Raw genomic sequence first — 56163 nt, 5'->3', positions numbered from 1 at the left:
CCGCGCGACACCGGGGTTGGTGCGGATGGTCGCGACGCAGTTCTTGCCGTTGGAGGCGTTGTAGGTCAGGTAGACCGTGCCCTGCGTGCCGACGGGCGTTGAGTTGACGGTCTTGTAGCTGCTCCCGCAGACCTTCTGCGGGGTGGTGTTCGGGGCTGCGGATGCCGGCCCGGCCAGTGCGGTCGTGGCGCCGACCGCCAGGGCCGCCGCGGCGGCACCGATGAGTACGGAACGCCTGAATCTCATATTTCCCCCTTGAGCGGTTAGCTGTGTTTTGCTCCTGACAGGTCAGACACGTGCCGTCTGTGTGAGGTTGTGACTAAATACCGGCTCGATCAGGCCGAGTTGGTCGAGCGGAGCCGGAGTGCGGCCGGACGGCTGTGACCTCGCTGGCAAGTGGTGCGGAGCAAGTGCCGCGCCCACAGATCTGTGGAGGCGGGGGAGACGCACAGAGGCAAGAACGCCAGGCAGCGGGGCAGACGCGGCCACGTCCCCTCCGAATCCGTACGTTGGCGCATTCTTGGCGCAACCCCCGACGGACCTGGACCTTCGACCTTCGGGTGGCCCCAGTAGAGTCAGGCAGGGCGAGCAAGACAGGCGAGACTGCCGAGGTGACTCGAAGCGGGGACGGTCGGCGCTGCCCTGCCGCCTGACTCTTGACGTCAAAGGTAAGGCTGCTAGCGGCCCAACCATGCCAGGTCATACTCACTAGTCACCCGTCACGGTCCAGGATCCATCCGGGACGTCCGCCGTCCGCGCGGCGCACACCTCTCGACGGTTGTCCGGGCCCTGGGGCAGCCGGGAGACCGGCGGCGACTGCGGGACCTCTGCCCCCGGCTCTCCCCGCAGACCCGGTACCTGCGTTTCCAAGGGGCACTGAACGGCCTCAGCGAACGCCTCCTCGACCATCTTCTCGACGTCGATCATCACCGGCGGGAAGCCCTGAGCGCGTGGGAGAAGGGCGAAATCGTCGGCGTCGCACGTTACGCCGTCACTCCGGACGACGCGCGCGCCGCGGAAGTCGCCGTCGTCGTCGCGGACGCCTGGCAGCACCGGGTATCGCCACACAATTGCTCACCGCACTACGGGACACGGCGACCCGGCATGACTTCGTTCCCCTCAAGGCGTCCGTACTGCCCAGCAACGAACCCGCCCTTGGGCTGATCGCCGCCCTCGCGCCCAATCACCGCATGTTCCGACAGCGATGGTCTGGAATTCCGATGGAACACCGCCGTCCGCCGGCCGGGGCAGGGTTCCCGACCGCATCCGGGAGTGACGGTCGTGTTGTCGCCGGGATTCGCCAGCCGAGTCCGCAAGACGACGCGCGGGCCGTCTCAAGTGGACCGTCTGCACTGGGCCGTCGTCACCCTCGGCCGCGCTGCCTCACATGCGGGATCTCAGCACGTCGCCCTCATAGCCGGGCGCGAACGCGTCGAAGCTGTGCTCGACCAGCCAGCGAACCCCCAGCAGGCTTCGCAACGACCTCCACGCGTGAATCACGTCGAGGTCGATGCCATAACTGGCGACGACGTCGCCGAGGTGCTTCTCGTGTCCGAAGCCTCGCCGCAAACCGAACCTCGCTCCCCTCGGTGACCACACATCCAACGAACGAAGCCACCATCCAGCAGCTGCACCGGAGCATCCCCGATGAACTCGGCGCGCTCGGTGAGCGTGAAGGCGGCAAGAACATCACACAGGACTGGCACGGATCAGCACTTCTGACCTTGGAAAACGTCAAAAATGAGCGCTGAGCAGCCGGTTCTCGATCTTGTTGCACGGGCCGGCTGGCTTTCTGGCTGTCTGTTGGTGCTCGTGACGTGAGGGCGGTACAACCAACCGCGCCCCCGGAGGGTCTTGTCGGGTGCGGTGCATCGGCACCTGCCGTTCACCCGCCAATCGTGAGGGGTTCGCCATGCCTACCCGAAGACGCCACCTGCCCGTCATCGCAGCGATGGCCCTCGCCGCCGTCACGGGGACGGCGAACGCCGCGCCCCATGCCTATGGCACCTCGCCGAAGTCCCTGTCTGCAGCCGACCCCGCGTCCGCCCGTGCCGACTTCGACGGCGACGGGTACTCCGACGTCGCCATCGGCGCCCCGGGAGGCACTATCAACGGCAAGGCGGGCGCCGGGTACATCGCCGTTGACTACGGCATGGCGGAGGGTCCCAACGGCGTCAAGCGTCAGCTGGTCAGCCAGAACCGCTACGGCATTCCGGGCACGGCGGAGACCGGTGACCGCTTCGGCGCCCACCTCACGGCGGCGGACCTCGACTCGGACGGTTTCACCGACCTGGTCGTCTCCTCTCCCGGCGAGGACATCGGCGACGCACAGGACGTCGGCCGGTACACCATCCTGTGGGGCGGTGTCGGCGGGCTGGGCGCCGCCACCGCCACCGTCCAGGGGACGTCACCGACCCGTGCCGGGGACTTCGACGGCGACGGACATCTTGACCTGGTCACCGGTGACCGTGTGCTGTACGGCCCGTTCGACCGCACCAGCGGCCCCGCTCGCACCAATGCCCTCGCGGGCGCGGACGCCCGGCTGTACGCAATGGCGTCCGGCGACCTCGACCGTGACGGCATCACCGACCTGGTCGCCAGCAGCAGTCCTTCCCCCACGGCCGTGCCCCGGCTGCGTCTGTTCCGGGGCACGCACGACGGTCTTGTGCCCGGTGCGGCGATCGCCGCACCGGACACCGCTGCCGTGGACAGCGTCGGCCTCGGCGACATCGACGGCGACGGACGCCAGGACGTTGTCTTCGGGCGCAGCACCTCGGGCCCCGGCGGGCTGGTGGGGGCGGTGCGCGGCACTCCGGACGGCCTCGCGTCCCGGGCCACGCTCCTCAGCCAGGACTCTCTCGATGTGCCGGGTACCGGCGAGAGCGGTGACCGCTTCGGCAGCGACGTGGCGGTCGGCGACATCGACCACGACGGGCACGCCGACATCGTCACGGGCGTGCCCGGCGAGGACGTCGGCACCACCCAGGACGCCGGCATGTTCGTCGTCCTCAAGGGCGGCCCGGCCGGCCTCACCGGCGCGGGGGCGCAGGCCTTCACGCAGAACACCGCCGAGGTGCCGGGAACGGCCGAGGCGGACGACCGCTTCGGTGGCAGCACGGCCGTCCTCGACGGGTACGTGGTGGTCGGCGCGCCCGGGGAAAACACCGGCTCCGGCTCGGTGTGGGTCTTTCCCGGTACGGCGACGGGGATCACCGCCGACGGGTCGGTGAGCTTCGGGCCGGGCACGCTGGCCGCCCCTACGACGGGCGCGCAACTGGGAGCCGCCCTCCATCGCTGACGCCAGCGCTTTCGTGCACCGGGCCCGTGCACATGCGTGGGACGGGTACGGGACCGGTGCGTACCGCGGCCCGCGGAGTGCCTGCTTGTCGACGTGGTCGGGCTGGAGTGGGAACAGGTGCACGCCGAAGCGTGCCGCTGGGAGCATGTGATGAGTGAGGCCGTGGAGCGGCGCGTGCTCAAGCTGCTCAACCACCCCACCGAGTCGCCGTACGGCAACCCGATCCCGGGCTTGGAGGAGCTGGGCGAGAAGAGCGCCGTGGATCCGCTCCCCGACGAAAGCATGGTCCTGCTCAGCGACCTCGATCCCGGGCCGAACGGCGCGAGCGCAGTCGTACGACGTATCAGGGAGCTGATCCAAACCGACCTCCAACGGATGTGCACCCTTGCGCCACGCCGGGGTGCAGATGGGCGCGGTCGTGAGCGTGACGTCCTCGCCCGGCGGCGTGATCGTTGGCAACGGCAAGGAGGCCGCCGAACTTCCCGCACAGACCGCCGCGCACGTCTTCGTGACCAAGTGTTGACCCCAGCCGGGTGCCGGCCCGTTGCCGTGGCCCGTGCAAGCACGAGGATGGTGCGCGTGCGGTTGGCCCGAGGCGATCCGTAGGGGTCAGAAACCTCTGGAGCGTTGGCCGTGAGGCTTCCCGGCGAGGACTCTGCACACTGTCCCAGTACGGCAGGTTGGATGGCGGGCGACTCGCCTTGCCGCCACCAGTCGAAGAACGTGCGGCAGGCGGTGAACGGAACGACCGGCGACTTGACGAACTCCCTTCGGCCATGGGGTTGTTGACGGAGCGCGTGCGGTCGGTGAGTTGGGGCGACATCAAGAGGGCGAAACGAGCGCCGCGAGGCCGGCTTCCCCTTGGGCGGTGATGTTCACGCTGCGTGGGACTTTGTCCCTGGCGATCCAGCCGAGGTCGACGAGCCGATCTGTGATTGCACGATGGCACTGTGCATCCACTGGCCGGCGCTGGCCGCGTGCGCGGCAGTCCTCCATCAAGGACTCATGCAGCGCTTCCGAGTAGGGACCGCGCGTAGTTCCGTCTCCGAGAAGTCTGGGGAACATGCCGGTCACCCTGCACCCCCAGGCCGTTGTCGCGCACCGGGGCCGGAACGCGATGGAGCCGGTGACAACCACTGGTTTCGGGCGCGAAGGTGTTCTCATGGTGCTGCGCTATCGGACCAACGGCCCGGAGTTCGACTTCCCGCCCTTCACCGGTCTGCCGCCGGTCCGTTACGTGCTCGCGTCGACGCCCCGGTGCGGCAGCAACATGCTTGCCCGCGCCCTGTGGCACACCGGGTTGGCCGGCTTCGCCGAGGACTACTTCGCCGACGCCTTCGTGCTGGACTTCTTCGAACGGTGGGGATTCGACTCCGGCGATCCGCAGGAGTTGGCGGCGGGCTATGTGCGGCAGCTGATGACGTGGCGGACCAGCCCCAACGGTGTGTTCGGGCTGCGGATCCACGCGGGGCACCTCGGGAGCCTGGAGGTCGACCCGTACGACATCCTCCAGGTACCCCGGTACATCTGGATCCAGCGTAGGGACAGGGTGCGGCAGGCGGTGTCGTACTCCATGGCCGAGCAGACCGGTGTCTGGATCCTGGACGGGACCTTTCTGCCGGAGGGGAGCACGCGCGCCGCGCCCCGGTACAGCTATGAGGAGATCCGCCGGCATCTGCTGATGCTGGACCGCGATGCGTTGGTCTGGGAGGAGTACTTCGGGCGGCACGGTGTCGTCCCGCATGCTGTCGTCTACGAGGATCTGGTCGCCGACTACGAGGCAGGACTGTTGGGCTGCCTGGACTTCCTCGGCGTCGGGGCTCCCGCGTCGGTGCCGGCGCCGGGGATCAGGCGTCAGGCCGATGAGTTGACGGAACGGTGGGTGGAGAGGTTTTTACGGGATCGTCGTGCTGAGCGGCCAGCGTCGTAGGCGGTACGGCGTCCACCACAAGTAGCGCCCGGCGCGATGGACCAGGTTCTCGCGCAGGTGACGCTCCAGGACTCGTTCCGTCGACGCCGACGCGACCACCGGGACGCCGTCCAGCAGCCCGTGGAACGCCGTGCTCCGGGGGGCGTTGACGACCAGGCGCCGGAAGGAGCCCCAGCGGTGGTCGCGGATCTCCAGGAAACCGGGGCCTCGGCGGTAGCCGCACTTCGCGATGTGGAACGAGTCGCGCCACGCGGTGACCACGTGGTCTTCGTTCTCCTCTTCCGTGGAGCCGCGGAAGACGGCTGCCGGGGGGTGCAGGTGGCTCAGCGCCCGCCACTGGGGCGGGTCGGGCATGCGCAGGGTCCAGTCCACCGCTATGCCGTGGCTGGTGAGTTCCCGGACGAGGAGGAGGACGGCGACCGCGGACGCGCCGTCCGGATCGGTGAGGTCCACGGGCTCGTGCACCTGGACGAACTGGACGCCGTCGGAGGCGAGTTGTGCGACGGCGTCCACCGGGTCGGTCGGCGGTCCGTCGAGGGTGCCGTAGTGGATACCCGGCAGGCGCATGGCCGCCGGATCGCGGTCCTTCCACAGCGTCAGTTCCGGCGTCATCGGGTGTCTCCCGCGGCCGGGGCCGCCAGAGCTGGGACGAGGGACGTGTCGTCCCTGTGCAGTCCGGCGCCGTCGAGCCGCAGGAGGTCCTGGTTGGCCACGGCGGGCGCGAGCTGCACGTACTGGCCGCCCTCGGCGAAGACCAGGCCGAGGGTGCGCCAGTGGGTCAGCAGCCGGGCGAGGCGCTCTTCCGTCACCTCGCCGGCCGATTCCCGCGGGTCCGCGTACCGGGCGGCGGCCTTGCGCAGCAGCGCCGCCGGGCTGTGCGGCGTGTCGAGCAGCCGGAACACCGTCACTTCGAACGGGTCGGTGAGGTCGAGAAGATGCCAGGAGAAGTCCGGTCGGGTGTCGACCAGGACGATGTGTCCGCCGAGGTCGCAGTGGGTCAGGCGGCTGCGCGGGTACGCCCGCGTCCAGTCGGCGACGGCCGTGCGCAGCCGGTCCAGGCATGCGCCGGCGATGCCCTGGTGCGGTGAGTCGAAGATGTACACCAGGTCGGCGAGTTCGTCTTCCGGCAGGTCGTAGATGTGGTGGTAGTGCGAGGCGGGACGCAGGTCGCCGAAGCCCAGTTCCGGCCGGTCGAAGTAGGGGCTGAACCGCTCGACCTTCAGGCGGGTGGAGTTGGCCGGCGGGCCGAGATGGTGGAGCGCGGGCAGTTGGTCGACGATCTCGTCGTAGTCCTGTTCGGTCTCCCCGGGGAAGCCGTAGAGGTAGTTCCAGCTGAGGTTGACGCCGACGGTCTCCGCGTCCCGTAGCAGCCGTACGTTCTGGCAGCCGGTCACCCCCTTGTCCATCAGCTTCAGCACCCGGCTGCTGAGGCTCTCCACGCCGGGCTGCACGTAGCTGACTCCCGCTGCGTACAGCGTCGCCAGCTGTTCGCGCCGCAGGTTCGACTTGATCTCGTAGCACAGCCGCAGGTCGTACCCGCTCTCCTTCAGGAGCGGGGCCATGGAGTTGAGGTAGGTCATGTCGAGGATGTTGTCGGTGACCCACACGTCGAGTACGCGGTGTCGCTCGACCAGGCCGAGGATCTCGTCCACGAACCGCCGCGGGTCCTTGCTGCGGAACTCCATGAACGAGCCGTTGAGGCCGCAGAAGGTGCAGTGGTGCTTCTCGCCCCACCAGCAGCCGCGTGAGGCCTCCACCACCAGCCGCGGTTCCACCCAGCCGCCCGCGGTGGACCGAGCGTGCCGCTCGAAGTAGTCGCCGTAGTCCGGGGTGACCAGTGCTCCCGGAGGCAGCGGGGCGGCGTCCATGGGATGGGCCACGGACCGGCCCTGCTGGTCGCGGCGGCACAGGCCGGGGATGGCGGCCAGGTCGTCGGCGTCGCCGTCGCGGAGTGCGGCGAGCAGCCGCGGGAACGCGAGCTCGCCCTCGCCGCGCACCACGAAGTCGACGTGGGGGAAGTTGCGGTGCAGGGCGGCGCCCTGCGGGCCGTCGCAGTTCGCGCCGCCGAAGACGGTGGTGGTGTCGGGTGCCAGTTCCTTGACCACGCGGGCCGCCGCGAGGGCCGCAGCGTTCTGCGCGAACGTGGTGGTGAAACCGACCACGTCCGGTGCCGTGGCGGCGATCTTGGCGGCAGTCTCCCGGACGAACAGCGGCGCGAGTTCGTGCAGTTCCCGTGCCTTGGCCAGCATGCGCTCCGGCATCTTCCCGCCGAAGTGTTCGGTGAACTCGGCTACCCGCCACAGCGGTTGATCGTTGAGCGCGGCCGAGAAGATCCACTCGCTGTGTCCGGAGAAGTACGAGGTCGAGCAGAAGTCGTACTCCTCGATTCCGTATTCCGTACGCGCGGACACCCAGTCGGCGAAGTCGAGGTTGGCGTGCACCACCTCGACGTCCACGGCGCCGTCGGGGAAGACGTCGAGGATCCGGCGTTTGAGAATGCCGAGGGCGAGGGACGGCGCGTCGAGCGACGACCACGGCATATCCACCAACACGATGTGCAAGGCGGTTCCTCTCCCCGTCACCACAGTCCGCGGCGTGCCAGCGCCCGCCGCGCGGTCTCGCGCCGGTGCGACGGTTCGGCCTCGAAGGCCGCCGCCACCCGCCCGGACACCACGCCGTGAGCCAGCCCGGCGGACGTGGTGAAGTAGGCGTACTGCACTGTTTCCGCGTTCGCGGCGTGCTCAGTTGTCTCGGGGTGCTCCGTTGAGGTGGCTCCCCAGGTGGCTACGGACGCGGCCGCGTACGTACGCAGGGCGGTGTGGCCTCGGTCGGTGGGGACGATTCCCTCCGCCTCGATCACGAACGACAGCGGCTGCTCGCACGTCAGCGCGGTGAACAGGGCGATCATCAGCTCGTGGGTCACGGTGTCGCGCAGCGCCCCTGACCCGGCGTCGTCCAGCAGGTAGGACGCGAACGCCTCCTCCGCCGACAACCCGGGTGCGGTGTACGGGATCAGCCGGAACCGGGCGAAGTGCGGTGAGCCGAGGAAGCCGGTGAGGAGGTCGGACTCCGTGGCGCCGGCGTCCTGGAGGAGCCGCAGGCTGCGCGGGAACGTGGTCGCGAGGCTGCCGCCGCTGCCGGGGCGCCAGACCTGGGAGCGCAACCGGCGTGCGGTGGTGTCCAGTTCGGCAAGGTCGACGGAGGCCAGGCACTCCAGCTCGCCGGGATCCGCCGCCACGGCCTCGGCGCCCTCTTCGGCGAGCCGGGCCCGCAGGTCCGCGTCCAGCAGGAGCCGCATGAGCAGGTCGGTCAGCTGCTCGCCGTCGAGCGACGCGCCCGGTTCCACCGTGGTCATGCCGCCTCCCCGCGCTGCCAGGCGGCGACCAGGTCCCGCAGCCGCGCGTAGTTCCGCCGTGACTTCTCGACCAGCTGTCCGTCCTCGCGGTACATCGGGTCCTCGTAGGACACCCCGAGGAGGTTGGGGCAGCGCGGCAGCAGATGCTCGGTGAGCTCGATCTGTTCGTCCAGCAGGACGCCGTGGTGCAGGTCGCGGAACTTGCCGCCCACGATCTGGCAGCCCGACAGGTGCAGTTCGCGGCAACGGGACAGGGGCAGGGCCTCGATCCCGTCGTACATGCTCTTTCCGGTACGTCCTCTCAGCCACTGGTAGCTGAGCAGATGGCCGACGTCGAGCGTCACCCACACGTCGGCGTGCTGCGCCAGCCGTGCGAAGTACTCGAAGGCGTCCATGTGTCCCAGGACGAACGAGCCGCCCTCCGTGAAGCCGGGGAACTCGACGTGCAGCGGCGGATCGAGCAGCCGGGCCGCCTCCGCCACGTTCCGGGTGGCGATCTCCAGGCCCGGCTCGGTCAGCGGCGGCGGGAGCGGATAGGGCATCGGTATGCCGCGCAGGCTCCAGATGCCCAGGTCCTCGACCACCCACGAGAAGCCGTAGCGGGCGGCCAGTTCGTTGGTGAACTCGGCGGCCGGGCGGCGGTCGTAGCGCTCGGGCGTGCCCATGTTCAGCTCGGTCTGGTGGAAGGCGCGGGCCGACCCGGTGGGCACCGCCTCGAAGAAGCGGTCGTAGGCGCGCTCGTAGTCGGCCGTTTGTACGCGGGCGCGTGAGCGCGGCTGGAACGCGAGGGCCGAGTAGGCGAAGTCGCCGCCGTGGCGGCGCAGGAAGGCGCGGACCCGGTCGGTGACGTCTCCGCCGCCGTCGTCGCTCTCCACGAATCCGATGCCGCGCCTGCCGAGGCGTCCGCCGCCCCACGGCATGTCCATCAGGACCCCCAGGCCCATCCGGCGCGGGGTCTCGGTGACGGTTCGGGCGCCGCGGGGTGCGGTGCGCGGCGGTTGGGTCATGACGAGCTCCTGGCTGAGGGGGCCGGGTCGGTTGAACGTGCCGGGTCGGGGGTGCCCGCCGCCGCGTCGGCCAGGCGGGCCAGCAGTCGGCTGCCACGGTTGGTGCGGGCCCTGAGCAGGCCGTCGGCGCGCTGTTCCACGTCGTCGCGGGGGAGTGCGTAGAACCGCTCCCGGACGAGGTCGGCCAGGGTGACGCGGTCTGCCGTGCGGTCGTCGGCGTACGCGGGCACGGTGCGTACCCACGTGTGCGGGCGCAGGGCCGCGACGGCGGGCGTGCGCTGGCCGTTCGGGGCGGGGTGCGAGGAGGCCGAGTCGTTCGCAACGCCCGGTCTGACGGTGTCGAAGATCCGCACCAGCCGGTCCAGTGCCTCCGTGCGCGTCGGGCCGCCGCGGACCGCCAGCGGGTGACCGACCCGGCCGGACAGGTAGCTCAGCTCGGGGTTGCCCGCGAGGCGGTCCGAGGTGTCGAGGGCGAGCCCGTACTTCTCCGGGCTGCCCACGAGTCTGCTGCCGGGCTCCGCCACCATCAGCTCCAGCGCGTCGATGCCGATCCGCCGCTCGTTGTCGACGAGGAAGCGCAGGGACGCCTCGAACTCGTCCGGCGTCTCGTCCAGGACCTGGCCCATCACGGTGAACCGGACGGCGATGCCCGCCGCGGCGAGGTTGTCGAGGATCCGCTGGTAGTCGGCCGCGCGCACACCCCGCTCCATCCGGTCCAGCAGGCGCTGCGAGGTGCCCTCGTAGCCGACCGAGATCATCGCGCAGCCGACCGCGGCGAGGTCGTGGCACAACCCCGGGTCGGTCAGGGCGGCCTCCAGCCGGCCGCGCACGCCGAACCGGACTCGGATGCCGCGTTCGCGTGCCGCGCGCATTGCCTTCAGGATCAGCCGCAGGTTGGTGTTCTCGTCCGCGACCGACACGTACCGGGTGCCCGTGGCGCGGACCACGGCCTCCACGGCGTCGGCGATCTGGGTGGCGGTGCCCTGCTGGTAACCGCCTTGCGGGAGCGACCGGTTGCCGTACGAGCAGAACGCGCACCGCCCCCAGTAGCAGCCGACGCACGAGACGATCGCGAGCTCCAGAGCGTCGTTGAGATAGGAGCGGAACGGCAGTCCGGTGAAGTCCGGTGGCCCGAGGTCACGGAAGCGCAGGGTCACCGCGGGCCCCGTGCGCGGCCCGGCCTCGGAACGCGGCAGCCAGGTCATGCCGGGCACGGCGGCGAGCGGAACCGTCCCGTCCAACGCGTCCAGCCAGCGTTCCAGCGGCTCTTCCCCGGCGGTCGGGCACAGGGCGTCGATGGTTTCCCGGACTCCGGGCAGCCGGGCGAGGCTGTCGTGACGGAGCATCACCTGCTGACCGCCCAGACAGATTTGGGTGTCCGGTGCCAACTGCCGGATCCAGGCGGCGATCAGCAGCGCGGGCGCGAGCTGGCTGAAGAACGCCACGGAGAGGCCGACCACGCGTGGGCGATGCCGGCCGAGCAGCCCGGTCAGCAGGCGGTGCAGCGCTACGACCGGTACGTCCGACGCGGCGGGCGGCCGGTCCGCGGCCCGGCGTACGGCATCGTCGAGCCGGCCGAGGTCCTCCCAGGTCTGCACCAGGAAGGTGTCGCGGACCAGCAGTTCGAGGGCCAGAGTGGCGAGCCGGACCGCGCGGTCCGGGCCCAGCTCGCCGGCCGGCTCCTTGTGCAGGACGTGGGCACGCAGTTCGCCGATGTGCGCGGCGAATACGTCGGCCATCTCTCGGCGATACCAGTCGCTCACGGCCTTGCCGTCGTCGCCCGTGTCCTGGGCGCGGACCGCGTCGTCCAGCAGTGCGGGACAGCGCAGCAGCTCGTGGAGCACGGCGATGTTCAGGTCGGCCTGGTGCACCCGCCGACCCCGGCGGCGCAGGTGGCCGGTCAGGTAAGGCAGGCTCAGATACGGGAAGAACCTGGCCTCGGTCTGCGGCGGGAAGAGCAGCAGGACGTCGGTGCGGGTACGGTCCGCCGACTGGCTGGACGGCACGACCCACCTCCTCGACCCACCGGTCTCGTCCGTCGGAGAGTTGCCTCGGCTTCCGGACGTCCTAGTCGGGGATGTCCTCCGTGCTCTCCGCCGCGATGTAGGTGTACGTGTGGTAGGCCGCGCCGAGCTTCAGTTCGCTGGAATCGATCACCTGGAGTTCTTCGAGCTCACCGAATTCCTCATCGGCGAGTTTCTCAGGAGACACAGCAGTCATGATTCTCTCCCCTTCGCAGACATGATGGGAATGTGCCGCTTGCCGTGTGCGGCGCCCAGGCTAGGCCAGACAGTGCGTGCGTCAACAGCCCATACGTCGTCGTTTAGTTGGGGCGGCATTCGGCCAGTTCAAGGGCTGATGGAGACTCTGCGGCACCGGTGTCGCGCAGCAGCCGCCACAATGACCATGACTCATAATCGCCCTCGGAACCGGGCGGTTCGGAAAAATAGCGGACAACGCCGTTGTGCTGGAGGGCCGTTTGTACCGCCACGTTGATGCGGCTGTGGTTCGGGCGGCGGTCTGGCGTCCCGACCACCCGGTGGTCTGGCCGGACCTGACCGGCCCGTCCGCGCACAAGGCGGCGTGGCGGGCATGGCTTCAACAGCTGTGGCAGGCAACGGATTTCGCCATCGCGGTCGAGTTCTCCAGCCCGGACCTGGCGAGACGGGTGCATCAGATATGCGTCGGCGGGCCGGTGGCGGAACTCGCGGTGCGGCGCGCGGTCCTGTCGGTGGTGCGCTACCTGCTGCGCGCCCGCTCACGTGCCACTCCGTTCGGCCTGTTCGCCGGTGTCGAGGCCGCCCGCACAGGGGCCGCTCCCGTGCTGCGTATGGGCACCGGGCACCGAGCGGTCACCAGACCGGACGCGGCCTGGACCGCGGCTCTGGTCGACCGGTTGGAGGAACACCGCGAGCTCAGGCCCCAATTGACGCTGCTCGCTTCCAGCCTCGCGTTCGAGCGCGACGGACGCCTGACGATCGAGCACCGATCGAGCAGTGCGATCGACGGCGTGCCCGCGCACGTGGGGATACGCGCGACCGAGGTTGTCCGCATGGCCATGGGCGGCGCGCGGGCGCCGGTCTTGTGGGCAGATCTCGCCGAGACGCTCTCCGCCGGTTTCCCGGCCGCTTCGCCCACCGCGATCGAGAACCTGCTCGCGAACCTCGTACGACAGCGATTCCTGATCACCAGTCTGCGTCCCGCGGTCACGGCATCCGATCCGATCGCCGCCCTGCTCGGACAGGTACAGTGCCTGCCCGCGGCCGAAGCCGCCGAGTTGGGTGAGGTCGCGGCGGGACTGGCACGGCACGACGACGTGACCGCCGCCCCCGCGTCCGTCGCCCCTGCGGGCGCCCGCGCCGAACGCGCATGGGTGATGGCCGCCATGACACGGCTGTGTCCCGCGGCGAAACCCGCGCTTGCCCTCGATCTGCGGCTGGACTGGGACCTGGTGATCCCGGAGGCGGTCGCCAAGGAGGCGGAGAGGGCCGCCGCGGTGCTCACGCGCCTGGCGCCGCGCGCGGCGCTGAGCCTGGGGTGGGTCGCCTGGCACGGCCGCTTCCTCGATCGCTACGGCCCGGGTGCGGTGGTACCCGTCCTGGACGCCATCGATCTCCTCGGCTACCCGTCCGGCTACCTCGGGTCCACAGTTGCGTCGACGGGCCCGACGCTGACCGCCCGCGACAGCAGGCTGCTGGGGCTCGCATACACCGCCGCGACGAGGCGCAGCCACCAGGTCCGACTCGATGACGCCGCGATCGACGAACTGGCTGTGGTGGATCCCGGTGCGCCCGTGCAGCCGAGCACCGAGGTGACCGTTCGGATCCACGCGGCGAGCGTATCCGCCCTGGAACAAGGGGAGTTCACGCTGCATGTCGTCGGTGTGGCCCGTGCGGCCGGAACCGCCACCGGGCGCTTTCTCCACCTGTTCGACGCCGACGACCGACGCCGGATGACCGATGTATACGCCGGGCTGCCCGGCGTACAGCAGGACGCGCTGATCGCGCAGATCAGTACCAGCCCGCTGTACATACGCTCGGCGAACGTCGCGCACACCCCGCAGGTGGGGGAGGTGGTGATCCCCCTGGGCGACTACGACGGCCCGGACAGGGACCAGCTGCCCGTGACGGACCTGGCGGTGACCGCTGACGCCGAGCAGTTGCACCTGGTCTCGGTCTCCCGCCGCCGTCCCGTGCACACGATGCTGCTGAACGCGGTGGATCTGACCCACCACACCCATCCGCTCGCGCGGTTCCTGATCGAGGCACCGGTGGCACTGGGCGTCCCGTGCACCGGGTTCTCGTGGGGAGCCGCCGTTTCCAGCCTGCCGTTCCTCCCCGCACTGCGCTACGGGCGCACCGTACTGTCCCCGGCCCGCTGGACACTCGGCGAAGACGATCTGCCCGGCCCGCGGATGCCGTGGCGGCAGTGGGACCAGGCCCTGGCCGAGTGGCGTCGTGATGTTCTCCTGCCCGAGCACGTCTACCTGGGCGACGGAGACCGGCGCATGAACCTGGACCTGGCGGAGCCCTCGCACCGGGTCCTGCTCCGTACCCACGTGGAGCGCGACGGCAAGGCGCTGCTGCGTGCCGCACCGAAGCCCGGGGACCTGGGCTGGACCGGCGGGCGTGCCCACGAGATCGTCATACCCCTGGCCGCTGTACATCAGCCCCGTGTACCGGTCCGTGGATCGGGCGACGTCGTCACTCGGGAACACGGCCGTCTGCCTGGCTGCGGCAACCTGCTCTCCATCAGCTTGCACGGGCACCGCGACCGCCAGGACCCACTCCTGACCCGGCATCTGCCGTCCTTGCTCGGGGAGTTGGGCGAGCCCAGCTGGTGGTTCGTTCGCCACCGCGATCCCGAGGACCACCTACGTCTCCATCTGACCTGCGCGCCCGGTGCACTCGGCACCGCTGTTGGACAGATCGGCGAGTGGACCCGGCGGCTTCGGCGCGCGGGCCTGATCACCCACGCGAGCCTGGACACCTACTACCCGCAGACCGCGCGCTTCGGAGGCCCTGCGGCGATGGAAGCGGCCGGGGACTATTTCGCCGCCGACGCGGCCGCCGTCCTCGCCCAGCTGACCGCGCAGGCCGGCCGGGGCGCTCCCGACGCTCGTGCGGTGACCGCCGCGAGCATGGTGGACATCGCCGTGGGCCTGCTCGGGGACGACGCGAAGGCGATGCGCTGGCTGGTCGGGCACACCCACACGGACAGGAGCGCCCCACCCCGGGCGGTCTACGACCAGACCATCGCCCTGACGACCGCAGTCCTCGTACCCCAGGCCGTCGGCACCCCGGTGCTGGACACGCGCGTCATCTCGAGCTGGTCCGCACGCCGCGCCGCGCTGGCCGCCTACCGCAGCGCGCTGGAGGGTGCGGGGACGCTGCCCCCTCAGGACCTCCTCCCGGACCTGCTGCATCTCCACCACGTCCGCATGCACGGGCCGGGACTTCCCGAGGAACGTGCACACCTGCACCTGGCCAGAGCCGCCGCACTGAGCTGGACGGCACGAGCGAGGGGAACAACGTGACCACCACCCTCGTCGTCGGCAAATGGGAGAAGGCGATCGACCGGGAACGACTGCGCACGCAACTCGACGCCGGATACCAGTCCGGGTAGCGCAATGGGCGCTGCCTCGGCTCGGCGGCACATGCGAGAGCGCCGGCCACGATGATGAGGTACCCAGCGGATCGGCGAAGCCCTGTCGCTCAGCTTGATCCTCCTGGTGTCGATTGCTGACCGTGCGGCCGTTCATCCGCTCGAGTCGGCGAACCAGTGAGGAATCGCCAGGTCCAGTAAGAACGAACAACCGGCCGACATATTGAGCGTTGAGGCCGTCGCGGTGCCAACCGGCGTGGCCAGGTGCCAACTTACGTGTCCCGGCACACCCGCGATGCCCTGGGCATGGCCTGGTGACAGCTTTCGCGACCAAGTGACAACTATCGCGACCAATCACACAGCCCGCCAATTGATCGCGACCGGATACGCGCCGTAGGGCGTGTTGCGATGTCTGTTGTCAACGCTGGGGCGGCAACGCCAGTCACCGCCAAGACCGCTGAAACAGCCGACATCTCGTGGCTCACCCAAGCACTCGCCCTCGGTAAGACGTGTGACATCGTGCTGTACGCGTGTCGTGCCCCGCTCTCCGTCAGCGGGCGATAGAGAGCGCGAAGGGCGCGAATCCGCTGGAGCGGATCACGTGCGGGACGAACAGGATCGCGGCCTCCGTGGCGCGGGCGGTCTGGATCCCGCCGAGATCGGTGATCCACTCGTTGCGCCAGCCCAGGTCGATGAGCAGTTCGCGGACGGTCTGCTTGGCCTGCGGGTCCTCGCCGGAGAGGAAGGCGCTGGGTGTCTGGGTGAGTGTGGCGGGCGCGGTCATCACCGGGAAGAGCATGGTGTTGAGCGTCTTGACGACGCGCGTTTCGGGGAGTGATTCCTGGAGTTGCTCGGCGAGGCTTGAGCCGGGGTAGAGCAGGTCGGCGGGGAGTCCGTCCGGTCCGTCGACGGCGGCGTTGGAGACGTCGACGAGGATCTTGCCCTGCAGCTCCTCGCGCAGCGCGACAAGCCGCTCCAGGGAGCCCTCACCCGGCGTGGCGTTGACGACGATCTGTGCGGTCCGGACGGCGTCGGCGGCAGAGCCGGGCGAGCGGTCCGCCACGGTCACCTCGTGTCCGGCCTGGGTGAGGGCTGTGGCCAGGCTGCCGCCGACGCGGCCGTTTCCGAGAACTGCAATCGTGGTCAAGATGATCTGGTCCTTCCTGTGCTTGCGGGTTTGGGTCTGCGATCAGCGCGAGAGGGTGGCGACGGCCTCGGTGTGGACGCCGGGTGCGGCGGCCAGGAAGCTCTCGCTCGCTGGCGTCCAGGGGTGACCCTCGGCGTCGGAGATCTGTCCGCCGGCCTCGGCGACGAGCAGCGCTCCGGGAAGCAGGTCCGCGCGTGCTCCGGCGAACTGCCAGAAGGCGTCGATCCGGCCGGCGGCCACGTTCAGCAGGTGCAGGGTGGCGGGCACCGAGGTCCGTACCACCAACGCGTCGAGGAGCATCTCGGTGATCGAGGAGCCGACGCGCCGCACGACCTGCTCCGCCTCGTCGGGCCTGGCCTGGCTGGTGGCCACGATGCTGAGGCCGAGGTCGGCGGTGTCGGAGACGTGCAGGGAACGGTCGTCGAGGTGGGCGCCGGCGCCGGTGAGTGCGGTGTAGGTCTCGCCGGTCAGGGGCAGATGGACCGCGGTGAGCACTGGCTGGTTGTCGCGCACGAGGGTGGCGGTGACGGCCCACTCTGGCAAGGCGTGCAGGTGGTTGACGTTGCCTTCGGCCGGGTCCACGACCCACCATTCGCCCAGTGGAAGGGCCCCGCCCGCGAGCTCGTCCTCCACCCAGCGGGCCTGCGGGCGCAGTTGCGTAAGGCGGGGACGCAGGGCATTGAGGGCTGCGTCGTCGTTGGCGGCGAGCGCGCGCATCAGCTCTTCACGGCTCTGGTAGCGGACCACATCGCCGAAACGCTCTCGCAGCGCCGAACCTGCCGTGCGTACGGCGATCTCGGTTTGCGCCAGCAGATCGGCGTCGGAGGCGGCAACGTCAGTGGTCTGAAGCGTTTCCGGCATGGCGGAACTCCCGTCTGAACAGGGGCGATGAGGTCGGTCGGGCCAAGCTGCGCGTTCCGTCGCGCGCTCTCGTCCCGAAGGTATGCACCCCGGTCGTTAACTTCAACTGCATGTCAGGCATGCCTAGAATTACTCTCATGCAATTGGACTTGAACCTCCTAGCCGCGCTCGACGCGCTGCTGGAAGAGGGCAGCGTCGCCGGGGCAGCCGCGCGCCTGCACGTCACCGCCCCCGCGATGAGCCGGAGCCTGGGCCGGATCAGGCGCACGACCGGGGACCAGATCCTCGTGCGCACAGGACGTACGATGACCCCGACGCCGTACGCGATCGCCGTCCGGGAGCAGGTGCACGATCTGCTCCAGCAGGTCCAGGGCGTGCTGGCACCGAGCCGCGAACTCGACCTCACGACGCTGGAGCGCACCTTCACACTGCGCTGGCATGATTCCCTCGTCGCCCTCAGTGGCCCCGCACTGCTCGCGGCCGTGCGCGGACAGGCGCCCGGCGTGCGACTGCGCTTCATCGCGGAATCGAGCATCGACACTCCCGAGCTGCGGCGCGGCGAAGTCGACCTGGAAGCCAACGCCAACCGACCGACCGCACCGGACATCCGCGCCGAGAACGTGGGCGAGTCCCGCCTCGTCATCGCCGTGAGGCAGGGACACCCCCTCACCCGCGTCAAGGCCGTCACCGCCGAGCGGTACGCCGCGGCCGAGCACATCACCATCTCGCGACGCGGAAACCTCAGCAACGCCCTCGACGACGCCCTCGCGCGACTCGCCCTCACCCGTACCGTGGTGGCGACCGCTCCCACGGAGGCGGCCGCGCTGGAGTTCGCACGACACTCCGATCTCCTGATCACCGCCCCCGAAGCCACCACACGTTCCGCGGTGGCGGACCGCGGCCTGGTTCTGCTCCCCCTGCCGCTCGAACTTCCGGCGGCACCGATGTACCTGTCGTGGCATCAGCGCTACGACACCGACCACGCGCATACCTGGCTGCGCGAGCTCGCGCGAACCGCGCTGACCATCAGCGGAGCGTCGTAGCCGGCGAACGTGGCAGGCCCGGCCCGGCAGCACGAGAGACCCGCGCAGTCGGCCCGGCTGCTCGCGGTGATCCGGTGCCTCCTCGCCAACCGGCGCGCGCACCCGGATGACGACCTGCTCGGTGACCTGATCGCGGTCCGCGAGGGCCAGGAACCAATATCGGGAATCAGGCCGCGACGAGCTCCTGCTCGCGGTCCGGCGTTTTGACCTTGGGCTTCGTGTTCGGCAGCGAGAGCCGGAAGACCTTGTGCCACGCGGAGAACACCTGCTTGGGCAGCGGGCCGGTGACGTACTCCAGCTCGTACTTCTCGAACAGCGCGCGCACCTTCACCGCGACCTCGGCGTACCGGTTGCTCGGCAGGTCCGGGAACAGGTGGTGCTCGATCTGGTGCGACAGGTTGCCGGTCATGAAGTGCATGGCCTTGCTGCCGCTGATGTTCGCCGAGCCCATCATCTGGCGCAGGTACCACTGGCCGCGCGTCTCGCCCTTGATCGACCGGCGCTCGAAGACCTGCACACCCTCGGGGAAGTGCCCGCACATGATCACCGAGTGGGTCCAGATGTTGCGGACCAGGTTCGCGGTGAACGTGGCGCCGAGCGTGGGGAGGAAGGACGGGCCCGACAGCAGTGGGTGGATCACGTAGTCCTTGAGGACCTGCTTGCGGATCTTGCGGCCCACGGCCTTGGCCCGCGCGCGGAACTCCGGGTTGTTGCGGCGGCGCTTGTTCAGGTTCTTGCCGAGCTCCAGGTCGTACGCTGCGATGCCGTACTCGAAGAAGCAGGCGTTGATGAAGTTCCACAGCGGCTGGCCGAGGTGGAACGGGTGCCACTTCTGGTCCTCGTCGACGCGCATGATGCCGTAGCCGAGGTCGTTGTCCTTGCCGATCACGTTGGTGTACGTGTGGTGCAGTTCGTTGTGCGAGTGCTTCCACTGCTCGGACGGCGAGACGTGATCCCACTCCCAGGTGGTGGAGTGGATCTTCGGGTCTCGCATCCAGTCCCACTGGCCGTGCAGGATGTTGTGGCCGATCTCCATGTTGTCCATGATCTTCGCCACGGACAGGCCGGCGGTGCCGATCAGCCACGCGGGCGGGAAGATCGAGAACAGCAGCACGCCCCTGCTGACCAGTTCGAGCTTGCGCTGCGCCGAGATGACCTTGCGGATGTAGGCGGCGTCTTGCTCGCCGCGGTCGGCGATCACCTCGTCGCGGATCGCGTCCAGCTCGCGGCCGAGCTCCTCGATCTGCTCCGCGGTCAGGTGGGCGGTGGGGTCGGTGGCGGTCAAGGTGCTCCTACCGTTCGATGTCGCAGGGGCCCGCCGCGGCGGACACGCAGGTCTGGATGAGGACGCCCGGCTCGGCTTCGGTGATCTCGCCGGTGCGCAGGTCGCGGACGGCGCCCGCCTTGAGCGGCGTGACGCAGCCGAAGCAGATGCCCATGCGGCACCCGGAGGGCATGAGCACGCCGGCCTCCTCGCCGATGTCCAGCAAGGGCGTGGCGCCGTCCGCGTCGACGGTCTTGCCGGTGGCGCTGAACGTGACCTCGCCGCCGTCGCCGGCGACGACGACGCTGGGGCGGAAGCGCTCGGTGTGCAGGCGCTCTTGTACGCCGTGTTCGGTCCAGTGCTTTTCGGCGGCGTCGAGCAGGCCCGCGGGACCGCAGGCCCAGGTCTCGCGCTCGGCCCAGTCGGGCACGAGTTCGTGGAGACGGGCGATGTCGAGCATGCCGTCCGTGTCGGTGTGCACCTCGGTGAGCCGCAGCTTCTTGTCCGCGACCAGGTCGTGCAGTTCGTTGCGGAAGATCACGTCTTGCGGCTGTGGCGCGCAGTGGACCATGACGACGTCGTCGAACTCGGTGTCGCGCAGCATGCCCATCACGGGCGTGATGCCGCTGCCGGCCGTCAGGTAGAGCACCTTGGCGGGCTTGGCCTGCGGCAGCACGAAGTCACCGGTCGGCTGGTCGAGCTGGATCAGCGTGCCCGGTTCCGCCCTGCGGACCAGGTGATTGCTGACCTTGCCGTCCGGGATCGCCTTCACGGTGATCGTGACGCGGCCGTCCTGGCGGTTTGTCGGTGAGGTGATGGAGTAGGCACGCCACAGGCGCACCCCGTCGACGTCGACCCCGATCCGCACGTACTGGCCGGCTGTGTGGCGGCGCCAGCCCCGTCCCGGCCTGATCACGATGGTCGCGGCGTCACCCGTCTCGGGGTGCACGGCCTCGATGCGCCCACGCAGGTCGGCGCCCGCGCGCAGCGGGCTGACCAGGTCGAGGTAGTCCGACGGCAGCAGCGGCGTCGTGACCATCTCCAGCAGTTTCCACGCCCTGCTGCGGAGGGCTGCACTCGTCATGGCTCCAGCTTGCTGCGCCTCAAGGCGTAAAGTCCTGTCCGCAGGACGTGAATCTGGTCGACTGAATTGTTCGCAGGGAACAAAACGTGAGCCATGCAATCCAGAGGGCCAGCGAACTGGCCCTGGATGAGACGACGGTCACCGCACTTCGGGCCGCGCTGAGGACCACCGCCGACGAGGTCGTCGAGGCGATCATCGACGAGGTCCCTTCCTACGCCAACGCCCTTTCGGGCCGCATGGGCGTCACCATCCGCCGAGCCGTCCGCACCGCCCTGGGCAACTACCTGGACCTCGCGAGCGGGAACGCCACGGGCGGTGACGCCGGTGACGCGGCCTACGAGCTGGGCCGCGGCGAGGTGCGTGACGGCCGTTCGATGGACGCCCTGCTCAGCGCCTACCGCGTCGGCGCCCGCGTGGCCTGGCGATGCCTGGCAGCGGGTGCCGTACCCGCAGGTCTGCCCGCCGCCGAGGTCGCCAAGTTCGCCGAGCTGACCTTCGCCTACATCGACGAGCTCTCCGCCGCGAGCGCCGCGGGCCACGCCGACGAACTGGCCGCCCGGGGCAGGGACCACGAACGCCACCTGGAACACCTGGCCCGCGACCTCCTCGCCGGCGCGAGCCCGGACGTACTGCTGGCCTCTGCTCAACGGGCCGGATGGCAGCCTCCGGTTTCGCTGACCGCGGTCCTGCTGCCCGCCGCCCAGACCCGGCCTGCCTACCGCGCGCTCGACCCGAGCACCCTCGTCCTTGACGATCTGCCGGATGCCACCGGTGTGCTGCTCGTCCCCGATGCCGACCGATCACATCTCTTGCGGCAGCTGACCGACCGCACCGCCGTGGTCGGCCCGGCCCGGCCATGGACTCGTGCGTCCGCCTCGTACGCACGAGCCGCACGCGCGCGCTTGCTCTCCTCCGATATCCGCGACACCGAGGACCACCTGCCCGAGCTGGTGCTGAGCGCCGACGCGGACGCGTTCGCAGACCTGCGTGCCCGAGCCCTCGCACCGTTGCGGACCTTGCCTGTCGCGACCGCACGGCGTCTGGAGGAGACGTTGCGGGCGTGGCTGCTGCACCAGGGCAGGCGGGACGAGGTGGCGGCGGCATTGTTCGTCCACCCCCAGACAGTCCGATACCGGATGTCGCAGCTGCGGGAGCTGTTTCCGGATCTCGCATCGCCACACCGGGTCCTTGAACTGACGCTCGCGGTCGGTCTTCGGGCCAGCTGACGCGTACTTCGACCGTCCACGACCGCGTCCGCGAACGGTCCAGGAATCGTGCCTCGTCCTCGGCGCCATCAGCTGGCTCATGCGGCCCGTCGAAGAGCGGCATGAGCCAGCTGAGACCGGGGGTTGACGTGAAGACCAGACAAGGCCTCGGGAATCCCGTCGGGGCGCTGTCTATGAGAAGCGCGGTGACGGATACGGCTCGACTGGATCCGGTGGACGATGCGCACCGGCCCGCTCGTTGACGCGCTCATCGAGCTTCTGGTCCGCGATCTGGGCCTCTACGCCCTGGAAAACAGCTTTCATGTCGTCGTGGAGAGCGCTGTCCTGGCACGAGCTGGCCCACGGGCGCGCGGCGGGCTACAGCTGGGGGACCGGCGGGGCGGCCAGGCCGGGTCACCAGGGGCGGGGGGCCGGGCCGCTCGCGCCGGGGACCACCGTGGTTCTGCGACGGCCCCGTGCCTGCCTTCCGACAGGTCAACCGGACGACCGACCGGGCCGGCCTGCCACACCGCGCGAGGGATGATGGGGATGGAATGACGGAACGCGAGGTCAGGAGCCTCCATGGCGCAGCGGGTTCACCGACCCCGTGAGGACGCGGAGTTCAATTTCATCCTCGGGATGAGCAAAGTTCCAGTCCTCGCATACTTCACCGGGACATGGCCCAAGGCAATCGAGCCCTGCCGGGTGATGGACCTCGTAGTGGGTGGCATCGCCGACGAGTACACGGGCCGCCTGACGGCCGTCCGCACCGACATCACGCGTTGTCCGGCCGCAACCGAGCGATACGGGATCACCGGAGCCCCGTCCTACGTCCTGCTGAAGGAGGGAGAGGCGGTGGCGCACAGCATGGGGCCCATGACCACCGCCGAAGTAGGGAAGTTCCTGGACGGCCACCTCTGAGCGGCCGCTGCGGCACGAGGCAGCGACGCCCGTCACGTCTCGCCTATGGGACCTGCGCCGCCTGAAACACCTTGGGGCTGAGACACCCCCACAGGTCACATAACGCCGTCCAGAATCGCGCCGGGCGGCAGGCGTATGGCCGGCCAGCGCGGGGTCCATCCATTGGGCGGCGACGTTACGGCCGGGGCGTGACTGAAGCCGAACGCCGTCCTCGGTGCGCCACAGCACGGTCCGGTGGCCGTCGACCTTGATCTCGTAGGCCCACGGCCCGGCCGGCAGCACGTCACGGGTCGCGCGAGGACGACGTCCACCGGCCAATCCACACGATCAGCCTGCGGTTCCCGGACGTCGGCTGCCTGCCGGCCGACTCCTGCACGGTCGGCAGGCAGCCCGGGCGGCACGGCCGTTGGGGAACCCAGCGCAAGCCCAACTGCCCAGACGGCCACCCGAGATCAGGGGCTGGCACAGCAGGCGGCCTCACCGACTGCGGGGTCGCGGCAACCAGCTAACCAGCCGCCTAGCCAGCCGCCAGCCTCATCACCTAGGTTTCCCTCTGCCTGAATGGGGGAGGGGGGTTCAGCCGGGGCGCTCGGGGACCGCTCTTGCGGGTCCGGGCCGGTCTGACCCGCGGGTGCCCCGTCTGTAGTGCGTAGGAGACGGAGGATGGCGCGCGCGGTCTCGATGTCACGATGGGTGTCGATCAGCTTGCGTGTCCATGCCGCGGTGCGGCCGTCCGACAACGCCCTGAGCACGCCAGGGATCTCGTCGGGGAAGAGGTTCGCTGTGGTCTTCGGGCTGCTTATGGGACTCGTCTTCAGCCGCACGGCCGTCTCGGAGCGGCTGCAGCAGCGCCGGCTCAAGCGTCTGGGGATGTGGGACGGATCTTGAGGGAACTTGGAGGCTGGAGGAGTCGCTACGGTCGGAAGCCGGGGGCGGGCGCGGCGCACCGACGTCGGGTCGGAGCCCTGCAGTAACTGATCGGGCTTGGAGGCGACTGCCCCAGACCCAGCCAGTTGGGCCGTGGTCACGCGGAGAACCTGGTGCAGTGTTGCCGGAGAGCGGCAGTGTTGCAGAGCAACACCCTGACAATGAGCGGGACTATGGAGCGCTCACCAGCCAGAATGCCCCGCGAACGGGCGCCGGACGGTGCGCGCATCCACGACCGTCTCGTCCGAGGCCGCCGACTGGGCGAGATCGTCCCGCTGTCTACCCTCACCCACGAACTGGACGGCGGCACACGCTGGCCACACGTCGGAGACTGGGAGGCGGTCACCGACGATCTGCTGCAGTCGACTCCGACCCCGGCCCCGACTGCGACGCCCTCAGCCTGGGACTGCCGGCCATCGCCCGCGCCCTGGTGTGCGCCGGCCCGCACAGCGAGGTGCGCGCCGTCGCCCCGGCAACGGGGGAGCAGCGGGCGTATGGACCCGCCGACCGGATCGAGGTCCTCATCGAGGTCGGCAGGCAGCTGGCCCGAGCGGAGGCAGGAATCCCCTTGTGGCCCGGCGACGGCCTGCTTGCCCTGATCAACTCCGCGGATGCTAGCTGATGCTCGTCTGTGAAACCGACGAAATCCGCTCGCAGCTCCGCCGGTTGCCGACCCGGCCCGATACCGGAAGTGCTGTAGCCAGGACCGCTACTGCTGCGGATGGCACAGCCGCCTGACAGGCCCGCGACCAGGCCCCCCTTTCTGATTTGATCAGCGTGGGTTGGAAGTCCTGGGCATTGTCGCCTTGCGCCGCCCCATAGGGGCTTGAGTCGGTGCTGGATCCGGACGGCCGCAGGGGCAGGCCTGCGCGGGGCACGAGTGATTGGATTGCCGGTCGGCTCATCCCGGGCCCGTGGTCTGCGTCCTCTGGGCCCGGGTGCCCCTCAATCCGGTCAAGAAGCTGTGCGAGAACCCACCGCAAAGGGTCCCGGAGGCGGCGTGCTGTCGGCCCTGATCGCTGCTCAGCTCGACGCTGTCCTGGTAGCCGTCTGCATCGTGTGGAACTGACGGAGACGTGGCCGTACCTTCGTGAACGGTATTCGCGAAGGTACCCATGGGTGCATACTCGGGATATGGCTGACACCACCGTCAAGGTCGACTCGAAGACCAGGGACCGGTTCGCTGCGGTCGCCGCAGCCCGCGGGCAGAGCGTGCGCGCCTACCTGGCCGAGCTGGCCATAGAAGAAGAGAACCAGATCAAGCTGAGCAAGGCGACGGCGGTGTTCCGCGAGATCATCGCCCAGCCCGGCCTGGCCGAAGCGTTCGACGAGGCCTTCCCTGACGACACTCCGGCCAGGCAAAACACCGCAGGGCGGGCGGCCTGATCCTTGGACCTGCACATCGACATCCGATGGCTCCTTGACCGACAAGAGGAACTACTCGGCAAGGAACTCGGGGTTCGGGACTACTCGGGCCTGGTCGCCGCCGTCGCTCGACACCGCGTGAACACACCCCAGTTGGAGGCGGGCGAGCCCGACGCCTACTGGCGGGCTGCCGCCCTGCTTGAGCAACTGCTCCTCCTGCGCCCGTTGCCGGCGCGCAACGCGTACTTCGCGTACGGCGTGGCGGTGGCGTACATCCGGGCCTCCGGGAAGGAGATCGACGACTCCTTCGAGCCGTGGCGGGACCTGATCACCGACATCCGCGCGCTGCGACTCACCGTCTACGACATCGCCGACCGTTTGCGTTCCTGGAGCGGCGACGCCTTGCATTAGGCGCTGTTTCTCGGCATGTTCGGAGCCAGATCGTGAGGGCTGCGAGGGTGACGGTGCCGAGGTAGGTGTAGGCCGGCTTCTCGTAGCCGTCGTCGGCGTGGGTGAGCTGGGATGACCTCGCACTCGCGGGCAGAGGGTGAGATCGATCTGTCCACCGTTCCCGCTGTCTGCGAGGCTCTGGAGACGCGTCTCGCCAAGAGGATGACGGACATTGGATCTCGCCGCGGTCGGCTTCTGTGACGCAAGCGGTCTGGATGTCGTCCTCGCCCTCTCCCAGCGCCTGGCTGCCTCGCAGAGGGAGCTGCGGCTGCACCTCCTGCCCCGGTCGTGCGACGGCTCCTGGACCTCACCGGTACGGGATACCTCCTTGCGGAGGGGTACTCGGGCATCGCCAGAGTCAAATTGGCACCTCCCGGCCGTCCAGCGGAGCCGCATGATCAGTGACCGGATGTCAGAGATCCTGCTCCTGCTTCAAACCGAGGAGTGGCCGACCGTGGCGGCGGACACGGCCGATGTGCTCGCCGTGGACGGGATCGCGGTCAGCGCGGGCAACGCACCGGGCGGGACGGAGATCCTGTGGTCCTCCGGCCGCATCTCGCGTGACTTCGAGGATCTTCAGCTCACCCTCGGATACGGCCCGGGGGCGGACTGCCTGGCCGGCGGCACCGCGGTACGCGTGCCCGATCTGGGCCGCGTGCGGGAGGACCGCTGGCCCGCTCTCGTGATCGAGGCGTCGGCCCTGAAGGTGCGGGCGGTGTTCTGCTTCCCCCTGCACATCGGTGCCATCACCCTCGGCGTGCTGACGCTGGTCAGAAGCAGTCCCGGGCATTTGGCCCGGGCGCAGGGCGACGATGTCAACGTCCTGGCCGTCGCGTTGACCAAGTACGTCCTGGGCCTCGGGAGCCCGCTGCTGTCAGCTGCGGAGAACCAGGAGCTGACCGCCCCGGTACTGCACCAGGCGGTCCTCCACCAGGCGACCGGCATGGTCAGCGTCCAGCTGTCCGTACCCCTGGGAGAGGCTCTCCTGCGGTTGCGCGCCCACGCCTACAGCAACAGCCGCACCCTCACCGACACGGCCCGGGACGTCGTGGACCGCCGACTGTGGCTCGAACCCGATCCGCACCCGATGAACCCGACAGATGACGAAGACACCGACGAGGACGAGGACTGATCTCGATGGCAACCCGTGAACAGCAACTCACCGAAGTCTTCGTCGAGGTGGCCGACTCCCTGATAGACGACTTCGACGTCATCGACTTTCTGCAGAAGCTGTCTGTGCGCTGCATGGAACTGCTGGACGTCGCCGCTGTCGGCATCCTGCTCGCGGACCAGAACGACCGGCTGCACCTCCTGGCCGCCTCCGACGAACACACCCGACTGCTGGAACTCTTCGCCCTCCAGCATGACCAGGGTCCCTGCGTCGACTGCTACCGCGATGGTCTGCCACGGATCAACATCAGCCTCACCGACCCCACTGCCGCCACGATGTGGCCGCAGTTCGCCCGTGGCGCCGAGTCCGTCGGGTTCGTCGCCACCAACGCGCTGCCGCTGCGCCTGCGGGGCCGGATCATCGGCGCGCTCAGCCTCTTCCAGAGCGCCTCCGAGCCCCTGCCCGACCAGGACCTCACCCTCGCCCAGGCCCTCGCCGACGTGGCCACCATTGCCATCCTCCAGCAGCGCACGCTCGCCTACAGCGAGGCCGAACGCGACCAGCTCCAGTACGCCCTGAACAGCCGGATCGTCATCGAACAGGTCAAGGGCATCCTCACCGAGCGATGGCAGATGCCCATCGACGAAGCGTTCAGCGTCTTTCGCGCTTACGCCCGCGCCCACAACCGCAAACTCTCCGCCCTCGCCCGCGATATCGCCGAGGGCACACAGGACACCGACACCATCCGTACCTTCGCCGAACAGTCGGCCGCGCGGGACTCCTGACACCCGTCAGTTCGGCAGCGCCGACGAGTCCTGGGGAGTCAGCAGGGAGACGGGCGCTCGACGTCCTCCTATGACGGTCTGCCCTGTTCCGTTCGGGTGTCGGCGGCTGCTGCATTGGAGGCTCTTGACGACGGCTTGGACGCCGAACGTGCCTGCGCGGCGGTGAAGGATCTGTCATTCGCGGTCTAGGACCTCGTAGCACGATCTTGTTGAGGTGCCCTGGTCGCGATTGACCGATGTGGCGATTCGGCCGTTGGGGAGAGTGCGAGTACTGGTCCATGGATGGTGGATGGCGGCTTGAGGATGCTGATCGAGCCGCTGCTGCCGTCTTGGCCTGAGCGATCACCGGGACCGCGGCCGGCGCGGGCCGGCGGCGTCTGCGGGGCATCCTGTACGTGCTCCACAACGACATAGGCGGGCGCCAGCCGTGCGGAACGCCAACCCGGCGCCCCGATCCCCTCGTTCGGCGCCCGCGCTTCCGCCCACCTCCCTTTCCTTCTGGTGTCCTGGCCGGGGCGTGGGTGGCGTAGAGGGGACGTCAGCCCCACCGGAAGCCTGCGACCACGGCACCTGACCAGCGACGACGGTAGGCCGCGGAATCTGACCTGCGCAGTGGGTGGCGCAGCCGGTATCGCAAGAGAAGGCGTGCCCCGGCCCCTTGACGAAACAGTCCGGCTCGCGCGGGCATGCATGCGGGCGATGAGGGCATGTGACGGCCATCCTGCTTTCAGAAAGGCGGCACCGTGACCTCCTCTGTAAACGCTTGCGAAGCAATCGTCGGCACGACGGAACCGGCCGACGCCGTCGGCGAGTTGCCCTGGATCGAGGACGGCGGCAAGGTCGCGCCCAAGGACGCACGCGCACTGTCCCGGCTGTTCCTGGACCGGTTGCAGGTCCTGGAGGAGGGCACCCGCGAGTATCAGTACGCGCGCAACACCCTGATCGAGATGAACCTGTCGCTGGTGTCCTTCGCGGCCCGCCGTTTCCGCAACCGGGGCAGCGGTGAGATGGAGGACGTCATCCAGGTCGGGACGATCGGTCTGATCAAGGCCATAGACCGGTTCGACCTGTCGCGTGAGGTCGAGTTCACGTCGTTCGCGATTCCTTACATCGTCGGCGAGATCAAGCGGTTCTTCCGCGACACCACCTGGGCCGTCCATGTCCCGCGGCGCCTGCAGGAGCTGCGCGTCAACCTCGCCAAGGGCAAGGAAACTCTCACCACCGAGTTCGGTCGCCCGCCCACGGTGAAAGAACTCGCCGACCACCTCCACCTGAGCGAGGAAGAGATCATCGACGGCCTGGTCGCCGCCAACGGGTACGTCGCCGGCTCCCTCGACACCCCCGGCGGCGACGAGGAAAACAGCGAGGGACTCAAATACGCCGACATGGTCGGCGACGTCGACCCGGCGATGGACCTGTTCGAGGACCTGCACACGCTCGCCCCGCTGCTCCAGCAGCTCGACGACCGTGAGCGGGCCATCATCGAGATGCGCTTCGGCCAGGAGATGACCCAGGCGGAGATCGGCCGGGAACTGGGCGTGTCCCAAATGCACATCTCACGCCTGCTGAACCGCACCCTCACCACGCTCCGCACCGGCCTCCTGGACGCCTGAATCCAGGGGGACGTCGGCGGCGGTGTCCCTGTCGGCCTGGTGCAGGCCGTCCTCCGGCGCCTTCGCGAGCGGGGCCCGGTCCAGCCGGCCGGTGACGACCTCGGCGCGTGGGAACCCGTACGGTGCGTCGCCGAACCGCCGGAGAGCAGCCGATGGCCGCACGGCGTGCGCTGTGCGGCCATCGAGGTGTGTTGGGTGTCTGCCTTCCGCGTCTGCTCCGTCGCGTCGACGCGGGCACGGCAGATCAGGTCAGGCAGGGTTGATGTTTTCGGCCTGGGGGCCCTTCTGACCCTGGGTGACTTCGAACGTCACGATCTGGCCTTCCTGGAGTTCGCGGAAGCCCGAGGAGTTGATCGCGGAGTAGTGCGCGAAGACATCCGGGCCGCCGCCGTCCTGGGCGATGAAGCCGAAGCCCTTCTCCGCGTTGAACCACTTCACAGTTCCTGTAGCCATGTCTGGTGCCTTCCAGTCGATGAACGCCTCCCACTCTCTGTGGAAGGCGGAGGTGATCGCCCTGGTCCCTGCGGCACAGCACAGCTAAAAGCCCACGCCAGGAGCGTGGGCCATGGGGAACTCCGAACCATGACAGCTGACGCAGACGCTACACGCCCGCACACCGCGTCACCAGAGAAAGCGATCATGCGGATCACCGGGTCCAGGTGCAAGAGGCCGAAGGGTGCTGGCGGGCATGCTTACTTCAGGCCGTGGCCGATGGATGGGACGATCCGGCGCTGCGTACGTGTTCGGCGTTGATGCGTTGGGCTTCTTCGAGCTGGTCTTCGAGGACGATGATGCGGCAGGCGGCCTCGATGGGGGTGCCGTGGTCGACGAGTTCCCGGGCGCGGGCGGCGATGCGCAGCTGGTAGCGGGAGTAGCGGCGGTGGCCGCCTTCGGAGCGCAGCGGGGTGATGAGGCGTGCTTCGCCGATGGCGCGGAGGAAGCCCTGGGTGGTGCCGAGGAGTTCGGCGGCCCGGCCCATCGTGTAGGCGGGGTAGTCCTCGTCGTCGATACGGCCGAACGAGTCGTCTGCTGTCATCTGCACCTCTCTGTGGAACGCGTGGAGGGGCCTTGGTGCCATTGGCACCAAGGCCCCGAAGGAACTGCTACACCATCTGCCGGCCCTGGTACTGCGCCGGCCCTCTGTTTCCGCAGCCCCGGCCTTGATGCTGCCGGGGGTGCTGGGATCGCGGTTGCTTGACCGGAGACCACCTCACTATCGATGTCCTGCGGTACCCGGGTTCAAGATGTCGGCCCGGGCGATCCTGATGGCGCTCGGCTCCTCCGTTCTTCCCTCTGGGATCAACTGCTTACAAGTGGGGTACTGCGTACTGCTGGTGATGCGAACTGCTCAGCGGCCTGTGGCAGCGCCGCTCTTCGGCAGCCAGCCCCGTCGCCCGTCCTGCGTCTGCTCTGGCTTGGAACCCCACTGCCGAACCTCCCGGTGCGCGCGTCCGCAGCCGACGCCTTCACCGAGGTGCTGCTCACTGACTTTCACTGCTGGGTACCGCGAACCGCACTTACGGGTACTGCCACCGCGTCAACCGCGGTCCTGCTCACGGCGGCCCCTGATCACTGCGGGCCACCCGGTCCGGTCGCCAGTCCCGTCGCCGTCCTACAACCGCTCTGGCTTCGCAACTCCACCACCGCACCGTCCTGCGTACTGCTGCCCGGCAGTTCGTGTCTGCCAGGCCCTGCTGTCTCTCTGGGCTACGAGAGAAACCATAACCACGCCACCGCCATGATGTCTACTCCGACAAACACAGATTTCCGCGCGTTCGGCAGGGAGGTAGCCGCCCTCGGCCGCTCTGCAGACGTCGGGGACAGTCCGCGGCACCCCGGCCCTCAAGCGACGGCTCACCGGGGTGCCGCCCATCGGGCTTGCCTTGAAGTCACCGGCTGCCGCAGTGCGTCGACGGTGATCCGCAGTCCCCTCCGGTAAACGCTGTGGCTCCGGCGAGGTTGGCGGACGGAGGGGCAGGGCACAGGAGTTGGGCAGGCATTGGCCGGGCATGGACGATCCAGAGACCAGGGTGCCCCTGATGAACACGATGACCGCCAGCGTCACAGCCGTCCGTTCCACACCAGAGGTTGCCGACGCACGCGGTGCGACGCGGGCCTTCCTCGGAGGGTTGCGGCAGCCGGCCGGGGGCCCGGAAGCCGCGGCCACCGTGGTCCTGGTCGTGTCCGAGCTTGTCACCAACGCCCTGCGTCACGGCGGCGGCGCCTGCACCCTGGAGCTGACCGCACACCCCGGTAGCATCGAAGTGACCGTCCACGACAACAGCCCGCAGGCGCCGCGCATGCGCACCCCCGACCTGAACGGCGGCACCGGGGGGTTTGGCTGGCCCATGATCAACCGTCTCGCACGGACCACCGCGGTCACCCGCCGGGCCTGTGGCGGCAAGACCGTGAGCGCCCGCCTTGCCTGGTAACGCCACCGCTGAAGCAGCAGGACGGCCAGCAAATACAATCTGCCCCATGTCGAAGCCTGACGAACTGCTCGTTGACATCGCCACCGTGGTGGAGTCCGGGCAGAGCAACCAGATGTCCCTGACCGTGGTCACCGGTGGCGCTGTCATCACCGGTCGGCTGGCTCCCGAAGCCGTGTGGAGGCGGAGGGTGTCGGAGGTGCTGACGGATTCCTCCCGCCTGGGAGAGTTCTCCGCCGTCTTCGACACCCCCGGGAAGGAGGACGGGCCGCCCACTCATCTGCACTTCCATGTTGCCCGGATCCTCCAGGGCACGGTGGGGATCCCGGAGACGGGCGGGATGTACCGGGTAGCGATCGACGACGTCAGCGCCTGGACCGTGGGCGACTTTAGCTATTCCGACCACTGAGCAACCACGGCGACGGGGACCCGTTGAACGCACTGTGGGCCCGGCCGGCTTCCGCCAGTCGGGCCCATGGCTGTTCAGGTGTCGACTCGTGCCTGCCTTGTCGGTCAGACAGGCAGGGGAGTGCCGAGCATCGCGGAAGCTTGCTGGAGCGAGCCGAGGATGCCAACGGGTACGGCCTTGGGGAGGGCGCGGCAGGTGAAGCCGAGCTTGGTCATCGCCCGGAGGACTTCGTCGGCGCTGAAGTCACGGCGGTCTTGGCGGGTGATGACCTGGCCGACCTGCTTGACGGGGTAGTGGCGGCGTCCGATGATCACGGACTCGCCCATGACCTGCTCGGGCTTGATGCCCTTCATCGATTCCAGCACACCGCTCTTGGTGAGTTCGAAGGGGAAACGGGCGATGACGCAGCGCATGGGGCCTCACAGGGAGAAGAGGAGAACGGTCCGACCAGGGTGAGGCGGATCAGCGGGAGAGCGCGAGGGCGCCCAGGACGCCGTCTTGCCCGTCGACCACCGCCAGGGCACCGGACCGGCGGGAGCGCATCTCGTGCTCGGCTTCGGCCATCGTCATCACGGGTGACGTGAACGACCCGTGGTCGCCGAGGAGGTCGCGCAGGCGGACCCGGTCCGTGTAAGCGGAGCTGTCGCGGACTGCGGTGAGTTCGGCCCGGGTGACCAGGCCGGTGCACTGGCCGTCCTGGTCGCAGACGACCAGCCGGCCCGTGCGGGCGGCGGCCATGACGGACAGCGCCACCTCGACGCTCATGTCGTCCCAGACCTGCGGTCCGGCCGCCTCCATGACCTCAGTCGGCGTCCTGTGCACAGGGCCCGCGTTCGCCGGGCGGGGCTGCGTCTCAACCAGCGTCAAAAGGTACCTCCTGCAGAGATGGGTCAGCTTCCTGATCACGAGGGTTCTAGGCCGCGCTGCCAAGGACGGACTGGCGTACGGGCGAGCGCCGGGCTGCCGAAGTGGGGCGGCGCCGGCCCCGGAAGGGGGAGGACGCGCTGCGCTTGGGGCGTTCGACGACGGGTGCGGTGATGACGACCGGGATGCCGGAGGGGGCCTGGGCGCCGGTGATCCGGCTCAGGGCCTCGTCGCCCGAGCGGACCTGCGTGGTCTGCGGGCGGATCCCGGCGTCCGACATGAGGCGGACCATGCCGCGGCGCTGGCCGGGGGTGACGAGGGTGACGACGCTGCCGGACTCGCCGGCGCGGGCGGTGCGTCCGCCGCGGTGGAGGTAGTCCTTGTGGTCGGTCGGCGGGTCGACGTTGACGACCAGGTCGAGGTTGTCGACGTGGATGCCGCGCGCGGCCACATTGGTCGCCACCAGCACGCTGACGTGCCCCGTCTTGAACTGCGAGAGTGTGCGGGTGCGCTGCGGCTGCGACTTGCCGCCGTGCAGTGCGGCGGCCCGGACCCCGCTGTTGAGGAGGTCCTGCGTCAGCCGGTCGACGGCGTGCTTGGTGTCCAGGAACATGATCACCCGGCCCTCGCGGGCGGCGATCTCGATCGTGGCGGCGTGCTTGTCGGCGCCGTGGACGTGCAGGACGTGGTGCTCCATCGTCGTGACCGCACCCGCCGACGGATCGACCGAATGCACGACGGGGTCGGTCAGATAGCGGCGCACCAGCAGGTCGACGTTACGGTCCAAGGTGGCGGAGAACAGCATCCGCTGCCCCTCCGGACGCACCTGGTCGAGCAGAGCGGTGACCTGCGGCATGAAGCCCATGTCGGCCATCTGGTCGGCCTCGTCCAGCACTGTGATGCCCACCTGGTTCAGACGGCAGTCGCCGCGGTCGATGAGGTCCTTGAGCCGGCCCGGGGTCGCGACGACGACCTCGGCCCCGCCTCGCAGCGCGCCGGCCTGCTTGCCGATCGACATCCCGCCCACCACCGTGGCGAGCCGCAGCCTGACGGAGCGGGCGTACGGAGTGAGTGCGTCGGTCACCTGCTGCGCCAGCTCGCGCGTCGGTACGAGGATCAGCCCCAGCGGCTGGCGGGGCTCGGCACGCCGTCCGGCCGTGCGGGCGAGGAGAGCCAGGCCGAAGGCCAGGGTCTTGCCGGAACCGGTGCGCCCGCGGCCCAGGACGTCACGGCCCGCCAGAGTGTTCGGCAGCGTCGCACCCTGGATCGGGAACGGTGCGCTCACACCCTGCCTGCCGAGTTCGGCCAGCAGCTGCTCGGGCATGTCGAGATCGGCGAAGCCCTGGGCGGCAGGCAGCGCGGGGGTGATCGTCTCGGGGAGCGCGAACTCCCCCTGCACCGCGGCGGGTCGGCGGCCGTAGCCGCTGGAACGGACAGGCCCGCCGGACCGGCGGGGTGCCGACGAGCCGTAGCGGCTGCCGCCCTTTCCTGCGTCGGCACTGCCATTACGGGTGCGGGCGGAGCGGTCGTTCGTGCGTGTGCGGTTCATGCGGAACCTTCCTCGATGTGGCACATATCAAGGAATTCCCGCGGCTTTGAGCAGCACGGAGAACTACAAGTATGGACCGATGACAAAAAGGCAAAAAAGCAGATCCGGCCGATGGGAATCCACGCGGGCACAGGTGCTGAAATGGGTGACGTGGCAGGAACGCACAATCCGGGCGTCGACTGCGGTGCGGCTCTTCAGGTTGTGTCTGCATCTCTGAAGGATGAGCCGTACGTGGTGTGGCTGGGGATTTCTCCGAGCCGTCCCGCAGGTGAAACCGTTGCGGGAAAACGCGTGCAGCTGGGGCCCGCACCCCGAGGGATGCGGGCCCCAGCTACAAAGTGCTCGTCAGCGTCAGGCCGGAACGATGTTCTCGGCCGTCGGGCCCTTCTGGCCCTGCGCGATGTCGAAGGTCACCTTCTGGCCTTCCAGCAGCTCGCGGAAACCCTGGGCGGCAATGTTCGAGTAGTGGGCGAACACGTCAGCGCCGCCACCGTCCTGCTCGATGAAGCCGAAACCCTTTTCCGCGTTGAACCACTTCACGGTACCAGCAGCCATGTCATATCTCCTTCGGGGCAGTACATCGGAATCCACACTGTGCGGACACCGTGTCGCCGCAATGATTACCCCGCCCGGAAAACGACCGGAAATACAAAAGCGCTCTCCCCGGCAGGAGCCGAGTGGGAGCACTTGAAGTTTCGGGAACCAAAACTGCAACTGAGATCAACAGTAGCACGCCGCCACGGCCTGTGAGCATTGAATCATTCAGCTTACTCAGTGCGGCAATAATTTTGCCCGCACGGCCCACTGAACTCTTACCTCGCGGGAATAGATTTCGATGGACCGGAGTGCAACGTTTCCGGAAGGACGCCGAGCGTACTCAGCGTGGCGGACGCGAGTGTTTACGTGCCTCGTAGGCACCCTGGGAGGCAGTCGGTCATGGCCTGCCGCCGCACCTCCCGGTGGTTCGTGGACGCCTCGTTCGCAGAGGCGCTCCGGTCGTTCGGGTTGAACGGGGTTCGAGGATCACGCTCTGTCGCGTCTCGCCTTGTGGCGTTCGACTGGAGTGGATCCGCGCTCCCTTGAGCAGTGCTGTGCTGGACCGTCTGCTCACGCGTCGCGTCCTCTCTGGGATCGGCTTGTGCTCTCTTTTCGCCTCGATCACCGTCGCGAGGGCCTCTGTGTAGGTGTCCCGGAACTCCGCGCCATCCAAGTCGTCGCGCGCCATCGTCTCCATCGGCGCGAGTGCCCCTCGATCTCACCCTCCTCCAACTGCACTGCCGGAGGGAACAGTTCGGCAGAGAGCGGATCTCGTCCAGCCATCGCCTTGCGTGCAGGACCAGCACATCGTCCCGTACCCACCGAGCGCCCTGAGGGCGTGAAGTAGCTGGTCAGGGCTGTGGAGTCGGTCTCGTGGCTCCACAGCCTTTGACGCGCGGGACGCCTGGCCGTTGATACGGTGCGGGTTCCCTATCGCGGCCGTTGGGAGAAGCTGTCCGCAGGTCAGCAGGCCGTCAACCTGTCTAACGCCAGGATTCGTGCGCTCGGCGAACAGGCCATGGCCACCCTCAAGACCTGGCGCCTCCTGCGCAAACTCCGGTGCAGCACCGCCCGCATCACCGCCCTCGTCCAAGCCGTCCTCACCCTGCACCTCAGCGCCGCAGTCTGAGGCTACGAAAGGCTCACTGTTTCCTTTCGCAGTTTCGCGGCGCGGTCCGGCCCACTACAGGGCGGGCTGTGCCGCGTCACGGTTGGTCAGACCTGGACCAGTCCGCCGTCGACGAAGTGTTCGGCGCCGGTGATGAAGGAGCTTTCGGGTCCGGCGAGGAAGGCGGCGAGTGCGGCGACCTCCTCGGGGCGGCCCATGCGCCGCAGCGGGATGTTCGCGGCCAGCGCGCCGTGGAAGTCCTGCGCGCTCTGGCCGAGCCGGCCGGCAAGGCGGTCGATGGCGGGGGTGGCGATGGGGCCGGGCGTGATGACGTTGACGCGGATGCCGCGCGGGGCCAGTTCCGCGGCCCAGGTCCGGCCCAGGCTACGTACGGCGGCCTTGGAGGCGGCGTATACGCCCATCCGGTCGGCGCCCTGGTGGATGGTGGAGGACGCCAGCAGGATCACCGACGCGGGCTCGGTGAGCAGGGGCAGCGACTTCTGCACGGTCAGCAGACTGCCTTTGGTGTTGACGCCGAAAACGAAGTCGAACTGCTCCTCTGTGACGTCCTTCAGGCGGGCGCCGTCGCCCAGGCCGGCGTTGGCCACGACGGCGTCGAGCCGGTGTCCGTCGGCGCGGATGACGTCCATGACGCGGTCGAGGTCGGCGGCGCGGGAGACATCGGCTGGCACGGCGACCGCACCGGGACCGATGGCCTCCGCTGCGGCTTCGAGCTCGTTCTTGCGGCGACCGGTCAGGTAGACGCGGGCGCCGTCGTCGGCGAAGCGCTGGGCTATGGCCCGGCCGATTCCGCTGGAGGCTCCGGTGACAAGGGCAGTCTTTGCGTTCATGGGGGGCATGGCACTGATTCCTTTCGAGATGGCAACGGCGTTTGCGCTGCTCGTGGCCATTGCCGGGACAGTCGATCGACTTTCTTGACTGTCTCGTCCAGAACGTACTCGGTTCTGGACGAGACAGTCAAGAATTGCTATCGTTCGACCATGGGACGACCTCGAAACTTCGATGAGAGCGAGGTCCTGCGCGCCGCCAGGGACCAGTTCTGGTCGACCGGATACGCGGCGGCGCGGGTGGACGACATCGCCGCCGCCACCGGCCTGGGCAAGGGCAGCCTCTACGGCGCTTTTGGCGACAAGCACCAGCTGTTCCTGCGCACCTACGCCGACCACTGCGCCGGGCTGGTCGAGGCCGTACGTCGGGCGCTCGACGGCCCGGACACTGACGCCTACGAACGGCTGCGCGCGCATGTGATGAAGGTGGCCGAGGCCACCGCCTCGGACGTCTGCCTGCGGGGCTGCCTGCTCGCCAAGGGTGCCGCCGAGCTGTCCGAACAGGACCGGGCCGTCGCAGCGACGGCCCGCCGGACGTTCACGGCCATCGAGGAACTGATCACCTCCTGCGTCGCGGGAGCGCAACGCGCGGGCGATATCGCGCCGGACGCAGATCCCGCACGGCTCGCCGGGCTCCTGCTGGCCGTGCTGCGCGGCATCGAAGCGCTGGGCAAAGGCGGCAGCAGTCCCGACTCACTGCGCGCGATCGCCGAAACGGCCCTGGCGGTCCTGCCGCGACCGCAGAGCGACCAGGACCGCTCAGCCCGCCCTCAGTCAGGTTGAGAACAGCTCACTGACAGCGAGATGGTCGACCACGTCGGTCGCCTACTCCATCAGATGAGTGACTGCGGGGGGATGGGACTCACCCTCGCTCACTACCTCCATTCGGGAGCGGTCCTGGAAGCTCATGCTCACCGTGTGGGTCGGCTCAGCCCGACGATCGAGCGCTATTTCACGATCGCGGTGCTCGCCCAGCACCTGACTACAGAGCCTTCCGAGGCTGCGGGATGCACTGCGGCGCAGCAGGAAGCGCTCCGGGCGACCTACCTTGAGGTGCTCGACCGAGAGGAGTGGACCCAGGCCGCACGCGCTGGGCTCGCGACGGATGACAACCGGATGCGATGGCTCGCCGACCACCGGGCGCCCCGGTTGAGGCTGCGTGCGTTCCCCGATCGAGAGCCGGATACCGAGGAATAGCGCACGTCAGGAATAAGTGCTCTCCGCCGGTACGAAGCAGTCCAAGTCGCTCCCTGCCGCTCCACGCCTACTTGGCGACGGCAACTATCGCCGAGCGGCCCAGTGCCACGCCAATCTCGATGACAACGACAACGACAACGGTGCGCGGGACTACGTCGATTGCTACTGACCCCACTGGTCAGGCCCCGCTCGGCAGGCAGCCCCCGCCGGGGCGTTGCTGCGAGCAGCCGACGAACGGTAGCGGTGCCTGATCGAAGGTGAGCTGGCAACCGGGGTTCGTCGGGATGCATCCGTGTGGGGGCCGCGGGCGAGGATGCGCAACCCCCGCTGCAACAAAGCGAGTCCGGCCATTACCGGTTTCGACGTGGCCGTTACGATCTCCGTGATCTGCCCGCCGTCCGTCGTCCTCTCTCCGCTGACCGAACACCACCTCGACGGCCTCCAGCCGGGCCACCTGGGCGATGAGCTGGCCGGCGGAGGACGAGCGTAGAGCTTCGGCAACCAAGCGGCGAAGAAGCCGTTCGTCCCGAACGGCGTGGGTCAGTGCCAGGAGTGTGCGCAGGCCGGCGCATCCGTGCGGTGGCGGCAGAGGGCAAGAAGGCCCCGTCGAAGCGGCAGACGCTCGGCCGGGGGCGTGGTGTGGAGTGGCGAGTCGAGGCTGCCGGGTGGTGCTGCGACGCGTCAGTGGGACTCCTGTACGCCGAGCAGCGTGAGGGCGTTGCGGATGCCCTCGTCGAGGAGTTCGTCGGAGAGTCGCCGGTCGGCCAGGGCGCGGGAGAGCTGCAGTGTTCCGACCATCATGGCGTAGACGCTGAGTGTCTTCGTGTGCACCGAGCGCGGATCGGTGGGCGCCAGGCGAGCGGCGATACCGTCGATGATGGCCAGCACGCCGTCGGTGTACGCCTGCTTGGTCTCGTCCGCGCAGCGCCCGATCTCATCGAGTAGTGCCGCGGAGGGGCAGCCGTCGTCGGGACTGTCGCGGTGCTGGGGTGACAGATACCACCGCACGATCTGCTCGAGTCCGGCGATGCCGGGGGCCGCCTGCTCGATGACGTTCGCGTACTGCGCGCGCAACTGGTCCGCGACCGCGGTGGCCACGAGGTCGTCCTTGGATGCGAAGTGGGCGTAGAAGGCGCCGTTGGTCAGTCCGGCGTCTGCCATCAGCGTCGAGACGCCCGAGCCGTCGATACCGTCCCGCTTGAACCGGCGGCCGGCGGTCTCGATGATCCGCTGCCTCGTCGCCTGCTTGTGCTCTTTCCCGTAACGCGACACGCGCTCACTCCTTTGTGCGCAGGAAGGGTCACCTGCCCTCCGCGGCCTTCGCCATCGTATTGGATTGCGAACGTACTCCAATGGTGTGCCGGCGGTCTCTTGGAGCACCGACACGCCTTCTCTGCGGCCGGCCCGATTCACTCGTCGTCGGGGGCCATCGAGATCACGACCTTTCCGGCCGTGGTACGGCCCTGCTCGACGTACGCCATCGCCTCGAGCGTCTGGTCGAAGGGGAACGTTCGGTCGATGACCGGGCGGAGCTGTCCGTTGTCGTACAGGGCGCCGAGTTCACGGAGCTGGGAGCCGCTGGCCTGCATGAAGAAGAACTGATAGCGCACGCCCAGGGCCTTGGCCTGCTTGCGCACCTTGCGACTGAGCGCGTTCATGACCACGCCCATGAACGAGGGGGCGCCTAGTTGACTGGCGAAACCTGCGTCCGGCGGCCCGGCGACACCGATGGCCAGGCCGCCCGGCTTCAGCACGGTCAGCGACTTCTCGAGGTTCGCCCCGCCCAGGGAGTCCAGCACCAGGTCGTAGCCGGACAGCACCTGAGAGAAGTCCTCCTTGGTGTAGTCGACGACGATGTCGGCGCCGAGGCTCCTGACCAACTCCTCGGTGCGGGTGTTCGTCGTCGTCGCCACCGTGGCACCGAGGTGCTTGGCGAGCTGGATGACCGTCGATCCGAGGCCACCGGCACCGGCGTGGATGAGCACCTTCTGTCCCGGCTTCACGTGGGCACGGTCGACGAGGATCTGCCAGGCGGCCAAGGCCACCAGCGGCACTGCGGCCGCCTCGCGGAGGGTGAGTGACTCCGGCTTGGGCGAGACGTCGTCCTGGTCGATGGCGATGAACTCGGCGAAGCCTCCGATCCGCAGGTCGCGGGGACGTGCGTAGACCTCGTCGCCGACGGCCACGTCGCGCACGGCGGACCCGACCTTCGTCACGACGCCGGCGACGTCGTGGCCGAGAACGAAGGGCAGTTTGTACCTCAGGAGTCGTTTGAACTCCCCGTTGCGGACCATTTTGTCCAGCGGGTTGATGCTGGTGGCGCTCACTCGGACCAGGACGTCGCCGTCCCCGACGGCGGGCTCGTCAACGTCTGCGGCGCGTACGCCGTCCTTGCCGTACTTCTTGACGACGAATGCCCTCATGTCAGCTATCCCTTTGCGTGGTCTTCTCGGTTGCCTTCTCGGCGGACGATGCGCATGCCCGGGCGGCTTCCGTATCAGCTGCCGAGGTGCCGGCGGAGCCATCGGCCCATCTGCCCGATCGCCCTATCCACCTCGGGCACCCGCCCCGCGCCGAGGATGAACGAGTGCTGGCCCTCGGGCAGCGGGCGGACCTCGGAAACAATCTTGAAGTCGGCGAGGCGGCGGCCGAAGTCGGCGCCCTCGCCGGCAAGCGTCTCGGACTCGCCGTAGTGGAGGGCCGTTGGCGGCAGGCCGGTCAGGTCGGCGTTCACGATGCTGATGTCGGGGTCGGTGAAGTCCACGGCGGGGTCCTGCAGCCACGCTGCTCGGAACGATTCGAGGATGCCCCGGCTGAGCATCTTGTCGTGTTCCTCGTTCTCGTCGACCTTCGGGTTGCTGATGGTGAGGTCGGCCCACGGCGAGATGCTGATGATCGCCCCGGGGGTCGCCTCGCCCTTGGCGAGCAGGCGCAGCGGCAGCATGACCGCGAGGGTGCCTCCGATGGAGTGGCCGGTGCTGCCGATGTTCCGCGGCTGGTAGCCCTGCGCGAGCAGCCAGCGGTAGGCGGTCTCGGCGTCGTCGATCTGCGCCGGGTGGGGGTGCTCGGGCGCCAGGCGGAAGCCCACGACGAGTGAGCGGATCCCGGCCGCCTTGGCGATGTGGCCGGCGGCCTTGCGGTCCGATGTGATCGAGGCGGCGACCGATCCGCCGAAGTGGAAGTGGAGCAGCGCCCTGTCGGGGTCGGCGCCCTCGGGGATGGTCCACAGGGCGGGGACGCCGTCGGCGTCCACGTCGGCGTAGGTGACGCCTTCCGGCTCGGTCGATGCCGAAGCGTGTGTGTCGACGATGGCGCGGACGACGGCCAGGTCGAGGCCCGGTGTCGACGCCTTCGCGCGAACGCTTTCGAGGAATTGCGCGAACTGCTGTGCTTCCGTACTGGTTCCCATGGTGATGCTCCTGTTCAGGTCGGAGGTGAGTGCGTCTCTCGCGCGCAGTGCAGGTCGATGGGCCGGGTGCGACGTCAGCCGGGCATCCGGTTGAATCTGCGGATCTGCTTGTCGAAGATCCCGGCGGGGACCAGGCGTCGCGCGGTGGTGATGCGTGAGGCGAGCGGTCCGGCGGTGTAGCGCAGCTTCGGCTTCGGGGCGGTGGCTGCCGTGACGACCTCCTTGGCGACAACGGCGGGGTCGTCGCCGGCCTCCATCGCCGCGGCGACCACCTCGTCGAAGACACGCCGCCGCTCCGCATACAGCGGCAGCGGCGTGTCGGGTTGCACGGCCTTGGCATCGAACGCGGTCCGGGTGTAGCCGGGTTCGACGAGCAGGACGCGGACGCCGTGCTCGCGGACCTCGTGGTCCAGGGACTCGGAGTAGCCCTCGACGGCGTGCTTCGCCGCGACGTAGAGGGCCATGTAGGGCTGCGGGATGACGCCGAGGACGGACGAGAGGTTGATGATGCGGCCACGGCCCTGGGCGCGCATGTGCGGCAGGACGGCCTTCGTCATGCGGATGAGACCGAAGAAGTTGAGGTCGAAGAGGCTCTGGGCCTGGGCGACGGAGTTCTCCTCGACGGCGCCGGCCGAGCCGAGACCGGCGTTGTTGACGAGGACGTCGATCCGACCGAACCGTTCGATCACTTCCCGGACGGCGGCGGTGACGGATTCGTCACTGGTCACGTCGAGGTCGAGGAAGGTCACCCCGGCGGGCGGGGTGAGTCCCGAGGTGTTCCGTCCGGTTCCGATCACCTCGAACCCGGCTGCCACGAAGGCGCGAGCGGTTGCGTTGCCGATCCCCGATGATGCCCCCGTCACGAGTGCTACCGGCCGATCTGTCGCCATCACAGACTCCCTGAGTTATTGAATTACGATCGTTTACCTTACGATCGTAAGGCTATGACGGAACGGAGCGGATGGCAAGGAGCGGCTCCGGCGATCGCCGGGACCCTGCGGCTTTGTGCGGGAGGGGAGACCAGGGGCGACGAAGGCGGCAGGCCACCGATAAGGCCCGGTACTCCCTGTCCGACCAGGGGGGAGACGGTGTGTGCGGCACCGCGCGGGGATGCCGTACTGATAGCGGGCGGCGCGAGGTGCGAGACGGGTCACCGGCGTGCCGCGCACAGCTTTACGCGCTGACGCCATCACTCCGTATGCGACGAAGGGTCCGACGCTGGCGGACGAGTGGTTTGGCGGCTGGCCATGCCGAGGTCGATGGTGCGTTGACGAGTGCCCTCCGCGTCGAGCTGGGCGAGCTTGTCCTGGGCGCCGGCGAGGCCGACTTCGGGTCCCTCTATCTCGCCTGCTAGATGGCGCCGAATGACATCACGTGGCGCCACTCGGCGCCACGAGGACCCTTCGACCCTATTTGCGCAGTGACGCAACAAGGGGCATGCCCGTGGAGTCAGACCCGCACGCACGTCACGTGGGCGTCGGGGCACAGCCACATCACGGATCGGAGGCGGGCATGGGTGCCGACCCTCCTTGGCCGCGGCCCAGGCCGACCAGGTCCCGGCATGTCGCACGTGCATGATCATGCGGATCCGCTCGCGTGCCCTCATCCGATGCGCAGGCGATGCTTCAGTTGACCCCTTGCCACGCCGATTGGCCTCGTTCGTGCGAAACTCGCCGACCTGTTGTCAGCGGCAGCGGCTGAAACGACAGTGTCCACACGCGGGCCAGCCCCATGGATCGGAAACGGAGCCCGAAGGTATTGGACTCTCTGGTTCCGAAGGGTCGGACCGAGCAACTGTTGGTCCGACCCTTCGAGTTCAGTGTCGTGGGTGTGTCAGCTGTAGGAGCCGCTGGAGTCGACGATGAAGTCGGCTGTGCCGTCGCTGTTGTTGTAGATGCTGACCTGTCCGTTGCTGTCGGTGGGTGTGAGGGCGAGGTTCGCCATGGTGTCGTCGATGCCCCAGTTGAGGTTGCTGGTTGCGGGTCTGCCGGTCGCGGTGGGGTAGACGATGGCGTAGCCGTCGGCGGTGGGGCCGTTGACCGTGACCATGGCGGCGAGTGTGGGCGTGGTGGCCGTGGTGACCTGTTGGGTGGTGCTGCTGGTGAGGGTGTAGGTCCCGTTGGCGGCTACGGGGGTACTGCTGCTACCAGGGCCTGGGAGCCCAGACGGGCGGACGTGTGGTCACACCACCGCACCGCAAGTTCAAGAAGAACGCCCCGGACTGGTACGAGGAAATGCATGAACGCCAGCGCAAGGCCCACTCCTCCCGGCGTATCCGCGTCGAGCACGGCATCGCTCACCTCAAGAACTGGCGGGTCCTTGCCCGACGCCACGGCCGCCGCGAGCACATGACCGACATCATCCAAGCCGTCGCCGGACTGCTCTCCCACCAGCAGACCGCCACCCTGGCGACCGATTGCCACGTGTGAACACCAGGCGAAGCCGAACTCCGCGACGCGCCACCACCAACCATGCACGAGCTCGTAAGCGCTGTCCCGCAAACGGCTTTGGGCGTGACTTCGAGCGATGGGTGGCCGGGGGCGCTGTGATCCGCCCTGGTCAGCCCTCCGTGACGATTCGTAGTTGGCTACTCCGGTGGCTCCGATCACCATGCGTTGATGACCGGCGCGTCGGGTTCGTGCTGCCGCCAGACCTCGTTGAGGCGTGCGAGCCGGTCTGCGGCGGCGATGCCGCGCAGGGACGCGACCTTGCCGTCGCTGACTTCGAACGCCACAGCGCCCACGACCCGGTCGTCGACCACGGCGAGGACGGCCGGGGAGCCGTTGACCAGGGCGATATGCATCGCGGGCGAGCCGCCGGCCAGCCGCCGCTTCGCCGGCGTGGGCTTGAAGCCGGCCCGCGCGTAGGAGGCGACCCGCTCGCGCGTCTCGTACCGCAACAGCCGCGTGCCCAGTCCGTAGCCGTCCGAGACCGCCGTCACATCGTCGGTGAGCAGTGCCACCAGCCGTTCGGTGCGCCCCGACGTGGCAGCGGCGAGGAATTCCTCGACGACACGGCGCGCGGACGCGGGGTCGGCCTCTCCGCCACGCCGGCGCTCGGCGGCGACCCGGATCCGAGCCCGGTGGACATGCTGCTGGCTCGCGGACTCGCTGATGTCTAGGATCCCGGCGATCTCGGCGTGGCTGTACGAGAAAGCCTCGCGCAGGACGTAGACGGCCCGTTCAACCGGCGAGAGCCGCTCCATCAGGGTCAGGACGGCGAGGGACACCGATTCGCGCTGCTCGAAGGTCTCGGCCGGGCCGAGCATGGGGTCGCCCTCAAGAAGCGGCTCAGGCAACCAGGCACCGGCTGCTCGCTCGTGGCGCGCCTGCGCCGAGCGGAGCCGGTCGAGGCAGAGATGGGTGACGACCTTGGTCAGCCACGCTTCCGGCACCTCAACCCGTTCGCGGTCTGCGGCCTGCCAGCGCAGGAACGTGTCCTGCACGGCGTCCTCGGCGTCGGCGGCCGAGCCGAGCAGACGGTACGCGAGCGAGGCCAGTCGGCCCCGGCTGGCCTCGAACCCATCGATGGCTGCGCTGTCCATCCTGAACAGCCTATGCAGCGGCCCTTACACCGGCCCGGTCAGGCACGGTGGCCAGGCGGCGCTTGCGCTTCGGCATACCGAAGGTCGGGTGGGCGATGCCCCACCCGGCCCCCTTGAGCACGCCCGACTTCAGCCGCGCGGCGGTCCGGCCGCCCAGATACCAGGACTTCGACCGGACGTCCGTGTCCACCATCTGGAAGATTGCGTCCCGCCGCCCGAGGCTGATGTGGTTGCCGTAGTACTTCAGCCCGATGGTCGGCACGTCACGGGCGGTCAGGCGCGCGATGATCGCGGCGGTCGCCTGCAAGTTGGTGAAGCCGGCCGAGGCGCAGGACATCGGCAGCGGCCGGCCGTTCTCGCCGATCGCGTAGGCGCAGTCACCGGCGGCGTAGACGTCCGGGTGCGACACCGAGCGCATGGTGCGGTCGACGACGATCTGGCCGGTCTCGGCGACGTCCAGGCCGCTGGCGGCCGCGATGGGGTGCACGGCGAACCCGGCCGACCACACGGTCACATCGGCCGGGATGGACGTACCGTCGGCGGCGATCGCCCGGGTCGGCTCGACGGCTTCGATGCCGGTGTGCTCGTGGACGGCGATGCCCAGCCGGTCGAAGGCATGGCGCAGGTGACGGCGGGCCTTCGGCGAGAGCCAGGCGCCCAGCTCGCCGCGGGCGGCGAGCGCGACCGAGAGGTCGGGCCGGGACTCGGCGAACTCGGTGGCGGTCTCGATGCCGGTCAGCCCCTCACCGACGACCAACACGGCGCCGCCCTCGCCCAGGCCGGCCAGGCGCTCGCGCAGACGCTGCGCCGAGGACCGGCCGGTCACATCGAAGGCGTACTCGACCACGCCGGGCACGCCATGGTGGGCTACGGAGCTGCCGAGCGCGTAGAGAAGCGTGTCGTACGCGAGCTCGCCATCGCCGTCCTCGCCAGTCACGGCGACGGTCCTGCGCCCGGGGTCGACACCGGTGACGCGCGCCAGGCGCAGTCGCACCCCGGTGCCCTCGAATACGTCGGCGAGCTTGCGGAACGCGAGGTTCTGGCCGATCGCGAGCTGGTGGAGCCGCATTCGCTCAACGAAGTCGGGCACGGCGTTGACGACGGTGATCTCGATATCCAAGGGGGAGAGCCTGCGGGCCAGGTTTCCGGCGGCGAAGGCCCCGGCATATCCGGCGCCGAGTACAACGATGCGATGCTTCATGGCGTTGCTCCTGTCTCGTTCGCGTGCCCTTCGAACGAGACGGCGCCTCGATTGCTGACAGGAGCTGGGTGTGACGCGGGTCACCAAACCAGGACGAACGACTGGGCCTCCGACAGCCGTTTGGGCCTGTCTTGGGCCGTCGAAACGGGGCGATGGTCAACTATCCGGTCGACGTCACATCGGGCACGGTCGCTGACCTGGCTGATTGCTGGTCATCCGGCGAGGGCGAGGTTGTGCAGGCGGGCGATGCCGAGCATGGCGTGGTGGACACCGCCGCCCTTGAGGCGGCAGTCGCGCAGGATTTTCCAGGTCTTCATGCGGGCGAAAGTATGCTCGACGCGGGCGCGGACCCTGCGGTGGGAGGCATTGTGCTCCTCCTTCCAGGCCGGGAGTTCGGCCTGGCCGCGTTCGTGGCGGTGCGGGATGACCAGGCCGGTGGCCCGGTAACCGCCGTCCGCGATGGCTGTGGTGCGGCCGACGGCGTCTTTCGTTCCGTGCGGGTGCCGTCGTCGGTCTGGTGTTGGCGGTGGTCGATGCCGGGCACGAGGGTTTCGGGGGCGATCGTCATGAGCCGTTCCGTTCGGTCGTGTTCCACGGACTTGCGGCAGGGGCGAGCGCGGGATCGGCAGACAGGGCACGACGCAGCGCCGAGAGACTGAAGGTGGCGAGCACCGGGGGATGATCGGATGCCTCGATCACCTCTTCGGTGACCACGACCTCCAGTCCTGTGAGGGCTCTGGCAACCTGTGGCGTCGCGTAGAACCGGTCGATTCGCTGCCTGGGACCCTGGTCTGTGCGCCACAAGGACGCGGTCGGTTCCAGGGCGCCCTGGAGGCCGAGTTCGGTTGCCGCGTAGTGCCCCAGCTCTACGAAGACCGGTGGTCGCCCTCCATGCTCGCCGGAGAGGATCTCGTCCGGCAGCGTGTCAGAGATCCGCTTTCCGTTCCGCTCGATCGTGCGTGCCTCGAAGTGGGCTCGGTCGGTGATCTGACTCCAGTCAGGCAGCGCAGGTCCGGACCCCAGTCGGTGCGAGTACGAGTTCATGTCGCCCCCGACAATCGCTGCCACGCCGGGCCGTCCCAGCGTGGCCAAGCGCCTTGCCTCGCTCGCCCGCATGGCCGGGTCGAAGGGGCACAGATGGACCGACGCCAGACTCAGCGTCCGCGCAGTGCCCTTGAGCCGGACCACCGGGTTGCACACCGAGTGCCACATTCCGGTGCGGTGCTCGAAGTACTGGGCAGGCCGGCACAGGTCCCTGTCCACGTAGGCACCGGTCGGATTGGCCGATTCAGGGTTCGCGCTGGCAAGGAAGGCGGCGTGTCCGCCAAGCCGCGCGGACTCTGCCCAGATGGCGCGGCCGCCGAACATGTCTGCGCGGGTCAGTTCCTGGCGCAGGAGTACGTGCGGCTGGAGGGTGGCAAGAACGTCCATGGCCAGATGCCATCGCGCATCGTCGCCGTTGTTGCTGATGCCATTGTGCTCGACCTTCCACGTGACCACGCGGAATTCGTCGTTCTCGGGTGGCTGGGTCACGAGGACCTCCGTAGGGTTCGGGTCTTGTGGTGGGGTGCTGCCTTTGGCCCGGTTGGGGGGCGGGGCCGCGTGGTGGATCTGGGTTCCATCAGCGAGCGGTGCTCAGGATGCGGTCGACCGCGGCGAGGTCGTAGCGGGCGATGGTGAGGGCGTGGTCGGTCCACCGCTGTACGTCGGCGGTGTCGATGACCTCGAAGCTGATCAGGGCCGATGCGAGGTCAGGCGTACCGAGTTGGACGTCGATGCGCTGGCGGGGGCCTTGGTCCGTGCGGTGGAGGCTGGCCGTGGGCGTCAGCGCCTGGCCTTGGCCCAGGGCACCGGCAGCGTGGTGGGCGAGATCGGTGAAGACTGGCTTCGCGCCGCCGGTGAGGATCTCGCTCGGCCCGGTGTTGGGGACACGACGACCGTCGCGTTCGACGGTGCGGTGCTGGATGTGGCACGGGTCCTCGACCGTGTTCCAGTCGATGGGGTCGGAGATCTCGTCGCTGGCGCGGTGAGGGTAGCTGTTGGCGTCCATGCCGATCAGAACGGTGCGACCGTGGTCGGCGTAGGTGGTGAGACGGCGGGCTTCAGTGGCCCGCAGGCCGAGGTCGTAGTGGCACAGATGAGCCGAAGCAAGGTGAAGGGTTCCGGGACGGTTCTTGCGGCGGACCGCAAGGCGGCAGATCTGCTTCCAGGGCAAGTCTTCGTTGGTGTGGGCCACGATGTCGAAGAGGCGCGGGGTGACCATCACCCCCGTGGGGTTAGTGCTGCGTCCCTCACGCTCCTCGCCCATGAACGCGATCAGGCCGCCGACCGCGTGTGCCTCCGCGTACAGGGCGTGTTTGCCGTGGGCGCCTGCCCCGGTCAGCTCCTGCCGGAAGACGACGTCCGGCTCGTAGGCCGCGAGGATCTCGTGCGGGCGGGGCGGGTGGTCCCTGCCGTCGACCGGGGCACGACCGTTCTTCTGGATGTTCCAGGACGCGACCACGAGTACGTCGGGCGTCATGCGGGCTCCTCGATTGGGGGTAGTGGCGGTTGCCGGTGTGGGGCCCGCGCGCGGCAGTGAGCTACAACGGGGCTACCGCGCGCGGGTGTTGAGGTGGCGGTCAGGCCGTGGCGAGACCTCGGTGCAGGTCGAGGTCGGTCACGGTCGTGCGGTAGACGGCGAGTTCATGGCGGGCGGCGTTCGTGTAGTGCGCGACCACGTCCGGGGTGAGCAGGTCCGATGCCGGCAGAGGGCAGTCCGGGAGGGCGGCGAGCGCCTCCTCCAGCGAGCCCGGCATCGGGGGCGCCTGGACGTCGTCGAAGGCGCTGCCGATATAGGGCGGGGGTGGGTCGACCTTGTGGTCGATGCCGGCCAGTGAGGCTGCGAGGACGGCTGCGAGGGCGAGGTAGGGGTTGGTGTCGGCGCCGGGGAGGCGGTTTTCCAGGTGGAGGGTGTTGCCGCGGCCGACGACGCGGATGGCGCAGGTGCGGTTGTCGCGGCCCCAGGTGAAAGTCGTCGGCGCGAAGGTTCCGGGTACGTAGCGTTTGTAGGAGTTGGAAGTGGGGGCATACAGCAGAGCCAGGTGCGGCAGGATGTCGAGCAAGCCGCCGATGGCGTGGCGGGCCTTGTCCGGCATCCGTCCGCCAGTCTCGGCGAACAGCGGGACACCGTCGCGGGTGAGGGAAAGGTGGATGTGGCAGCTGCTGCCGACTCCGGTCGCGGGCGCTGCCATGAAGTTCGCCACCAGCCCGGCCTGCTCGGCGATGGTCCGCACTGCGTGCTTGAACAACAGGTGTAGGTCAGCTGCCCGCAGAGGATCGCCGTAGGGGAAAGTCACCTCCACCTGCCCGTGCGCGCTTTCGGTCTTGATCGCTTCGACGGGCCACCCCATACCGGCGAGGCACTCCGCCAGTTCCTCGAAGAAGCGGGTCATCACGCGGGGGTGGGCGAGGGCGTAGTCGAGATTGCGGGTGGCCACCGGCCGTGTCCCTCTGCGACCGCAGTCTCCTGCGTCGGCATGACTCAGGACGAACTCGGTCTCCAGCCCGGTCCAGGCCATGATGCCCCGGGCAGCGAGCCGGTCGAGCTGGTGTTTCAGGATCTGCCGGGGGGCCACATTGACGGGCTGCCCGTCGTCGTGGATGGCGTCGGCGTAGACCAGAGCGGTGCGGGGCATCCAGCCCAGTTGGTAGACGGCGTTCGGATCGGGGAGCAGGCTCACGTCGCCGTACGCGGTATCGGCGGAGGACAATGCGAAGCCGTCAAGCGGGCGCATGTCCACGTCGGTGGCGAAGACGTATGCGCACATGTCGCTGCCACCGGGCACGACGCGGTGAAGGAAGTGGTCCGCGCCGAAACGCCTGCCCTTCAACCGGCCCTGCATGTCGGGCACGGCCAGCATCACGGTATCCACGGCGCCCCGTTCCACCAGGTCACGCAGTACCTCGAACGTGGCGCCGTGGATACCGTGATGCTGGAGAGTGTCAGTCATACGAGGTCCTGTCCCATCTGCTCGCGCTCCTTGGCAGTGCCGTACTCGGGGATGCCGTAGCTGCGTCGCCCACGGGTCACCCACAAGACGGCGGCCAGGAGCAGCACCGACAGCAGGGCGAGGGGGGCGTAGTTGAAGGTGTCGACGGTGACCGGGCTGACGGCGGGCAGGCAGAACAGCACGGTGACGAAGCCGACCCAGATCACCGCCGTCCAGCCGATCGGCTTGCTCCAGCTGCCCAGGTGCCATGGGCCGCGCGTGAAGTGCTTGCCGGCGCGCAGCCGCAGGTAGATGGGGATGGCGTAGGCGGGGGTGATGCCGATGACGTTGATCGAGGTGATCGCGGTGTAGGCGGTGGCCGAGTAGAGCGAGGGCAGGGCGAGGCAGAACGGGACGACGACCGACAGCCACACGGCCGCCACGGGAGTTTTGGTCCGTAGGCTCAGGCGTCGCCAGGTGCGGGAGAACGGCAGAGCGTTGTCGCGGGAGAAGGCGAACACCATGCGGCTGGCAGAGGCGAGCCCGGCGTTCGCGCAGAACAGCTGCGCCACGATGATCACCAGCAGCAGGACTTTGGCCGCGTTGGTGCCGAGGGCGTCGAGGAAGATCTGCGCGGGCGGAACGCCGGTCGCGGTGCCCACGGTCCCGGCGTAGTCCTGAATAGCGAAGAGCATGCCGGCGAGCAGGACGAAGCCGACCACCCACGACCAGAAGATGGAGCGGACGATGCCGCGGGCTGCGCTGACCTGGGCGTGCTTGGTCTCTTCGCTGAGGTGGGCGGAGGCGTCGTAGCCGCTGAAGGTGTACTGGGCCAGCAGGAGTCCGAGCAGGCCGACGTAGAGGGGGTTGTTCCAGCCGGTCCTGTTGGAGAACTCGCCGAAGACGAAGTCGGCCGGCTGGTGGTGGGCGGGCACGAGCACGAGTGTCCCGACGATCACCGTGACGCCTGTGACGTGCCACCACACGCTGATCGAGTTGAGGACGCTGACCAGGCGGACGCCGAACAGGTTGACGACGGCCAGCAGCAGGAGGATGGCGCCGAAGATCACCATGGTGTTCTCCGGCGTCGGCGCCCAGCCCCACTGGAGATTGAGCAGGGCGCCGATGAAGAGCGCGCTTCCGTAGCAGCCGCCTGCCATCCCGCCTAGCAGGCCCAGCAGGTTGAACCAGCCGGTGACGTAGCCCCAGTGTGGCCCGCCGAGCTTGCTGGCCATGAAGTACAGCGCGCCGGAGACCGGGTAGGCGGAGGTGACCTCGGCCAGTGCGGCACCCACGGCCAGCACCATCAGGCCCACGAAAACCCAGCCCCACAGCATCACGGCCGGACCGCCCGTGATGAGTCCGAAACCGAACAGCGTCATGCACCCGGACAGGACGCTAATGATGGAGAAACTCAGGGCGAAATTGCCGAACGGGCCCATGCGGCGGGCCAGTTCGGGCTGGTAGCCGAACCGCCGTAGCGTCTCATCGTCGCTCGATGTTCGGCGGTGGGTGGTCCTTGGGGAAGACAACGGAAGTACCTCCGGGGACGGGGGAGTTGGAGTGATCGGGGGTTCTGTGGCTGTCCGGCTTGGGGGTGGAGGGGAACGGCTGCTCGGTGGGGCCCGACAGGTGCTTCGACGGGCGGTCACCGGCGTCGTGCCGGGTGTGGCGGCCGAGCTGCCGCACCTTGCAGGCAGCGGCGGCGGGCGCGCTCAAACTGCTCAAGCCACCGCTCCGGCGCCTCGGCCATGTATGTCCACGGCTCAGGGGTGGCGAAGGGCCCGATCACCTGGAAGACCGGGGTAGCTTCCGTGGTGAGCCCGCCGGAAAACAGCGCCTGTGCCAGGTAGTTGAGGTCCAGGGGCGACCAGGCAGCCGGGTCTGCGTATCTGAACCACCGGCTCAGTGCCCGCTTGGTGTAGTAGGCGATCGGGTCTGTGTTCCAGTACAGGGACGTCTGTGAACCGCTGGCCCGCTGCTTTCCGTAGTGCTCGGCATGCAGATATAGCGGCAGCAACAGAAGCGGCGAGCCCGCCGGTGCCCACGTGCAGATCCACCGCGCGACGTCGTGAACATCGTCGCCGTACGCCTTGAGCGCCTGGATCATGCGGTGCCATGCTTCACGGTTGCCCCGATCACGCTGGTCGGCCTCGTGCAGGAACCCCCAAGGGCCCGGCGGCAAGTTGTATTCCGGGGCTGGCAAACGGTGTTCGGGACGGCGCCGGCTGACCTCCGGGGAGTCCAGTTGTGCCAGTGCCACCAGGCACACCCAGGGCACCGGATCCACGGGCCAGTTGCGCGCCGCCTCCAAACAGGCCTTCCAGGCGAGATCCGCCAGCACGCCCCCATCGCGCCGCCCGGCGCGGTGCGCGGTCAGTGCGCGCTGCGTCATCACCCGCGCCCGCATCATCACCGCGTTGGCGTCCCGGTCCTCCTGCAACCAGGCTTCGACCGCGTCCCCTTGAGCCGCAGCCACAGCGAGGACCTGACTTCGCGAGGTCCGAATGCCCCACGTGGGGCATCGCCGCAGCAGCTCACTCATCGAGCGCCACCGGCCAGCGCGTACATCGTCCAGCACCGTACGTAACTCGTCGTCGAACCCGGCCGGATGGAACCGGGCCTGAACCGTGCCGCTCACAGTCCGCACCTGCGCGCGCGATCTGAAGCGTCTCCTGCCGCGACCGCTCGACCGATGGCAAGAGGAACTAACGGCTTGGGAACGGGCGCAAGCGCCGGTAAGGATGTCATCGGGACCTCAGGGAAGTTGGTCAGAGGAAAGTTGACCGCCGGGATGCGGGCCTCTAAGGGGGGGGCAAGGCGCAGACACCCCGGTGGTTGATCAAGGGGTGCCGTACGGAAGGGATTACGCGGGCACTGAGCGCGGCATGATCACGGCCTGAACGATCTTTCCGCTGTCTTTGGGGGCATAGGTGACCTCGGCTCCGAGCTGGCGCGCGGTCCACAGTCCACGGGGTCGTTCGCCTTCGGCCGGCTCCCAGGCCAGGACCTTGTCGAATTCGGGGAAGTCGCGCTGGGCGTCCCGCACTTGAATCACGAATGCACCGGACTGAAGGAGTGCCCACTGCATCGGGATCTCGGCGTACTCGGGGACACCCGAGTACGCGACAGCGTTGGCCACCAACACGTGCCCGATCGCAGCCAGGTCCTCGATGTCCGCAAAGCCGTGATCCACGCTCAGATACCAGCGCAGGTACATGAGGGTGTAGAGGCGAGCGTTCCCGGCCGCATGACGGTTTGCCCGGAAGACCTCTTTCTCGGCCCACGTGGTCTCTTCGTGCGCGAGATCGGGGATCACAGTGATTCCACCGTGTTCCATGTCGTCGTTCCTTCTCAAAAGGGGAGGGAGCACCAGGTCGTCGTGCCGTCAGGGCTGATCCCCCAGTCGTCGGTGGTGGAGGCGACAAGGAAGAGGCCACGGCCGGCCTCATCGTCGAGAGCGGCATTGCCCAGCACGGGGAGTTGAGGAGAGCCGTCCTGCACCTCGATCAGAAGGTGCGTGTCGGTGAGGTACACACGAAGCCCAACATCACCGAGCCCATGCTCGAACGCGTTCGTGACCAACTCCGTGACGAGGAGATCGGCAGACTCGATAAGTTCGGGCCACCCCCAATACCGCAGCCCCGCCCGGACGATGGCGCGTGCGCGACGTGGCGCGGCACGGTCCGTATCGGCGATGGCACCGTCCTTGGAACCTTTGCCGCGTTCGAAGGACACGTCGAATCCGGGGTACACCCGCAGAGCGGAATTCGTGGTGGCGTCCCTCCGTACCGTGGCCACAACCGGTGCCCTGCCGGACCCTCTGAACGCCCCGTGGAGCGGCACGACTGGCGCTACGCGCCCTGGACACGCAGCTGCCTGGTCAACGTGGCCAGTGACCGTGGGGGGCATGCTCGTCACCTTCTCCATCTTGTCGTGAAGCAGTGGCGCGTACGGCCCGGCGTGGATCTCCCGCTACCCACGCCCACGGAGGTGGGGGGCCCAGCAGGAACCGGGCCGTACGCGAGGCGCGGATCTTCTCGGAGCTGTTCACCAGCCCCGTCACACGAAGGCGCTCACCAAGCGCTCCGTCCTGAACGTGACGTCCGATCCGGCGCGCCCAATTAGGTTGGCGCGTAGGCAGGTTCATACGCAATCGAATGTGTACTGCATATGCACTGGCGCATGGATTGGTATATGCCGCAAGATGCAGTGGGGGCTACACAGAGGGGACTTGGGGTGTCAGGCTCTGAGCTCTGGTGGCAAGATCGGTAGCTCCCGTGCGTACACAGGCGACTTGAGACGCTGGAGGATGCAGGGTATGGCCAAGCAGATCGGGACGACGGCACCACGGGTGGACCTCGGCATCCAGATGCGCGAGCTTCGCAAGACCGCTGGCTTGACCATCGAAGAGGCGGCGAAGACAGTCAGCGGCCTCACGTACGACAAGCTTCGACGCATCGAACTGGGCCAGAGCACTTTCCGAATGGTCGGCGACCTCCGCAAGCTAGTGATCACCTACGGTGTGGGAGACGACCTCGACCTGGCGCAGTCGCTTGAGGATCTCTACAAGGCACCGGCAAGCCAGGACTGGACCACCCAGTTCCGCACGGTCCTCACCACCACGAGGACGTTCGCCGGGATCGAGTCCGTCGCCCATGCCGTCAGCGTCTACAACCCCAACGTGATTCCGGGGCAGTTGCAGACCAGGGAGTACGCGCACGCCCAGTTCACCGAGGTACAGCCGATCGAGGAGACGACAAGCGAGTTCATCATCAGCAACGTCGCGCTTCGCATGAAACGTCGCGAGCCCTTTACCCGTGACGAGGAGCCTCGGAAGCTGTGGGCGATTCTGGGAGAATCTGCGTTGCGACACCCCGTCGGCGGCCCCTCGGTGATGCGAGGCCAGTACGACGAGATTCTCCGTATGGCCGCCCTTCCCAACGTGACGATCCAGGTGCTGCTGACAGACGCCCCCGTCAAGCGCCTGTGGAGCAACTTCACCATCCTCGACCTCGGCGGAGACCGCCCTACCACCGTGCAGGTCGACACCGGCTTGGGCAGCGCCATGTCCATGTCTGACAGGCCAGCCACGGTCGCCCGTTTCGCACGCTGGTTCAACACCATGATCGCCTCGGCACAACCGCCCGAGGAAACCCCCGCATTCGTTGAGACACTGAAGCGAGAGAAGACATGATCCAGAAGCACGCCATCTCCACCGACCTTGCCCCCGAGGGGGCCTGGCTCAAGTCCTCCTACAGCACCGGGGAGGGGGGTAACTGCGTCGAGATCACCGACTTGAACACCCAGGTGGGGATCCGGGACTCGAAGAACACGGCGGGACCAGCACTCGTCGTGCCCGCTGGGGCTTGGTCCGCCTTCGTCAGCCTGGCTCGCTCTCACTCAGTCGAGCTGTAGTCCGTTCACGAACAGAAGTGTTGGTGTTCCTCCCCTGACCAACAGGGGAGGAACACCAACACCAATTGCGCATCGACCTCACTCAGGTTGGTGCGCGTTCGTCTATTGAGAGCCTAACGAGCTCGTGCATGGTTGGCGTTGGCATGTCGAGGACCGAGGCTTGCTTCCAGGTTCACTTTCGCGGATCGCCGGAGAGCGTGGTGGTCTGCTGGTGCGAGAGGAGCCCGGCTACGGCTTGGACGATGTCGGTCATGTGCTCGCGGCGGCCGTGGTGTCGGGCGAGGACCCGCCAGTTCTTCAAGTGCGCAATGCCGTGCTCGACCCGGATGCGGCGTGAGGAGTGGGCCTTGCGCTGGCGTTCATGCATCTCCTCGTACCAGTCCGGGGCGTTCTTCTTGAACTTTCGGTGCGGTGGTGTCACTACGCGCCCGCCTGTCTGAGCGCCCAGTCCCTGATAGCCGGCGTCGGCAAGAATCTCCACGGCCGGTCCGTTGGCCAGCAGCTTGACCAGGTCCAACTGCCGGGCAGGGGTGATGTCCGCGCAGCTCGCCGGCTCGGCCGGGCTGCAGAACAGCAGCCGCCCGTCAGCGTCCGTGACGACCATGGACTTCACGCAATGCCGCGAAGTTAGAGAGGAAGCTGCCCACGTCAAGTGGGTTGGCGATACTGACGGTTGAGCCGTACGGCGCAACGGGACCTCTGATAGGCA

At 68.5% G+C, this 56163-nt stretch carries 54 protein-coding genes and 4 pseudogenes (1 of these 58 only partly in view); 22 read left to right on the top strand and 36 right to left on the bottom strand.

Features of this window, described 5'->3' with window-relative positions; genetic code table 11:
- From M2283_RS47855 to M2283_RS47845, 3 genes and pseudogenes are all read right to left on the bottom strand, one after another.
- Positions 1–246, bottom strand: the 5' portion of a protein-coding gene (locus M2283_RS47855) for a spore-associated protein (protein ID WP_280882907.1). 204 nt of this gene lie to the left of the window's left edge; 246 of the gene's 450 nt are visible here — the first part of the coding sequence; it begins with the start codon at positions 244–246; its stop codon lies beyond the left edge, outside the window.
- A 462-nt stretch (positions 247–708) separates the two neighbouring features.
- A complete protein-coding gene (locus M2283_RS47850; RefSeq protein WP_280882906.1) occupies positions 709–1053 on the bottom strand; it encodes a hypothetical protein in 345 nt (114 codons plus the stop codon).
- Positions 1054–1383: 330 nt separating this feature from the next.
- Positions 1384–1554 (bottom strand): annotated as a pseudogene (locus M2283_RS47845) (aminoglycoside phosphotransferase family protein); the annotation flags it as partial.
- 35 nt (positions 1555–1589) lie between these two features.
- Here M2283_RS47845 and M2283_RS47840 point away from each other — a divergent pair.
- The 4 genes and pseudogenes from M2283_RS47840 (at position 1590) to M2283_RS47825 (ending at position 5228) form a co-directional block, all read left to right on the top strand.
- Positions 1590–1751 (top strand): hypothetical protein, encoded by a 162-nt coding sequence (locus M2283_RS47840; protein ID WP_280882905.1) that lies wholly within the window; start codon positions 1590–1592, stop codon positions 1749–1751.
- A 161-nt stretch (positions 1752–1912) separates the two neighbouring features.
- Positions 1913–3298 (top strand): FG-GAP and VCBS repeat-containing protein, encoded by a 1386-nt coding sequence (locus M2283_RS47835; RefSeq protein ID WP_280882904.1) that lies wholly within the window; start codon positions 1913–1915, stop codon positions 3296–3298.
- Between the two features lie 66 nt (positions 3299–3364).
- Positions 3365–3821 (top strand): annotated as a pseudogene (locus tag M2283_RS47830) (iron dependent repressor, metal binding and dimerization domain protein); the annotation flags it as partial.
- Positions 3822–4460: 639 nt separating this feature from the next.
- Positions 4461–5228: a Stf0 family sulfotransferase gene (locus M2283_RS47825; RefSeq protein ID WP_280882903.1), complete on the top strand. Its 768-nt coding sequence runs from the start codon at positions 4461–4463 to the stop codon at positions 5226–5228.
- Here the strand turns inward: M2283_RS47825 and M2283_RS47820 are convergent.
- The 6 genes from M2283_RS47820 to M2283_RS47795 form a co-directional block, all read right to left on the bottom strand.
- Positions 5193–5840, bottom strand: coding sequence for a DUF5825 family protein (locus M2283_RS47820; protein ID WP_280882902.1), 648 nt, complete (start codon positions 5838–5840; stop codon positions 5193–5195). The two genes, M2283_RS47825 and M2283_RS47820, sit on opposite strands and share 36 nt — an antisense overlap.
- Entirely contained in the window at positions 5837–7780 is a 1944-nt protein-coding gene (locus M2283_RS47815) for a RiPP maturation radical SAM C-methyltransferase (RefSeq protein ID WP_280882927.1), read from the bottom strand. The genes M2283_RS47820 and M2283_RS47815 overlap by 4 nt, the downstream gene beginning before the upstream one ends.
- Before the next feature lie 26 nt (positions 7781–7806).
- Complete coding sequence (locus tag M2283_RS47810) at positions 7807–8583, bottom strand: hypothetical protein (protein ID WP_280882901.1); 777 nt, start codon at positions 8581–8583, stop codon at positions 7807–7809.
- Positions 8580–9590, bottom strand: a complete 1011-nt coding sequence (locus M2283_RS47805) for a multinuclear nonheme iron-dependent oxidase (protein WP_280882900.1) — start codon at positions 9588–9590, stop codon at positions 8580–8582. The genes M2283_RS47810 and M2283_RS47805 overlap by 4 nt, the downstream gene beginning before the upstream one ends.
- A complete protein-coding gene (locus M2283_RS47800) occupies positions 9587–11596 on the bottom strand; it encodes a B12-binding domain-containing radical SAM protein (RefSeq protein WP_280882899.1) in 2010 nt (669 codons plus the stop codon). Before M2283_RS47800 ends, M2283_RS47805 begins: the two co-directional genes overlap by 4 nt.
- Before the next feature lie 61 nt (positions 11597–11657).
- A complete protein-coding gene (locus M2283_RS47795; RefSeq protein ID WP_280882897.1) occupies positions 11658–11810 on the bottom strand; it encodes a hypothetical protein in 153 nt (50 codons plus the stop codon).
- A gap of 259 nt (positions 11811–12069) precedes the next feature.
- Between M2283_RS47795 and M2283_RS47790 the strand changes: the two genes are divergently transcribed.
- Complete coding sequence (locus tag M2283_RS47790) at positions 12070–15126, top strand: lantibiotic dehydratase (protein ID WP_280882896.1); 3057 nt, start codon at positions 12070–12072, stop codon at positions 15124–15126.
- Between the two features lie 618 nt (positions 15127–15744).
- Here M2283_RS47790 and M2283_RS47785 read toward each other — a convergent pair.
- Complete coding sequence (locus M2283_RS47785; RefSeq protein ID WP_280882895.1) at positions 15745–16341, bottom strand: NADPH-dependent F420 reductase; 597 nt, start codon at positions 16339–16341, stop codon at positions 15745–15747.
- 42 nt (positions 16342–16383) lie between these two features.
- Positions 16384–17202 (bottom strand): inositol monophosphatase family protein, encoded by an 819-nt coding sequence (locus tag M2283_RS47780; protein WP_280882894.1) that lies wholly within the window; start codon positions 17200–17202, stop codon positions 16384–16386.
- 137 nt (positions 17203–17339) lie between these two features.
- Here M2283_RS47780 and M2283_RS47775 point away from each other — a divergent pair, with 137 nt between their 5' ends.
- Entirely contained in the window at positions 17340–18245 is a 906-nt protein-coding gene (locus tag M2283_RS47775; protein ID WP_280882893.1) for a LysR family transcriptional regulator, read from the top strand.
- A 166-nt stretch (positions 18246–18411) separates the two neighbouring features.
- Here the strand turns inward: M2283_RS47775 and M2283_RS47770 are convergent, their stop codons facing one another.
- Positions 18412–19530, bottom strand: a complete 1119-nt coding sequence (locus M2283_RS47770) for a fatty acid desaturase family protein (protein WP_280882892.1) — start codon at positions 19528–19530, stop codon at positions 18412–18414.
- Between the two features lie 7 nt (positions 19531–19537).
- Positions 19538–20593, bottom strand: a complete 1056-nt coding sequence (locus M2283_RS47765; protein WP_280882891.1) for a ferredoxin reductase — start codon at positions 20591–20593, stop codon at positions 19538–19540.
- 86 nt (positions 20594–20679) lie between these two features.
- Between M2283_RS47765 and M2283_RS47760 the strand changes: the two genes are divergently transcribed.
- From M2283_RS47760 to M2283_RS47730, 7 genes are all read left to right on the top strand, one after another.
- Complete coding sequence (locus M2283_RS47760; protein WP_280882890.1) at positions 20680–21819, top strand: helix-turn-helix domain-containing protein; 1140 nt, start codon at positions 20680–20682, stop codon at positions 21817–21819.
- A 561-nt stretch (positions 21820–22380) separates the two neighbouring features.
- Positions 22381–22719 (top strand): thioredoxin family protein, encoded by a 339-nt coding sequence (locus M2283_RS47755; protein WP_280882889.1) that lies wholly within the window; start codon positions 22381–22383, stop codon positions 22717–22719.
- 2061 nt (positions 22720–24780) lie between these two features.
- Positions 24781–25032 (top strand): antitoxin MazE7, encoded by a 252-nt coding sequence (locus tag M2283_RS47750; RefSeq protein ID WP_280882888.1) that lies wholly within the window; start codon positions 24781–24783, stop codon positions 25030–25032.
- A gap of 3 nt (positions 25033–25035) precedes the next feature.
- Complete coding sequence (locus M2283_RS47745; protein WP_280882887.1) at positions 25036–25422, top strand: toxin Doc; 387 nt, start codon at positions 25036–25038, stop codon at positions 25420–25422.
- 448 nt (positions 25423–25870) lie between these two features.
- The gene (locus tag M2283_RS47740; protein WP_280882886.1) at positions 25871–26593 is read left to right on the top strand and encodes a GAF and ANTAR domain-containing protein; all 723 of its coding nucleotides are present in this window, start codon (positions 25871–25873) and stop codon (positions 26591–26593) included.
- Between the two features lie 5 nt (positions 26594–26598).
- Positions 26599–27357: a GAF and ANTAR domain-containing protein gene (locus tag M2283_RS47735; RefSeq protein WP_280882885.1), complete on the top strand. Its 759-nt coding sequence runs from the start codon at positions 26599–26601 to the stop codon at positions 27355–27357.
- Between the two features lie 773 nt (positions 27358–28130).
- On the top strand, positions 28131–28970 hold the full coding sequence (locus M2283_RS47730; RefSeq protein ID WP_280882926.1) for a SigB/SigF/SigG family RNA polymerase sigma factor: 840 nt from the start codon (positions 28131–28133) through the stop codon (positions 28968–28970).
- Between the two features lie 249 nt (positions 28971–29219).
- On the opposite strand, the gene M2283_RS47725 is transcribed toward M2283_RS47730, so the two are convergent.
- Entirely contained in the window at positions 29220–29423 is a 204-nt protein-coding gene (locus tag M2283_RS47725) for a cold-shock protein (RefSeq protein WP_280882884.1), read from the bottom strand.
- 244 nt (positions 29424–29667) lie between these two features.
- A complete protein-coding gene (locus M2283_RS47720; protein ID WP_280882883.1) occupies positions 29668–30006 on the bottom strand; it encodes a MerR family transcriptional regulator in 339 nt (112 codons plus the stop codon).
- Positions 30007–31009: 1003 nt separating this feature from the next.
- Between M2283_RS47720 and M2283_RS47715 the strand changes: the two genes are divergently transcribed.
- On the top strand, positions 31010–31402 hold the full coding sequence (locus M2283_RS47715; protein WP_280882882.1) for an ATP-binding protein: 393 nt from the start codon (positions 31010–31012) through the stop codon (positions 31400–31402).
- Between the two features lie 46 nt (positions 31403–31448).
- On the top strand, positions 31449–31808 hold the full coding sequence (locus M2283_RS47710) for a hypothetical protein (protein WP_280882881.1): 360 nt from the start codon (positions 31449–31451) through the stop codon (positions 31806–31808).
- A gap of 104 nt (positions 31809–31912) precedes the next feature.
- On the opposite strand, the gene M2283_RS47705 is transcribed toward M2283_RS47710, so the two are convergent.
- From M2283_RS47705 to M2283_RS47690, 4 genes are all read right to left on the bottom strand, one after another.
- Positions 31913–32221 (bottom strand): SCO5918 family protein, encoded by a 309-nt coding sequence (locus M2283_RS47705; RefSeq protein ID WP_280882880.1) that lies wholly within the window; start codon positions 32219–32221, stop codon positions 31913–31915.
- A gap of 49 nt (positions 32222–32270) precedes the next feature.
- Positions 32271–32675, bottom strand: a complete 405-nt coding sequence (locus tag M2283_RS47700) for a CBS domain-containing protein (RefSeq protein WP_280882879.1) — start codon at positions 32673–32675, stop codon at positions 32271–32273.
- A 46-nt stretch (positions 32676–32721) separates the two neighbouring features.
- Entirely contained in the window at positions 32722–34221 is a 1500-nt protein-coding gene (locus M2283_RS47695; protein ID WP_280882878.1) for a DEAD/DEAH box helicase, read from the bottom strand.
- Positions 34222–34572: 351 nt separating this feature from the next.
- Positions 34573–34776 carry a cold-shock protein gene (locus tag M2283_RS47690; protein ID WP_023586116.1) on the bottom strand — a complete coding sequence of 68 codons (204 nt, stop codon included), beginning with the start codon at positions 34774–34776 and terminating at the stop codon, positions 34573–34575.
- Positions 34777–35665: 889 nt separating this feature from the next.
- Between M2283_RS47690 and M2283_RS47685 the strand changes: the two are divergent.
- Positions 35666–35887 (top strand): annotated as a pseudogene (locus M2283_RS47685) (IS5/IS1182 family transposase); the annotation flags it as partial.
- Between the two features lie 86 nt (positions 35888–35973).
- Here the strand turns inward: M2283_RS47685 and M2283_RS47680 are convergent.
- Positions 35974–36726, bottom strand: coding sequence for an SDR family NAD(P)-dependent oxidoreductase (locus M2283_RS47680; RefSeq protein WP_280882877.1), 753 nt, complete (start codon positions 36724–36726; stop codon positions 35974–35976).
- Between the two features lie 141 nt (positions 36727–36867).
- Here M2283_RS47680 and M2283_RS47675 point away from each other — a divergent pair, with 141 nt between their 5' ends.
- The 3 genes from M2283_RS47675 to M2283_RS47665 all read left to right on the top strand — a co-directional run bounded on the left by M2283_RS47675 (position 36868) and on the right by M2283_RS47665 (position 38401).
- A complete protein-coding gene (locus M2283_RS47675; protein WP_280882876.1) occupies positions 36868–37497 on the top strand; it encodes a TetR/AcrR family transcriptional regulator in 630 nt (209 codons plus the stop codon).
- Positions 37498–37632: 135 nt separating this feature from the next.
- On the top strand, positions 37633–37911 hold the full coding sequence (locus M2283_RS47670; protein ID WP_280882875.1) for a hypothetical protein: 279 nt from the start codon (positions 37633–37635) through the stop codon (positions 37909–37911).
- Between the two features lie 364 nt (positions 37912–38275).
- Complete coding sequence (locus M2283_RS47665; RefSeq protein ID WP_280882874.1) at positions 38276–38401, top strand: hypothetical protein; 126 nt, start codon at positions 38276–38278, stop codon at positions 38399–38401.
- Positions 38402–38592: 191 nt separating this feature from the next.
- On the opposite strand, the gene M2283_RS47660 is transcribed toward M2283_RS47665, so the two are convergent.
- From M2283_RS47660 to M2283_RS47640, 5 genes are all read right to left on the bottom strand, one after another.
- Positions 38593–39183, bottom strand: a complete 591-nt coding sequence (locus M2283_RS47660; RefSeq protein ID WP_280882873.1) for a TetR/AcrR family transcriptional regulator — start codon at positions 39181–39183, stop codon at positions 38593–38595.
- Between the two features lie 137 nt (positions 39184–39320).
- Positions 39321–40334 (bottom strand): NADP-dependent oxidoreductase, encoded by a 1014-nt coding sequence (locus tag M2283_RS47655; RefSeq protein ID WP_280882872.1) that lies wholly within the window; start codon positions 40332–40334, stop codon positions 39321–39323.
- Positions 40335–40408: 74 nt separating this feature from the next.
- Positions 40409–41320, bottom strand: a complete 912-nt coding sequence (locus tag M2283_RS47650; protein WP_280882871.1) for an alpha/beta hydrolase — start codon at positions 41318–41320, stop codon at positions 40409–40411.
- 74 nt (positions 41321–41394) lie between these two features.
- Positions 41395–42210 (bottom strand): oxidoreductase, encoded by an 816-nt coding sequence (locus tag M2283_RS47645; protein WP_280882870.1) that lies wholly within the window; start codon positions 42208–42210, stop codon positions 41395–41397.
- Positions 42211–43153: 943 nt separating this feature from the next.
- Positions 43154–43369, bottom strand: coding sequence for a hypothetical protein (locus M2283_RS47640; RefSeq protein WP_280882869.1), 216 nt, complete (start codon positions 43367–43369; stop codon positions 43154–43156).
- Between the two features lie 128 nt (positions 43370–43497).
- On the opposite strand from M2283_RS47640, the gene M2283_RS47635 reads away from it, so the two are divergent.
- Positions 43498–43749: a transposase family protein gene (locus M2283_RS47635; RefSeq protein WP_280882868.1), complete on the top strand. Its 252-nt coding sequence runs from the start codon at positions 43498–43500 to the stop codon at positions 43747–43749.
- 176 nt (positions 43750–43925) lie between these two features.
- On the opposite strand, the gene M2283_RS47630 is transcribed toward M2283_RS47635, so the two are convergent.
- The 10 genes and pseudogenes from M2283_RS47630 to M2283_RS47585 all read right to left on the bottom strand — a co-directional run bounded on the left by M2283_RS47630 (position 43926) and on the right by M2283_RS47585 (position 53774).
- Positions 43926–44864 carry a sigma-70 family RNA polymerase sigma factor gene (locus tag M2283_RS47630; protein ID WP_280882867.1) on the bottom strand — a complete coding sequence of 313 codons (939 nt, stop codon included), beginning with the start codon at positions 44862–44864 and terminating at the stop codon, positions 43926–43928.
- A 10-nt stretch (positions 44865–44874) separates the two neighbouring features.
- The gene (locus tag M2283_RS47625) at positions 44875–46065 is read right to left on the bottom strand and encodes an NAD(P)/FAD-dependent oxidoreductase (protein ID WP_280882866.1); all 1191 of its coding nucleotides are present in this window, start codon (positions 46063–46065) and stop codon (positions 44875–44877) included.
- Between the two features lie 212 nt (positions 46066–46277).
- A pseudogene (locus tag M2283_RS47620) lies at positions 46278–46559 on the bottom strand (transposase); the annotation flags it as partial.
- Positions 46560–46629: 70 nt separating this feature from the next.
- On the bottom strand, positions 46630–47598 hold the full coding sequence (locus tag M2283_RS47615) for an endonuclease/exonuclease/phosphatase family protein (RefSeq protein WP_280882865.1): 969 nt from the start codon (positions 47596–47598) through the stop codon (positions 46630–46632).
- Positions 47599–47686: 88 nt separating this feature from the next.
- Complete coding sequence (locus tag M2283_RS47610; protein WP_280882864.1) at positions 47687–48586, bottom strand: endonuclease/exonuclease/phosphatase family protein; 900 nt, start codon at positions 48584–48586, stop codon at positions 47687–47689.
- Positions 48587–48686: 100 nt separating this feature from the next.
- Positions 48687–50057 (bottom strand): glutamine synthetase family protein, encoded by a 1371-nt coding sequence (locus M2283_RS47605; RefSeq protein ID WP_280882863.1) that lies wholly within the window; start codon positions 50055–50057, stop codon positions 48687–48689.
- Positions 50054–51478, bottom strand: a complete 1425-nt coding sequence (locus M2283_RS47600; RefSeq protein WP_280882925.1) for an amino acid permease — start codon at positions 51476–51478, stop codon at positions 50054–50056. The genes M2283_RS47605 and M2283_RS47600 overlap by 4 nt, the downstream gene beginning before the upstream one ends.
- Before the next feature lie 206 nt (positions 51479–51684).
- The gene (locus tag M2283_RS47595) at positions 51685–52677 is read right to left on the bottom strand and encodes a hypothetical protein (RefSeq protein ID WP_280882862.1); all 993 of its coding nucleotides are present in this window, start codon (positions 52675–52677) and stop codon (positions 51685–51687) included.
- A 225-nt stretch (positions 52678–52902) separates the two neighbouring features.
- Complete coding sequence (locus tag M2283_RS47590; protein ID WP_280882861.1) at positions 52903–53376, bottom strand: hypothetical protein; 474 nt, start codon at positions 53374–53376, stop codon at positions 52903–52905.
- A 14-nt stretch (positions 53377–53390) separates the two neighbouring features.
- Entirely contained in the window at positions 53391–53774 is a 384-nt protein-coding gene (locus tag M2283_RS47585; protein WP_280882860.1) for an ATP-binding protein, read from the bottom strand.
- A 583-nt stretch (positions 53775–54357) separates the two neighbouring features.
- On the opposite strand from M2283_RS47585, the gene M2283_RS47580 reads away from it, so the two are divergent.
- Together M2283_RS47580 and M2283_RS47575 are read left to right on the top strand one after the other, a co-directional pair.
- Positions 54358–55233, top strand: coding sequence for a helix-turn-helix domain-containing protein (locus M2283_RS47580; protein WP_280882859.1), 876 nt, complete (start codon positions 54358–54360; stop codon positions 55231–55233).
- Positions 55230–55454, top strand: a complete 225-nt coding sequence (locus M2283_RS47575) for a DUF397 domain-containing protein (RefSeq protein ID WP_280882858.1) — start codon at positions 55230–55232, stop codon at positions 55452–55454. Before M2283_RS47580 ends, M2283_RS47575 begins: the two co-directional genes overlap by 4 nt.
- Before the next feature lie 172 nt (positions 55455–55626).
- Here M2283_RS47575 and M2283_RS47570 read toward each other — a convergent pair whose 3' ends face one another.
- Positions 55627–56106, bottom strand: coding sequence for a transposase family protein (locus M2283_RS47570; RefSeq protein ID WP_280882857.1), 480 nt, complete (start codon positions 56104–56106; stop codon positions 55627–55629).
- Between the last annotated feature and the right edge of the window lie 57 nt (positions 56107–56163).

It is taken from the genome of Streptomyces pseudovenezuelae, assembly GCF_029892565.1.
Lineage (GTDB): Bacteria > Actinomycetota > Actinomycetes > Streptomycetales > Streptomycetaceae > Streptomyces > Streptomyces pseudovenezuelae_A.
Note: the sequence above shows the minus strand (reverse complement) of the source record. Positions and strands in the feature narration are given on the sequence as shown.

Excerpts from the sequence above, each read along its gene's own strand:
- M2283_RS47835 (WP_280882904.1), top strand. The coding sequence starts at position 1,913 with ATGCCTACCCGAAGACGCCACCTGCCCGTCATCGCAGCGATGGCCCTC.
- M2283_RS47825 (WP_280882903.1), top strand. The coding sequence starts at position 4,461 with ATGGTGCTGCGCTATCGGACCAACGGCCCGGAGTTCGACTTCCCGCCC.
- M2283_RS47820 (WP_280882902.1), bottom strand. The coding sequence starts at position 5,840 with ATGACGCCGGAACTGACGCTGTGGAAGGACCGCGATCCGGCGGCCATG.
- M2283_RS47810 (WP_280882901.1), bottom strand. The coding sequence starts at position 8,583 with ATGACCACGGTGGAACCGGGCGCGTCGCTCGACGGCGAGCAGCTGACC.
- M2283_RS47805 (WP_280882900.1), bottom strand. The coding sequence starts at position 9,590 with ATGACCCAACCGCCGCGCACCGCACCCCGCGGCGCCCGAACCGTCACC.
- M2283_RS47795 (WP_280882897.1), bottom strand. The coding sequence starts at position 11,810 with ATGACTGCTGTGTCTCCTGAGAAACTCGCCGATGAGGAATTCGGTGAG.
- M2283_RS47780 (WP_280882894.1), bottom strand. The coding sequence starts at position 17,202 with ATGCCGGAAACGCTTCAGACCACTGACGTTGCCGCCTCCGACGCCGAT.
- M2283_RS47775 (WP_280882893.1), top strand. The coding sequence starts at position 17,340 with ATGCAATTGGACTTGAACCTCCTAGCCGCGCTCGACGCGCTGCTGGAA.
- M2283_RS47765 (WP_280882891.1), bottom strand. The coding sequence starts at position 20,593 with ATGACGAGTGCAGCCCTCCGCAGCAGGGCGTGGAAACTGCTGGAGATG.
- M2283_RS47755 (WP_280882889.1), top strand. The coding sequence starts at position 22,381 with ATGGCGCAGCGGGTTCACCGACCCCGTGAGGACGCGGAGTTCAATTTC.
- M2283_RS47750 (WP_280882888.1), top strand. The coding sequence starts at position 24,781 with ATGGCTGACACCACCGTCAAGGTCGACTCGAAGACCAGGGACCGGTTC.
- M2283_RS47740 (WP_280882886.1), top strand. The coding sequence starts at position 25,871 with ATGTCAGAGATCCTGCTCCTGCTTCAAACCGAGGAGTGGCCGACCGTG.
- M2283_RS47735 (WP_280882885.1), top strand. The coding sequence starts at position 26,599 with ATGGCAACCCGTGAACAGCAACTCACCGAAGTCTTCGTCGAGGTGGCC.
- M2283_RS47725 (WP_280882884.1), bottom strand. The coding sequence starts at position 29,423 with ATGGCTACAGGAACTGTGAAGTGGTTCAACGCGGAGAAGGGCTTCGGC.
- M2283_RS47720 (WP_280882883.1), bottom strand. The coding sequence starts at position 30,006 with ATGACAGCAGACGACTCGTTCGGCCGTATCGACGACGAGGACTACCCC.
- M2283_RS47715 (WP_280882882.1), top strand. The coding sequence starts at position 31,010 with ATGAACACGATGACCGCCAGCGTCACAGCCGTCCGTTCCACACCAGAG.
- M2283_RS47710 (WP_280882881.1), top strand. The coding sequence starts at position 31,449 with ATGTCGAAGCCTGACGAACTGCTCGTTGACATCGCCACCGTGGTGGAG.
- M2283_RS47705 (WP_280882880.1), bottom strand. The coding sequence starts at position 32,221 with ATGCGCTGCGTCATCGCCCGTTTCCCCTTCGAACTCACCAAGAGCGGT.
- M2283_RS47695 (WP_280882878.1), bottom strand. The coding sequence starts at position 34,221 with ATGAACCGCACACGCACGAACGACCGCTCCGCCCGCACCCGTAATGGC.
- M2283_RS47690 (WP_023586116.1), bottom strand. The coding sequence starts at position 34,776 with ATGGCTGCTGGTACCGTGAAGTGGTTCAACGCGGAAAAGGGTTTCGGC.
- M2283_RS47680 (WP_280882877.1), bottom strand. The coding sequence starts at position 36,726 with ATGCCCCCCATGAACGCAAAGACTGCCCTTGTCACCGGAGCCTCCAGC.
- M2283_RS47675 (WP_280882876.1), top strand. The coding sequence starts at position 36,868 with ATGGGACGACCTCGAAACTTCGATGAGAGCGAGGTCCTGCGCGCCGCC.
- M2283_RS47655 (WP_280882872.1), bottom strand. The coding sequence starts at position 40,334 with ATGAGGGCATTCGTCGTCAAGAAGTACGGCAAGGACGGCGTACGCGCC.
- M2283_RS47650 (WP_280882871.1), bottom strand. The coding sequence starts at position 41,320 with ATGGGAACCAGTACGGAAGCACAGCAGTTCGCGCAATTCCTCGAAAGC.
- M2283_RS47645 (WP_280882870.1), bottom strand. The coding sequence starts at position 42,210 with ATGGCGACAGATCGGCCGGTAGCACTCGTGACGGGGGCATCATCGGGG.
- M2283_RS47640 (WP_280882869.1), bottom strand. The coding sequence starts at position 43,369 with ATGGTCACGGTCAACGGCCCCACCGCCGACGGCTACGCCATCGTCTAC.
- M2283_RS47630 (WP_280882867.1), bottom strand. The coding sequence starts at position 44,864 with ATGGACAGCGCAGCCATCGATGGGTTCGAGGCCAGCCGGGGCCGACTG.
- M2283_RS47625 (WP_280882866.1), bottom strand. The coding sequence starts at position 46,065 with ATGAAGCATCGCATCGTTGTACTCGGCGCCGGATATGCCGGGGCCTTC.
- M2283_RS47610 (WP_280882864.1), bottom strand. The coding sequence starts at position 48,586 with ATGACGCCCGACGTACTCGTGGTCGCGTCCTGGAACATCCAGAAGAAC.
- M2283_RS47605 (WP_280882863.1), bottom strand. The coding sequence starts at position 50,057 with ATGACTGACACTCTCCAGCATCACGGTATCCACGGCGCCACGTTCGAG.
- M2283_RS47600 (WP_280882925.1), bottom strand. The coding sequence starts at position 51,478 with ATGGGCCCGTTCGGCAATTTCGCCCTGAGTTTCTCCATCATTAGCGTC.
- M2283_RS47590 (WP_280882861.1), bottom strand. The coding sequence starts at position 53,376 with ATGGAACACGGTGGAATCACTGTGATCCCCGATCTCGCGCACGAAGAG.
- M2283_RS47580 (WP_280882859.1), top strand. The coding sequence starts at position 54,358 with ATGGCCAAGCAGATCGGGACGACGGCACCACGGGTGGACCTCGGCATC.
- M2283_RS47575 (WP_280882858.1), top strand. The coding sequence starts at position 55,230 with ATGATCCAGAAGCACGCCATCTCCACCGACCTTGCCCCCGAGGGGGCC.